At 55.9% G+C, this 56,533-nt stretch carries 55 protein-coding genes and 1 tRNA gene; 26 read left to right on the top strand and 30 right to left on the bottom strand.

Translation table 11 applies throughout. The features are described from left to right. Positions 1 to 376: 376 nt before the first annotated feature. The 3 genes from BFP70_RS20510 to BFP70_RS20845 form a co-directional block, all read right to left on the bottom strand. Positions 377 to 1,134, bottom strand: a protein-coding gene (locus tag BFP70_RS20510) for an IS5 family transposase (protein WP_141693265.1) whose coding sequence is annotated in 2 segments (ribosomal slippage) — positions 377 to 798 and positions 798 to 1,134 — 759 coding nt in all. Because the reading frame shifts where the segments join, the coding sequence is not laid out codon by codon here. A 28-nt stretch (positions 1,135 to 1,162) separates the two neighbouring features. Beyond that, the gene (locus BFP70_RS18045; RefSeq protein ID WP_066013143.1) at positions 1,163 to 1,822 is read right to left on the bottom strand and encodes a DEAD/DEAH box helicase family protein; all 660 of its coding nucleotides are present in this window, start codon (positions 1,820 to 1,822) and stop codon (positions 1,163 to 1,165) included. Between the two features lie 287 nt (positions 1,823 to 2,109). Continuing rightward, the gene (locus tag BFP70_RS20845) at positions 2,110 to 2,304 is read right to left on the bottom strand and encodes a hypothetical protein (RefSeq protein ID WP_141693264.1); all 195 of its coding nucleotides are present in this window, start codon (positions 2,302 to 2,304) and stop codon (positions 2,110 to 2,112) included. 286 nt (positions 2,305 to 2,590) lie between these two features. On the opposite strand from BFP70_RS20845, the gene BFP70_RS18035 reads away from it, so the two are divergent. After that, positions 2,591 to 3,976: an IS1182 family transposase gene (locus BFP70_RS18035; RefSeq protein WP_066013139.1), complete on the top strand. Its 1,386-nt coding sequence runs from the start codon at positions 2,591 to 2,593 to the stop codon at positions 3,974 to 3,976. Positions 3,977 to 4,208: 232 nt separating this feature from the next. Here the strand turns inward: BFP70_RS18035 and BFP70_RS18030 are convergent, their stop codons facing one another. Genes BFP70_RS18030 through BFP70_RS20505 form a run of 6 tightly spaced genes read right to left on the bottom strand, consistent with a single transcriptional unit; the run spans position 4,209 to position 10,539 of the window. After that, positions 4,209 to 4,481, bottom strand: coding sequence for a hypothetical protein (locus tag BFP70_RS18030; RefSeq protein ID WP_066013138.1), 273 nt, complete (start codon positions 4,479 to 4,481; stop codon positions 4,209 to 4,211). Next, the gene (locus BFP70_RS18025) at positions 4,474 to 6,276 is read right to left on the bottom strand and encodes a TniQ family protein (RefSeq protein WP_066013137.1); all 1,803 of its coding nucleotides are present in this window, start codon (positions 6,274 to 6,276) and stop codon (positions 4,474 to 4,476) included. The genes BFP70_RS18030 and BFP70_RS18025 overlap by 8 nt, the downstream gene beginning before the upstream one ends. Continuing rightward, positions 6,273 to 7,235, bottom strand: a complete 963-nt coding sequence (locus BFP70_RS18020; RefSeq protein WP_066013135.1) for a TniB family NTP-binding protein — start codon at positions 7,233 to 7,235, stop codon at positions 6,273 to 6,275. The genes BFP70_RS18025 and BFP70_RS18020 overlap by 4 nt, the downstream gene beginning before the upstream one ends. Continuing rightward, entirely contained in the window at positions 7,228 to 9,414 is a 2,187-nt protein-coding gene (locus BFP70_RS18015; RefSeq protein WP_066013133.1) for a DDE-type integrase/transposase/recombinase, read from the bottom strand. Before BFP70_RS18015 ends, BFP70_RS18020 begins: the two co-directional genes overlap by 8 nt. After that, positions 9,411 to 10,397 carry a hypothetical protein gene (locus BFP70_RS18010; RefSeq protein ID WP_066013131.1) on the bottom strand — a complete coding sequence of 329 codons (987 nt, stop codon included), beginning with the start codon at positions 10,395 to 10,397 and terminating at the stop codon, positions 9,411 to 9,413. The genes BFP70_RS18015 and BFP70_RS18010 overlap by 4 nt, the downstream gene beginning before the upstream one ends. Then, positions 10,312 to 10,539, bottom strand: coding sequence for a helix-turn-helix domain-containing protein (locus BFP70_RS20505; protein WP_083217606.1), 228 nt, complete (start codon positions 10,537 to 10,539; stop codon positions 10,312 to 10,314). The genes BFP70_RS18010 and BFP70_RS20505 overlap by 86 nt, the downstream gene beginning before the upstream one ends. Positions 10,540 to 10,733: 194 nt before the next feature. Between BFP70_RS20505 and BFP70_RS18005 the strand changes: the two genes are divergently transcribed. The 7 genes from BFP70_RS18005 to BFP70_RS17975 all read left to right on the top strand — a co-directional run bounded on the left by BFP70_RS18005 (position 10,734) and on the right by BFP70_RS17975 (position 19,110). Continuing rightward, on the top strand, positions 10,734 to 11,468 hold the full coding sequence (locus BFP70_RS18005; protein ID WP_066013129.1) for a hypothetical protein: 735 nt from the start codon (positions 10,734 to 10,736) through the stop codon (positions 11,466 to 11,468). Positions 11,469 to 11,755: 287 nt separating this feature from the next. Beyond that, positions 11,756 to 13,456, top strand: coding sequence for an RNA-directed DNA polymerase (locus tag BFP70_RS18000; RefSeq protein ID WP_066013127.1), 1,701 nt, complete (start codon positions 11,756 to 11,758; stop codon positions 13,454 to 13,456). Between the two features lie 25 nt (positions 13,457 to 13,481). Continuing rightward, on the top strand, positions 13,482 to 14,999 hold the full coding sequence (locus BFP70_RS17995) for a DNA polymerase (protein WP_255356774.1): 1,518 nt from the start codon (positions 13,482 to 13,484) through the stop codon (positions 14,997 to 14,999). Positions 15,000 to 15,522: 523 nt separating this feature from the next. Further along, positions 15,523 to 16,032: a DUF1697 domain-containing protein gene (locus BFP70_RS17990; protein ID WP_066013119.1), complete on the top strand. Its 510-nt coding sequence runs from the start codon at positions 15,523 to 15,525 to the stop codon at positions 16,030 to 16,032. 443 nt (positions 16,033 to 16,475) lie between these two features. Then, complete coding sequence (locus tag BFP70_RS17985) at positions 16,476 to 16,979, top strand: ATP-binding protein (protein ID WP_066013115.1); 504 nt, start codon at positions 16,476 to 16,478, stop codon at positions 16,977 to 16,979. A 137-nt stretch (positions 16,980 to 17,116) separates the two neighbouring features. Beyond that, positions 17,117 to 18,136, top strand: a complete 1,020-nt coding sequence (locus BFP70_RS17980) for an IS110 family transposase (RefSeq protein WP_066013112.1) — start codon at positions 17,117 to 17,119, stop codon at positions 18,134 to 18,136. A 455-nt stretch (positions 18,137 to 18,591) separates the two neighbouring features. After that, positions 18,592 to 19,110 (top strand): hypothetical protein, encoded by a 519-nt coding sequence (locus BFP70_RS17975; protein ID WP_066013109.1) that lies wholly within the window; start codon positions 18,592 to 18,594, stop codon positions 19,108 to 19,110. A 464-nt stretch (positions 19,111 to 19,574) separates the two neighbouring features. On the opposite strand, the gene BFP70_RS17970 is transcribed toward BFP70_RS17975, so the two are convergent. The 4 genes from BFP70_RS17970 to BFP70_RS17955 all read right to left on the bottom strand — a co-directional run bounded on the left by BFP70_RS17970 (position 19,575) and on the right by BFP70_RS17955 (position 22,919). Continuing rightward, positions 19,575 to 20,009, bottom strand: a complete 435-nt coding sequence (locus tag BFP70_RS17970; RefSeq protein WP_066013107.1) for a hypothetical protein — start codon at positions 20,007 to 20,009, stop codon at positions 19,575 to 19,577. Continuing rightward, entirely contained in the window at positions 20,006 to 20,827 is an 822-nt protein-coding gene (locus tag BFP70_RS17965) for a GyrI-like domain-containing protein (RefSeq protein WP_218059694.1), read from the bottom strand. The genes BFP70_RS17970 and BFP70_RS17965 overlap by 4 nt, the downstream gene beginning before the upstream one ends. Positions 20,828 to 21,351: 524 nt before the next feature. Continuing rightward, positions 21,352 to 21,428: transfer RNA gene (locus BFP70_RS17960), tRNA-Arg, on the bottom strand. 63 nt (positions 21,429 to 21,491) lie between these two features. Continuing rightward, positions 21,492 to 22,919: a HAMP domain-containing sensor histidine kinase gene (locus BFP70_RS17955; protein WP_141693260.1), complete on the bottom strand. Its 1,428-nt coding sequence runs from the start codon at positions 22,917 to 22,919 to the stop codon at positions 21,492 to 21,494. 309 nt (positions 22,920 to 23,228) lie between these two features. On the opposite strand from BFP70_RS17955, the gene rpmH reads away from it, so the two are divergent. The 8 genes from rpmH (at position 23,229) to yihA (ending at position 30,058) form a co-directional block, all read left to right on the top strand. After that, the gene (rpmH, locus tag BFP70_RS17950) at positions 23,229 to 23,363 is read left to right on the top strand and encodes a 50S ribosomal protein L34 (RefSeq protein ID WP_066013101.1); all 135 of its coding nucleotides are present in this window, start codon (positions 23,229 to 23,231) and stop codon (positions 23,361 to 23,363) included. Between the two features lie 27 nt (positions 23,364 to 23,390). Further along, positions 23,391 to 23,888, top strand: a complete 498-nt coding sequence (rnpA, locus tag BFP70_RS17945) for a ribonuclease P protein component (RefSeq protein WP_066013095.1) — start codon at positions 23,391 to 23,393, stop codon at positions 23,886 to 23,888. Continuing rightward, positions 23,885 to 24,163, top strand: coding sequence for a membrane protein insertion efficiency factor YidD (yidD, locus tag BFP70_RS17940; RefSeq protein ID WP_066013094.1), 279 nt, complete (start codon positions 23,885 to 23,887; stop codon positions 24,161 to 24,163). The genes rnpA and yidD overlap by 4 nt, the downstream gene beginning before the upstream one ends. Continuing rightward, positions 24,156 to 25,040, top strand: coding sequence for a tRNA 2-thiocytidine(32) synthetase TtcA (gene ttcA, locus BFP70_RS17935; protein WP_066013089.1), 885 nt, complete (start codon positions 24,156 to 24,158; stop codon positions 25,038 to 25,040). The genes yidD and ttcA overlap by 8 nt, the downstream gene beginning before the upstream one ends. 140 nt (positions 25,041 to 25,180) lie before the next feature. Then, positions 25,181 to 26,656 carry a GGDEF domain-containing protein gene (locus BFP70_RS17930; protein ID WP_176715602.1) on the top strand — a complete coding sequence of 492 codons (1,476 nt, stop codon included), beginning with the start codon at positions 25,181 to 25,183 and terminating at the stop codon, positions 26,654 to 26,656. Between the two features lie 155 nt (positions 26,657 to 26,811). Next, entirely contained in the window at positions 26,812 to 28,662 is a 1,851-nt protein-coding gene (gene yidC, locus BFP70_RS17925) for a membrane protein insertase YidC (protein ID WP_066013088.1), read from the top strand. Next, entirely contained in the window at positions 28,659 to 29,408 is a 750-nt protein-coding gene (locus BFP70_RS17920) for an MOSC domain-containing protein (RefSeq protein ID WP_066013086.1), read from the top strand. The genes yidC and BFP70_RS17920 overlap by 4 nt, the downstream gene beginning before the upstream one ends. Continuing rightward, positions 29,408 to 30,058, top strand: coding sequence for a ribosome biogenesis GTP-binding protein YihA/YsxC (yihA, locus tag BFP70_RS17915; RefSeq protein WP_066013083.1), 651 nt, complete (start codon positions 29,408 to 29,410; stop codon positions 30,056 to 30,058). The genes BFP70_RS17920 and yihA overlap by 1 nt, the downstream gene beginning before the upstream one ends. A gap of 43 nt (positions 30,059 to 30,101) precedes the next feature. Here yihA and BFP70_RS17910 read toward each other — a convergent pair whose 3' ends face one another. Beyond that, the gene (locus tag BFP70_RS17910; RefSeq protein ID WP_066013081.1) at positions 30,102 to 30,830 is read right to left on the bottom strand and encodes an SDR family NAD(P)-dependent oxidoreductase; all 729 of its coding nucleotides are present in this window, start codon (positions 30,828 to 30,830) and stop codon (positions 30,102 to 30,104) included. 126 nt (positions 30,831 to 30,956) lie between these two features. On the opposite strand from BFP70_RS17910, the gene argB reads away from it, so the two are divergent. Continuing rightward, on the top strand, positions 30,957 to 31,847 hold the full coding sequence (gene argB, locus BFP70_RS17905; protein ID WP_066013079.1) for an acetylglutamate kinase: 891 nt from the start codon (positions 30,957 to 30,959) through the stop codon (positions 31,845 to 31,847). A 153-nt stretch (positions 31,848 to 32,000) separates the two neighbouring features. After that, on the top strand, positions 32,001 to 32,522 hold the full coding sequence (locus BFP70_RS17900; protein ID WP_066013076.1) for a histidine phosphatase family protein: 522 nt from the start codon (positions 32,001 to 32,003) through the stop codon (positions 32,520 to 32,522). Positions 32,523 to 32,597: 75 nt separating this feature from the next. Here BFP70_RS17900 and clpB read toward each other — a convergent pair whose 3' ends face one another. Beyond that, on the bottom strand, positions 32,598 to 35,210 hold the full coding sequence (gene clpB, locus BFP70_RS17895) for an ATP-dependent chaperone ClpB (RefSeq protein ID WP_066013074.1): 2,613 nt from the start codon (positions 35,208 to 35,210) through the stop codon (positions 32,598 to 32,600). 254 nt (positions 35,211 to 35,464) lie between these two features. On the opposite strand from clpB, the gene BFP70_RS17890 reads away from it, so the two are divergent. Together BFP70_RS17890 and pyrF are read left to right on the top strand one after the other, a co-directional pair. Next, positions 35,465 to 35,674: a hypothetical protein gene (locus tag BFP70_RS17890; RefSeq protein ID WP_066013072.1), complete on the top strand. Its 210-nt coding sequence runs from the start codon at positions 35,465 to 35,467 to the stop codon at positions 35,672 to 35,674. Positions 35,675 to 35,763: 89 nt separating this feature from the next. After that, the gene (pyrF, locus tag BFP70_RS17885; RefSeq protein WP_066013071.1) at positions 35,764 to 36,468 is read left to right on the top strand and encodes an orotidine-5'-phosphate decarboxylase; all 705 of its coding nucleotides are present in this window, start codon (positions 35,764 to 35,766) and stop codon (positions 36,466 to 36,468) included. A gap of 71 nt (positions 36,469 to 36,539) precedes the next feature. On the opposite strand, the gene BFP70_RS17880 is transcribed toward pyrF, so the two are convergent. The 7 genes from BFP70_RS17880 to def (BFP70_RS17850) all read right to left on the bottom strand — a co-directional run bounded on the left by BFP70_RS17880 (position 36,540) and on the right by def (BFP70_RS17850) (position 40,414). Then, positions 36,540 to 36,785 (bottom strand): hypothetical protein, encoded by a 246-nt coding sequence (locus BFP70_RS17880; RefSeq protein ID WP_066013069.1) that lies wholly within the window; start codon positions 36,783 to 36,785, stop codon positions 36,540 to 36,542. 298 nt (positions 36,786 to 37,083) lie between these two features. After that, entirely contained in the window at positions 37,084 to 37,368 is a 285-nt protein-coding gene (locus BFP70_RS17870) for an NfeD family protein (protein ID WP_066013064.1), read from the bottom strand. A 4-nt stretch (positions 37,369 to 37,372) separates the two neighbouring features. Further along, complete coding sequence (locus BFP70_RS17865) at positions 37,373 to 38,251, bottom strand: SPFH domain-containing protein (protein WP_066013062.1); 879 nt, start codon at positions 38,249 to 38,251, stop codon at positions 37,373 to 37,375. Positions 38,252 to 38,279: 28 nt separating this feature from the next. After that, positions 38,280 to 38,456, bottom strand: a complete 177-nt coding sequence (locus tag BFP70_RS21135; RefSeq protein ID WP_176715601.1) for a hypothetical protein — start codon at positions 38,454 to 38,456, stop codon at positions 38,280 to 38,282. A 16-nt stretch (positions 38,457 to 38,472) separates the two neighbouring features. After that, entirely contained in the window at positions 38,473 to 39,369 is an 897-nt protein-coding gene (gene fmt / locus BFP70_RS17860; RefSeq protein WP_066013061.1) for a methionyl-tRNA formyltransferase, read from the bottom strand. Further along, positions 39,369 to 39,869 (bottom strand): peptide deformylase, encoded by a 501-nt coding sequence (gene def, locus BFP70_RS17855; protein ID WP_066013059.1) that lies wholly within the window; start codon positions 39,867 to 39,869, stop codon positions 39,369 to 39,371. The genes fmt and def (BFP70_RS17855) overlap by 1 nt, the downstream gene beginning before the upstream one ends. After that, positions 39,869 to 40,414, bottom strand: a complete 546-nt coding sequence (def, locus tag BFP70_RS17850) for a peptide deformylase (protein ID WP_066013057.1) — start codon at positions 40,412 to 40,414, stop codon at positions 39,869 to 39,871. Before def (BFP70_RS17850) ends, def (BFP70_RS17855) begins: the two co-directional genes overlap by 1 nt. A gap of 152 nt (positions 40,415 to 40,566) precedes the next feature. On the opposite strand from def (BFP70_RS17850), the gene BFP70_RS17845 reads away from it, so the two are divergent. Next, a complete protein-coding gene (locus tag BFP70_RS17845; RefSeq protein WP_066013056.1) occupies positions 40,567 to 41,745 on the top strand; it encodes a MalY/PatB family protein in 1,179 nt (392 codons plus the stop codon). Between the two features lie 60 nt (positions 41,746 to 41,805). On the opposite strand, the gene BFP70_RS17840 is transcribed toward BFP70_RS17845, so the two are convergent. Then, positions 41,806 to 42,153 (bottom strand): hypothetical protein, encoded by a 348-nt coding sequence (locus BFP70_RS17840; protein ID WP_066013052.1) that lies wholly within the window; start codon positions 42,151 to 42,153, stop codon positions 41,806 to 41,808. A gap of 188 nt (positions 42,154 to 42,341) precedes the next feature. Between BFP70_RS17840 and BFP70_RS17835 the strand changes: the two genes are divergently transcribed. Further along, positions 42,342 to 43,511, top strand: coding sequence for a lytic murein transglycosylase (locus BFP70_RS17835; protein ID WP_066013163.1), 1,170 nt, complete (start codon positions 42,342 to 42,344; stop codon positions 43,509 to 43,511). Here BFP70_RS17835 and BFP70_RS17830 read toward each other — a convergent pair whose 3' ends face one another. From BFP70_RS17830 to BFP70_RS17820, 3 genes are all read right to left on the bottom strand, one after another. Then, positions 43,512 to 44,819, bottom strand: coding sequence for an HlyD family type I secretion periplasmic adaptor subunit (locus BFP70_RS17830; RefSeq protein WP_083217603.1), 1,308 nt, complete (start codon positions 44,817 to 44,819; stop codon positions 43,512 to 43,514). Beyond that, positions 44,819 to 46,525, bottom strand: coding sequence for a type I secretion system permease/ATPase (locus BFP70_RS17825; RefSeq protein WP_255356770.1), 1,707 nt, complete (start codon positions 46,523 to 46,525; stop codon positions 44,819 to 44,821). Before BFP70_RS17825 ends, BFP70_RS17830 begins: the two co-directional genes overlap by 1 nt. 255 nt (positions 46,526 to 46,780) lie before the next feature. Continuing rightward, positions 46,781 to 48,994, bottom strand: coding sequence for a transglycosylase domain-containing protein (locus tag BFP70_RS17820; protein WP_066013048.1), 2,214 nt, complete (start codon positions 48,992 to 48,994; stop codon positions 46,781 to 46,783). A gap of 263 nt (positions 48,995 to 49,257) precedes the next feature. On the opposite strand from BFP70_RS17820, the gene BFP70_RS17810 reads away from it, so the two are divergent. Both BFP70_RS17810 and BFP70_RS17805 read left to right on the top strand, forming a co-directional pair. Further along, positions 49,258 to 49,596, top strand: coding sequence for a P-II family nitrogen regulator (locus BFP70_RS17810; RefSeq protein ID WP_066013043.1), 339 nt, complete (start codon positions 49,258 to 49,260; stop codon positions 49,594 to 49,596). 22 nt (positions 49,597 to 49,618) lie between these two features. Beyond that, positions 49,619 to 50,944 carry an ammonium transporter gene (locus tag BFP70_RS17805; protein WP_066013042.1) on the top strand — a complete coding sequence of 442 codons (1,326 nt, stop codon included), beginning with the start codon at positions 49,619 to 49,621 and terminating at the stop codon, positions 50,942 to 50,944. A gap of 288 nt (positions 50,945 to 51,232) precedes the next feature. Here BFP70_RS17805 and BFP70_RS17800 read toward each other — a convergent pair whose 3' ends face one another. The 4 genes from BFP70_RS17800 to smpB form a co-directional block, all read right to left on the bottom strand. Further along, positions 51,233 to 51,664, bottom strand: coding sequence for a MarR family winged helix-turn-helix transcriptional regulator (locus BFP70_RS17800; RefSeq protein WP_066013040.1), 432 nt, complete (start codon positions 51,662 to 51,664; stop codon positions 51,233 to 51,235). Between the two features lie 139 nt (positions 51,665 to 51,803). Continuing rightward, positions 51,804 to 52,985, bottom strand: coding sequence for an amino acid aminotransferase (locus BFP70_RS17795; protein ID WP_066013038.1), 1,182 nt, complete (start codon positions 52,983 to 52,985; stop codon positions 51,804 to 51,806). Then, the gene (gene sseA / locus BFP70_RS17790) at positions 52,985 to 53,836 is read right to left on the bottom strand and encodes a 3-mercaptopyruvate sulfurtransferase (RefSeq protein ID WP_066013159.1); all 852 of its coding nucleotides are present in this window, start codon (positions 53,834 to 53,836) and stop codon (positions 52,985 to 52,987) included. Before sseA ends, BFP70_RS17795 begins: the two co-directional genes overlap by 1 nt. 269 nt (positions 53,837 to 54,105) lie before the next feature. Further along, positions 54,106 to 54,585 carry an SsrA-binding protein SmpB gene (gene smpB, locus BFP70_RS17785; protein WP_066013036.1) on the bottom strand — a complete coding sequence of 160 codons (480 nt, stop codon included), beginning with the start codon at positions 54,583 to 54,585 and terminating at the stop codon, positions 54,106 to 54,108. Between the two features lie 170 nt (positions 54,586 to 54,755). On the opposite strand from smpB, the gene msrP reads away from it, so the two are divergent. Both msrP and msrQ read left to right on the top strand, forming a co-directional pair. Continuing rightward, a complete protein-coding gene (gene msrP / locus BFP70_RS17780; protein ID WP_066013035.1) occupies positions 54,756 to 55,709 on the top strand; it encodes a protein-methionine-sulfoxide reductase catalytic subunit MsrP in 954 nt (317 codons plus the stop codon). Further along, on the top strand, positions 55,709 to 56,335 hold the full coding sequence (gene msrQ, locus BFP70_RS17775; protein ID WP_066013033.1) for a protein-methionine-sulfoxide reductase heme-binding subunit MsrQ: 627 nt from the start codon (positions 55,709 to 55,711) through the stop codon (positions 56,333 to 56,335). The genes msrP and msrQ overlap by 1 nt, the downstream gene beginning before the upstream one ends. The last annotated feature ends 198 nt before the right edge of the window (positions 56,336 to 56,533 follow it).

Here is a 56,533-nt window from a genome sequence, read left to right as displayed (position 1 = left end):
ACACCTGATTTGTTAGACCCTGCAAGGTGAGGTAGCAACCGAAAAGCGAGCCTCTGCGGCACCTGAATATGAGATCAACTGCGAGGGCGGCGGTGTAACTGCGATCTGGGCTCTGATACGGACTGACCGTCGAAAAGTCTCTATGCCGGCTACGCAAAGACTCCGACGCCCGAATGGCTGCGCACCCGTCGAATGACCGGTGTTGGGAGCGCAGTATCCGTCAGAGTCGAGCAACCGCTAGGGGCGCGATTACCAGCACTCCCTTTCTGCACCTGCGATATGCTGCGCGGCAGCATCGGTCGAAAAGGGCGAATGTTGTTGAAAAAGTCAGGCGGCGCCAAAATCGCATACTAAATGCGCTACCTAGGATCAGGATTCATAACCAATAGATGACGGTCGCGGCTAGAGCGATGGCTGAAAGGAAGACCTTTGGACAGCGATCATAGCGTGTCGCCACACGCCGCCAGTCCTTGAGCCTACCGAACATGATCTCGATGCGGTTGCGTCGCTTGTATCGGCGCTTGTCGTATTTGACCGGGGTCTTGCGTTGCTTTCTGCCGGGGATGCAGGCGCGTATCCCTTTGTCTTTCAACGCATCCCTGAACCAATCGGCGTCGTAGCCACGATCCCCGAGCAGCCAGTCGACCTTTGGCAGGCTACTGAGCAGCGCCCGCGCGCCGATGTAGTCGCTGACCTGTCCTGCGGAGACAAAGAAGTTGATCGGGCGGCCTTTACTATCGCAGATGGCGTGCAGCTTGGTGTTCATGCCACCCTTCGTGCGACCGATCAGGCGGCCACGCCCCCTTTTTTGACGACCATGCTGGTCGCCGTTCTGTGGGCTTTGAGATATGTCGCGTCAATCATCACGGTCTTCTCTTCGCCATGCTCGGCTGCCAAGCCGACCATCATCTGCGCGAAGATGCCTTTCTCGCTCCAACGCTTCCATCGGCTGTACAACGTCTTGTGTGGACCATATTCCCGCGGCGCGTCGCGCCATCGCAACCCATTGCGATTGATGAAGATAATCCCACTCAGCACCCTTCTGTCATCGACCCGTGGCTTACCGTGTGGCTTCGGGAAGAAAGGGGAGAGTTTGGCCATCTGTTCGTCGGTCAGCCAGTAAAGGTCGCTCATGTCACCGCTCCGTTTTCCGAGCCGTGAATCACGCAGCGCGTTGAAAAACAATGCATCCTGACCCTAAATTAAGGTCTTCGTTGCTGCCCAAAGTTTTCTGCATCACAAACACAGACGGATTGAGCGCGTGATCAGCGATCACACCCAATTTTCGGAGTATGCCCCAGTTTGCAAACTTTTCACTGATCTGATCTTTGAGCTCAATGCTGGGGACCACTACGAGTGTTCTCTTCGCTTGGTCCGCGATGGATGCGGCGAGCATTGTTTCGGTCTTGCCAGTTCCAGTGGGCAATACAACCGTCGCGACCTCTTGCGAAAGCGACCAGTGCGACAGGAGCGCATATAGCGCACCAACTTGCGCTGGCCTCAGGCGCTCTCCGTCCTTGTTTTCACCATTGATTTTAAAGCTGTCATATACGGCAGTTGGCGAAATGTCCGTTCGCCGCACGTCACCAATTATCTGAAACTTCCCTTTGTTCTTGCCCTTGAGCTTACGAGCTGATGCCGAGAACTTTACGCCGGAAGGGCTCTCCAGATCATACGTATTGTCACCCTTGTCAACCGCAGCAAAGACTAAATCCGACGGCCCAAGGGCGAGCTGCGTAAGTAGCCCAGATTTTGTTTTCTCGTATCGATAAAAAAGTGGATCGACCAATTCGAACCGAACCGGCTTCGTCTGAGCTTCCATCCCAGGAAGGCTGCTCTGTCTCGCATCCTTTTTCATGAAAAAACAATACCCCACACCCACCCAAACACAATACTATTAGAAGCTCGAATAATTAACCTATAACAGTTTGATGCCCCCTCAGAACAACCCAAGTATTGCCCAAGAGATCGGTTGAGTAGGTGGGGTGAAACCAACCGGGACAGCCGACTTAGGTCGAAATGAATCGAGCAACCGATCTTCCGCTTGGCTCCAAGCAGGCTGTAGTTAGCCCAACAATCATCCGGGCGTGAACGACGGCATTTCATCAGTTAGCTATGATCGCAATGGTCGTCCTCTCCCCACTGATCATCCATGAAGGCCTTTAGGTCAGCCCCAGACAACGTTTCAGTGAGGCCGAGTGCCTTCACCCTGTTTTGCAGCATCGCAACACGTTCCGAAAGTGTGCCACGCTCACTTTCGCCCTGATCGTCGAGTCCTTTGCTCTGCTCATCTGGGGTCGTCACGACTGTGCCTCCTGCGCCAACACCTGCCCATGTTATCAAGAAATGCCGAACGTGCCAAAACTCACGAAGGCTGGCGTGTTGGAAGTGCGCCCCATCGACCTCAGCCTGTTCACACGTGCGTTCCTTACAGGCGGGAACCTCTGCGATAGTTGAGCCCACCGCGCTTTCCGCTTTGCTTTTCTCAACCGAACCATCAAAATCCGCCGATGCTGTTGAAAAAGACTTTGTTGCGGCGCAGCAAGTCGTTTTGATTCACTCAATTATGAGGGAATTGGAGGATTTTGCCATGATGGGCACCCAGGACGCACCGGCGCAGTTGTTTTATGATTTCGATCTGGAGCGGCACGTGCCTGCGGGCCACATGCTCCGCGAGATCGACCGCTTCCTCGACATGGATGGAATGCGAGAGGCTCTGCGCCCGTTCTACAGCTCCCTTGGGCGTCCCTCGATCGACCCGGAGCTGATCATCCGAATGTTAGTCATTGGCTATGTCATGGGGATCCGTTCCGAGCGCCGACTTTGCGATGAGGTCCATCTGAACCTGGCCTACCGCTGGTTCTGTCGTCTCGGCCTCGAAGGCAAGGTCCCGGATCACTCGACCTTTTCCCGCCATCGCCACGGCAAATTCCGCGACAGCGATCTGCTTCGGAAGGTGTTCGAAGCGACCGTTGAGCGCTGCCTGAAAGAGGACCTGGTGTCGGGCGAGGGCTTTGCCGTCGATGCCAGCCTGATCCCGGCGGACGCGAATAAGACCCGGTCGATTGCCGCAAGCGATTGGAACGCAGATGTTGCGCGCAAGGCAGGCAACAGGGCAGCGCAAGAATACCTCGAAACCCTCGATAACGCGGCCTTCGGAGCGGCCTCCCCTGTCCAGCCGAAGTTCGTCGCCAAGTCCGATCCTGCGGCGCAATGGACCCGCGCGGATGAAAGTCGCCCCTATTTCGCCTATGCCACCAACTACCTGATCGACACCAAAAGCTCGGTGATCATGGATGTCGAAGCCACGCGCGCCATTCGGCAAGCCGAGGTGGGTGCATCGCGCACGATGCTTGATCGGACCGAGAAACGGTTCGGCATTCGGCCGGAGTGGTTGGCTGCTGACACAGCTTACGGCAATGCCGAGAACCTCGGCTGGCTGGTCGAAAGGCGCAGCATCATTCCGTTCATCCCTGTCATCGATAAGTCGGAGCGCACCGATGGCACCTTCTCCAGATCCGACTTCGAATGGGACGAAAAGAATGACCAGTACATCTGTCCCGAGGGCCAGGCGCTGAAACAATTCAGACGCAACTATTCCGATCCAAACCGAGGTAAGGCTACCGGTGGAAGAAAGAAATACCGCGCTCTGAAGGCCACCTGTCAGACCTGCCCATCCAAGGACATCTGCTGTCCGAAAGCCGAAGCGCGATACGTAACCCGTGAGCCGCACGAGGAAGCACGCGAGTTCGCCCGTGCATGCCGCAAGACCAAAGCCTACAAGATCTCACGGGACAAAAGGAAAAAGGTCGAGATGCTATTCGCTCACCTGAAGCGCATCCTGAACCTCACGCGGCTCAGGCTTCGAGGACCGAACGGCGCAAAGGACGAATTCCTTCTCGCCGCCATCGCCCAGAACCTCCGAAAACTCGCCAAGCTCCGCCCGCAGTGCGTCCAAAAGGAGGTCAGCGCATGACCTGAAAGGTCAAAATGGCCGGTCTTCGGCAAACCAACTGGCGAAAGCCGGGACCAAACGGCTGCTATGTCTCCAGCAGCGTGAAAATCCCACAAAACAAACCGACTTTTTCAACAGTATCCGCCTGCTATCGACAATGGCGCCGGTATACTCGCCCACGCGGTGCCGTCTCTCGCGGGATAAATTACTGGAAACCCTTTGTAATCCGACTCAATCAGGATCGGAAAAACGGTCATAGGTGTCTTTCAGGATGATCACAAAGGCCCGGCCGCCCCCCAGCTCGAAAGTGGACAGGACCCTGAGCGACGTTATCCAATATCGCATCCGCGTTTTCACGTAAGAATTCGACGGACACTTCCATTTTTCGGTCTTGGCTCGAGGTATCGGAATACGCTTCGATGAGCAGCGCGGCCTGCTCCTCCGGCGTGATGCCATTCTTGTTTGCTAGGTCGCACAGCGCGTTGAATTCAACATCTGGGAACTCAACTCTGAGTTTTTCAACCATGATTACATCCACCGTCCAGAACGTCGATTGCATAAACCCTTACCGGTCCAGCACTGCAATTTATGGGCGCAACGCCGTCACGGTCGAGCCTTTGGGCAAGGTGGATGGGCCTAATACCTTGACCATTCGCCATCCGCCCGAGGGTGACATATTGCTGCTCGAACGCTGCGATGCTTTGCTTGGTGATGTATCGCTTGCTGTGGTTGGTATCCGGGTTCCTGCGGGATATTTCTTCCAGATATCCGGCGTCTCTCAAGCGCCTGATCCCAGCGACGTTGACCTTGAGATATCTGGCCGTTTCTTCTGCGGTGAGGTCACCGATCAGGTCGATCAAGGTCCTCTGAGAGAGAAAATCCCAATCAACTTCAATGGATTGCAGACCTATACCTTCGCCTCGACAGAGCCGACCCTCAAGCTTACCCCGCACCCACAGGTCAATGATTTGTACAATAGAGACCTGCTTCAAATGGCAAAATTCCCGAAGTGGGACAACTGACCGGTCCGGTAGCGAAGGCGGTAAAGCATCCAACTTCTCAAGCAGCTCCGTCACTTGGCTACGTAATACATACCGAAGCGAAGATGTGATTTTGATCATGTCGATCGCACCAAGGGCCTGCAGCGACTTTATCTGAGGCCCGGAAAGACCCAACATCCAGGTCGCATCCTTGAGATTGATCAGCTTGTCCCAATAGGCCTTTGCCTTGGCCAGTTCATCCACATGGACATCGGTTCGCAGAAGGGATTCCGCCTCATCGACGCCATTCATGTGGCCCAGGAGCTTTTTCAGGAATGTGACGCCGAAACCTGATCTCTTCCGCGCCTCATTCATGGTCAGCAAAGTTTGTTCCGGAGCAACCCGGTCAAAAATCTCCCTGCCCGTGGGCGTCGGGTATGTTTCGAATATGTGAGAGCAGGTCAGGTCAACCAGGGGTGTCAGGGCCGGTTCATCATAAAACTCTCTGAGCCATTGGTAAAATGGCCCCATATCCGAGCTGAAGTAGGGCCGCTCTGTGGAGCTTTGTTGGTGCATGCGTTCGAGAGCCGCCTTGAAGCCGTCCGGACCGATCGCGACGTATTCGAAACCCAGTTGGCACAATGAACGCTCACGCTCGCTATGCAGCGACATCATGGCTTTCACTTTCAAACCTTCGATTGCGGCACCCAAGTTGAGGCACACGCGGTGTATCTGGGTAAGGTCGAAGTCCTTCAACCAATCGTCCTTCGGACCCTGCCAAATGCGCTCGCGTATGTAGTTCTCGAATGGCGCTGGCGAAACAGTCCTGGGTGATCTGCTCGCCTGTAGGACCTCATCCATGTGATCTGTTATCCGAGTAACAAAGTCATAAGCAGTATGAGCGTGCTGACTAGCCGGTAACGTCATCAGAAGACAACGATGATGTGGACAGGAATATAGAGAGGTCACGGCCCATTCCTGCATCTGACAGATGCCATGCAGCCCGGTCCTTGCAAGCGCATCGGCCACGCACCTTGGACAGAACCTCGCTGCTGTCCGGCGCAGCGCTCCAAACGTCGCCATCGTTTTTCCAAACCGGAAGCGCCCGATTTCAACTTTGCCGGAGGTGAATGCTCTCAGATTCTCAGGTCGCTTGCCGATTAGCCAGGCAAGGCGTTCAATTTGGTCATCATGACCGCTGCATAGATACGGCCAGCGCATCCCGAGATCAGAGCAGAAATCGCGCACCGTGGTCTCGTAGAGCTTCGCTGATCGGCTAACGTATCCAGTAAGCGTCTCCCCCTCCTTGAGGGGGAGAGAGGGCAGAAGAGGCGAAGTCATGTGTTCTCTCCATCAAACTCAAAGACCTGCCGCGGATCAATTCGGGCAAAGTCTTCGGCGACAAAAGGGTTCATGACATCGATTGCGGCACTGCGGTCAAAGAACACATCTGCGAAATGTTGGAGCTCGAGCCGGGCCTCAGTTCCGTCGCTAAACAGCGCCTTTGATAGAGCTTGAACCGTGATTTCCGCCATGAGGCCAAACTCGTAATCGGCCGCGTGCATGAGCCGCTGTGCGAAACCTTCGCTGCATACACATGGTTCGGTCTCAACATTCGCCCGCGCGGCATATTTCTGCACGATATCCAGCACCGGCGTCACATCCCGCAGGGCATTTAACCTGCCGATTTCAATCGGATACAGACGGCGTGCCAGTTGCGGATCCTGGTTCACGATTTTTTTGAGGTCTGGCATGCCAGACAGAATGAGACCAGTTGGCCAGAACGAGTTCTCCATGACGGACTTGAGTGTATTCACGACCGATTGTCGCTCTTTGTCCGTTTGATAGCGGGCCAAATCCTGGGCTTCATCGAGATGCAGGAAACTAGTCTGCCGCAACTTGAGCTGAACCTTGACCTGGTCCCAAATGGCGGGTCCCTGCTTATCGCCGGAATAGGGATATCCCAGCGCGCGGAGTGTCGCCGCGCCAACAAACTTCATGGTCGCCGGACTTGGAACCTGAAGGCTGATGAACTCGCAAATGTCCTTGGTCGGGTCGGTCTTTAATAGGGACTTATTCTGGCGGATCAGCTCACGGATGGCAGTGGTTTTCCCACTGCCAGACTGCCCTACCAGCACGATCCCGCGCGCATTGTTGACGATGCCGTCGGCCACGTCCGCCCTTCGCTGCTCAAGCAGCGTTCGGAAATGGGCTTCAAGTTTCGCATATGATGGCGTCGGCACAAATGCCGAGCGCAGATCCTGCACAATCCTGCGAATTTTTTTGTTGGAATCAGTCATCGCTTTCATCCTCCGCAGGAACTTCGTTGCGGTCATCGCTGAATGACCACAGCACCGTCGTGGGAGCACGCTCATCGCGCAGAACAGGACGAGCAGAGGCAGCCGGTGCAAGATCATTTTTGATTTCATTGGACAGCAGGCCCGGCGCATCACTGCCATGTTCTGCCTGCGGAACAGGCAACAACTCCGGATCACGACCCAAAGAAAGGCCCCAGAAGGTCTCTTTCTGAGCCCTTTTGATCTGCTCATGGGTATCACCAATCGAGCCAAGCTGCCGCAGAGCGCATTGGTTGGCATCGATCTCCTTGATGCGTTTGATGGCGCGATCAATCACATCCTGCGTCAACGCGGCGGCATTACGATTGTTCTGCCGAAGCTCGAACACCGTGCGTTCCCAAGCGGCAAAAGACACGCCTTCCAGCCCGTCGATTTGGGATTTCAACGTCGACCAACCGCTGTCTTTCCCTCTCTCCAGCCAAACGGAAATTTGCCCCATATCTTCAGGGTCAATTCGAATATCAACATGCTGCTTACCAAACTTCTGGAAGTGCTTTGCCAGCCGCTCGGAATGGTAGTTAACCCCATTCACGAGAACGCCATGACGCCCGGTGTCCCGTGTGATGGCGATGCCCAAAATGTGCCGCAGAGTGTGATTGTTCATGGGTGGCGACCACCCAAATTCCTTGATGAGCCGATCCCAAACGATGTTGGGTGTCGCGTACTCCAGCCCCCTATGCTTGCGGTTGTGGTACACATCGACAGTGAAACGCACCAAGAGTTCAACGATGCTTTCGGCGGTATGGACGGCGTACTTCTGGGACGGATAATCACCACGTTCTAGCGGGTTGGAAAATGTGCGCCCCGTGAGATGTGGTATCAATAGGGTAATGATTGAACGAAACACGCGCTCAATGCGGCCGCGCAGTTTCGGGACCCCAGCAGGAAGAACCGAATAGTCGATGCACAGGTCTGAAAGCGCGGCTTTGAATTCTGTATTCACGAAAGCGGGGCCGTTGTCGACAACGACATGGCCAATATGACCATATTGCTTCCAGTCCGTTTCACACCCCAGTTGTCGAGCCAGCTCAGCCTTGTCGCGCATTGCCATCCAAAGGACCGCTTTTGCGTCTTCGGAAGTCGGGCTGCGAGAAAGCTTTAGTCCAAGTATGCTTCGGCTGGCTGTATCGAACGCGACGCATACCCAGTATCGACCAGTTTCGAGATCCCGAACGTTGTCCTGGCTGATATCGTATCCACTCTTGTTGAGGAGAGCGATGAGATCGATTTCCCATTCGTCCATCTCGATGCGATGGAGTGGCACATCAAGCTTCAATCCGCCCCCGTGAGCGCCCAACTTGTTCTTGGCGACAGCTAGGCCCTTCCTAGCAGCCAGCACCTCGAACTTATCAATATCTTTGATCCGACGTTCAATGGTGCTCTTGGATACCTCTTCGAGAGGCAGGTCGCCGCTCGCAATCCGGACGGAATTGCGCCGTCGGATCTCGGCATTCACGTCATCATGGATGTGGCCTGGGAGAAGCTGATTTGGATGTAGATAGCTTTCAAGCGTCCCTTGAATGATGGCTTCACGTTCGGCATCAATACGCCTTGCGTTGCTGCCGTTAAAAATAGATTTTTTCACAAAAACCATGGGATCTTTGGATGGTTCCCACTCCTTCAACCAAGCCATCACGGATGTCCGACCTGGTGCTCTTCGCAGTTCGATGCTGTCGAAGCTGGCCCCGGCTGTTGCAGCCTTCAGCCCCTGTTTCAGCTTTTCGGTAACGCGGTGCTCAAGCTCTGGCAAAAATTCCGCCCAGCGATTGGCCGACCGATTAGATTTCCCTTCATCTTCCAGTTCAAGAAATGTGGTACACCAACACTCCTTCCAGAATGCATCCAGCTGGGCCTTCGTCGATATCCTCGACATCAGTGCACGGCCAGCCATCGCCCGCCGGGCGACCTGACGACTTTCGAAATATCCGTACTGAACAGAAAACTGACCGGAGTTGATGAGCTCTGAAAGCTCAGCATGGGTCAACGAGATTGGCCCTGCGTCCCCACGCAGGGGTTTCATTTCAATGAATAGGTCGGTCGCCTTGGTGATAACTTGGATGTCTCCATTGGCGACAATGGCGTCGCACGGGGTTACGCCAAGACGGATCGCTTCATGTTTCATGCCTTGCCCTTTCTCGGTGCGACGATGGAGTTGGTGGAAATCGTTTCTCGCGTGTTTGCATCGAGCCTGCCCGCGTAGATCGCACGGAATGCCGCTCGAAACGCTCGGGCACCCAAACCAGATTTGTGAACCAGATCACTGATCGAGACCTCGCCGAAAAGCCCGTCAATCAGTTCCGCAACGACGTTGTCAGCCTCCGGATCAGGGCAACGCCGGAAGAAGTTCAGAAGCTCAGCGTTGCGCACCTCGATCTTGTGCCGCTCACGCTCCGTGACCAACGCCACCCGATCAGCAAAACCCAACGGCAAGTCGCGCTTGATGGCTTGCAGCGTGGCTTTGAAATTCAAACGCTCGACGCGCTCCGCGGGCTTGACGGCAATGGCCACCCGGAGGCCATTTTTGAACTCTGCCAGATAGTCGAACCTGTGGGTTCTCTGCCTGCCATCCACATCAACGAAGCTCACCGGTTTGGGTTGGTCGATGAGGTTCCAGAGATCCGGCATCGCCAGCGACAAGAGGCAGGTCTCCCGTTCCCCTTGGCTTGCGCTGATGATCTGGCGCCAGCGCTGTTCCGCCGGCGTCATCGCGAGCGTGAAACCACGCACGGTCAGTTTTGACCGCGCCGGGAACATCAGCCCCGCTACGGTCGGCAAGGGTGGACGATATAGATCGTCGTTTTCAAGGTTTGTCATAGTCTTTGCCACGGCCACCGGTTCCACCAGCGCCAGATGGCACTCCTTTATGTCGGGGTGAACGAAACCCGCCCGCAGAAACGCTCTGCGCGGTTGACGGATTTCGAAATTTGGGTCATGAAGGAGATGCAAAGGGCTCAAACTTTTGCATCTCAGGCCTTGTTGGAAGTCGCTAGCTTCCTTCGAGGCCTTTGCTTTTATGGGCTCATTGTTTTTTCCTCCCGATGCTGCGGTCCGGAAATAGTTCTTTCGGCGTCGTCTCAAGCGCTTCGGCAAGAGCGTGTTCGACACGCCTCGAACGCCTGTGTCCCTGGCTGACGGCAGTAACGCTGCCAGCAGAAATCCCTAAATCCCGCGCGATCTGGACCAAGGATAGGCCTCGCTGTCTCAGACGGTACTTTATCTTTTCATGTCGATCGCGGTTGAGGGTCATCAGACTATCAAACTGTTTTGCTTGTTAGCCCAACTTCCGCTCAGCCAGAGCCAGGTCAAGGATTTCCACTTTATGGGGCTTTGAATCTCTTTTTTGCCATGGCGATCATTATACAAAATGAGATCTCGTCTTGGCCAAAGCAACGCAAACTGTGACCATGTCGCAAACAAGGAATCACACGCAGGGAACCAGATATGGGCTTGAACACTGATGCGCGGCCCAGTCGTCATGGGACGACAGACGAAGAAAGCCGAATGTTTCATCAAGCCGAAGAGAACTTGCGGCAAGCAAAAGAAGCTCTTCGATTAGCCCAAGAAGCCTACGACAGGCTTGCCTCCCGACGACCGATTAGGATCCCTGCGCGGAAGCGGAAACAGATTCATAATCGCAAATCGTTGACTGATGAAGAAAGACGTGCGCGGTGTCGAGAAGCTGAACGTCTCGCCACGGAGCGACGTCTCGAACTCCGAGAGCAGGCTCAAAAGCGTGCATTTATCTACAGCTTTGGGGCCGACAACAGCATTGTGCAGCCGACCGATGAACTTGTGTCGCTTTTTCAGGAAGCCGGGTCCCTTGATGAGTTCGCCAAAAGGTTGGCGATCACACGCCGCGATGCCCTTCACGCTCTGAAAGCGGCTGGGTTTGACGTTGTGGAGGACATTGCGAAGGCGTGGGAATGCGGGAAGTCTCTTCGTGCCCTGAGCCAAGAGCACGGGCCGACGCCCCAGACCATATCCAAGTGGATCAAGTCGACCGGACGCGTCATCAAGCCACGAAATTCAAACCAAAAATATGATCGCGCCCGCATGTATGAGCTGTTTAATGATGGATGGACAACAAACAAGATCGCGACGACCATGAAGTTCAGCTGGGCGACAGTACAAAGGTGCAAGGCGAATTGGTGGGAAGCAAAGAACACGCAGGTTTAGTTGATGATTATTCCATCGCCCCTTTCTGACTTCGGCCCCGGCATCCGGTGAGATCGGCGGGGAGCCGACCTTCGCTGCTGATTGCATGAACGGCAGCATTGCGCAGCTACCGGATCTGAAACCATCAGGTCTGCGAAACCAACGAGATTGTTAATGGCGATTGCTTGGTTGGCATCGAGGTAAGCGGTCCAAGCAAATCCGGCTGGCTCTTCTGCGTGGGCGCAGTAGAGTGAGAACATGTCTCCGAAAGGCGATGTGATTTTATTTCCGAAAGAAAGTCATCGTACGTGCCAGATTACAGTCAACAAGGTGGTGACGCCGAATATGCACTTGGTGCTGAATTCTGGGAGAAGGGGCAAGCGCTTGGCTTTCCGATCCAGTTTGATCTCGTGCTCAAGCATCTGCGACAGGACATGAGGGACGACTGGTACTTCGACTGCCTACAATATGACGATATATTTAGGAATCCGGACGAGGCCAAACGTATCGTCCTTTCTCTATTGCAAAAATGGAATGGTGTGTACCTCGGCACCCGTAGCGTTGTCCGCAACATTCCTAAGAAGGGTTATGGGGAACGCTACGGTTTGGAAACCGACTTCTTTGATCGGTTCGTCTACCAGGCGATCTGCACATTCCTTATTCCTTACTATGACAGTCTTCTCAGCCACCGAGTGCTAAGCTACCGTCATGACTCTGCGCCGCAGAACTCTAAATACTTGTTCAAGAACAAGATCGATCGATGGTTCACATTTGAGGGGGTAACTCTTACGTTCGCTCGTTCAAACCAGCATCTTCTGGTGACCGATCTCAGCAACTTTTTCGAGAACATCTCGCGAGAGCAGCTCATCGCTGCATTGGAGAAGTCTATACCTGACATAGTGGCGACGGGCCCTGAAAAGCTCCAAATTCGCAATGCTATCCGTACGTTGGACAGGTTGCTCGGAGAATGGACGTTCAGCGGTGACCATGGGCTGCCTCAGAATCGGGACGCATCTTCTTTTCTATCCAACATCCTACTCTCGTCCGTTGACCTCAAAATGGTCAAGAAGGGTTACGATTACTACAGATACGTGGACGACATCCGCGTTTTGGCGGACACGGAGACTCAAGCACGCCGCGCGCTCCAGGACATCATCAGGGAGCTTCGGAAAGTCGGCCTTAACATCAACGCGAGTAAGACCGAGATATTGCCGCCTGACGCTTCATCAGAGAAGTTGGTCGCCTACTTCCCTTCGCAAGACAGCGCAACCACCGCCATTAATCAGATGTGGCAATCTCGGAGCCGCAGAATTGTGACTCGTTCTGTCGAATACATCTTCGGTATCCTGACCAGCTGCATTGAAGCTGGTGACACTCAAACACGACAGTTCCGCTTCGCGGTGAACCGCGTGGCCCAGATTGTAGAATCTGGCCTCTTCGACGTCGGCGACGCACTATCAGCTACACTGCTCGATACGCTTTCCCGTTCGCTGTCGGAGCATGCTGTATCTACAGATCAATATTGCCGGCTTATTTCCACTCTGGACCGAGGTGGCCAATGCCTTCCGGCGCTGGAGAAGTTTCTGCTGGCGGAGGACCGAGCCATCCACGATTGGCAGAACTACAATATTTGGATGCTGCTCGGGTCGAAGAGACACCGATCGGATAGGTTGGTTGATCTCGCCGCTCGCAAGCTCCACGAGGACATCAGGTCCGGTGAGGCTGCTGCAATCTTAATCTGGCTGCGGTGTATCGGTGAGACGGCACTTATCCGCGGATGCATCGAAAAATTTGGCGAACTACCATATCAGAACGCCCGCTATCTCCTGATTGCCTCCTCGGTGCTTCACGAAGATGACCTCAAGCCGCTCTACGGCAATGTGCCTATCTGCCTCAAAGGCACAGGGCCAAGAGCCGAGCGTTATACGAGTGAGGAAGGTCTTCCCTTTGCAAAACGGGAAGCGCCCGATCTATTGAACCTTGTCGACGAGGTCAGTGAGTATGATTGACCAAGCTTGGAAATTACTCCTATTCATGAAGGACTTTACCGGGCGGGGCGCAGACTGCTTCTACTGGTTTGACGAGGGACGGCTGCTCGAAACAAACGCCCAAGACGTTGTCAGGTTTGCCGGCGCCGTAGTCTGCCATGATTTCTGGATGATACGTGATGCATTGTTCGATGCGACGAAGACGCTGCCCAATACGATCATTGATCTCGACGAATTCAGGATATCCACCAGTGGAAACCCTGAAGACCGTTTGGCTCGCGAGAAGCACGACGTAACCGCTGTTCTCGAACAGTACGGTGCCGAGCAGGAGGTATGCGCTGCTTACAAGCGGATGTTCAATAAGGGCCTACCGTTCGAGGCGGGTGTTGCGTCCAAAGCCGCAGCAGCGCTTACGAAAATGTATCTTGCCCTGCTTGACCGTGCGAAGCTTACAGGCGAAGCAGAACGTTTCCTTACAGTCGAAGTGCCGGCCTATCGGTTACTTCAAAGCGCAATGGCCGTTGGTATCATGGTCGACAAGAGGCGATTGTCGGAGATGCGCGCCGAGGCAGAGCATGATTACTTCACGTGCCTCAAGAATTACTCTGCGAAACACGATATGCCGTTGGAAACTCCGAGCAGATCGGCGCTGGAGGTAAAACTGCGTGCGGATGGGTTTGAGCCGGACGGTGTTTCGATCGAGTATCTTCTTGAGTACGTGCCGCACCAACGGGACTTCGGGAGCGACACCATAGCCCTGCAGGCGGCGGACACCGCACGGCGGGTGTTGGGTTCGCTAACCCTGTCGACCACAATCATGCGGCCAGTATTGGATGTATTTGGCTCCCGCACCTCGCGCATCCATTTGCGCAGCCCCAGTCTGCAGAATATTTCAAAAAAATATCGCGGCATCATTGGCGCTCGCGAGGGTGCTGAGTTGAGCTACGTGGATTTCGATCAGTTTGAGGTCGGGATAATGGCCGCGCTCTCAAAGGATTGCGAACTGATGAAGCTCTACGCCGCAGGTGATATGTATGACCTGTTCGCCACCACGCACCTTGGGCTTTTGGGGAACAGAAAGGCTGCTAAGCAGCTCTTTCTGTCCTACGCCTACGGGATGAGTAAGAAGGCCTTGATCGATGCAGCAGTTTCGCTTGGCGTAGATCGGCTTCGGGCCAAGAATGCGTTCGGACTATTCGTGCAGTATGAGAACTGGAAGAGGTCTGTATGGGGCGATTTCCAAACCAATGGCCGTGTGGAGACATTGCTTGGCAACCACTATTTACGCAAGCGCGACGGTTCACTGACCGCTAAAGAACAGCGATCTGCTGTGAGCCAAGTCGTTCAGGGGACGGCTTCCCTTATCTTCAAAAGGGCGCTGCTGGAGGTCGGCAAATTGGACGACGTTACCATAGTCCTTCCGATGCACGACGCGCTACTCTTCGAACATAGGTCGGCAGATACGCCCAACAAAGTTGTTACGGCATTTGAAAACACAATGACGACCACACTGGGAGGCGGAGTGAGGGGCAAGGCGTCTGTTGGCGCTTTCGCATTGGACTGAGCGAGCACTAGTCTCGCGTCAGCTTCGGATAGTTAACTCTTTGCGAGAGCCGTAGGCCAAGACCCGATCTTAGATGTCGTAAACTGAGACCGGTCATCCGCTGCGCATGGCTCGAACGTCCGTTCAGGGCCGATTGTGTTGAAAAAACCCCCTCGCCGCGCAACCACAAGGCTCCGACGAGAATTTCGTTCTGATGGAGGTCAGATCTTCCTCGCTGGCGCGGCATCTTAGCCCCACGTTAGAACAGGCGTTCTGGAATTCCGTGCCGTGTTGAAGCCGCCCGAGTTTTTCAACACAATGGGCCGAACACGTCGATAGGGTAGCGCGTGCAAAATTCCAACCCTTTGGGCACGCAAGTCTCATGCGATTACGCGCCCGATCTCAATAAGATTGCCGCGCACGCCACAACTTTGTGCCGATCTGATTTTCTAGGAAGGTCCGCATTGCGGGACGGAGCTGCCGTTGACCTGAGCAGATCGAACGGCAGCTTTCCTAACCGGCAACGGGAAGGTATGATGCTCAGATGGCTACGCACATAGCACTACTTCGCGCCGTAAACGTCGGCGGCACCGGCAAGCTGGCAATGGCCGACCTTCGTTCAATGGCGGAACAGGTCGGGTTGTCAAACGTGCGAACCTATATTCAATCTGGCAACCTTGTCTTTTCGTCTGATGATGCAGTCGGAGCGAAGGCGGCGCTCGAAAAGAGCCTTGAAGATTATGCAGGTAAGGCCGTGGGCGTTGTGCTTCGAACAGCCGGGGAAATGCGGGACGTGTTAGATGCGAACCCCTTCCCAAAATCGGAGCCGAGCAAGGTTGGTATCCTATTCCTAGACGACACTCCTCCGCCTGACTCTATTCGGGCTGCCAAAGGTCAAGCTGACGAAGAAATCGTGCTGGGAACACGTGAAGTCTATATTCATTTTCCGTCAGGGATGGGTCGAACAAAGCTACGTTTGCCGGTGATGTCAGAAGGCACCGTGCGGAACGTCAATACTATCGGGAAACTCGTGAAAATGGCGACCGAGGGATAGAGCCCGCAGCCACTAGGCCGCCATTCGCTACATCGCAACAGTACGGTAAGTTTGGGATCATACCCGACCTTTAGGTTTTCGTGAAGCGGCGCACCCGCGCGGCGGGTGCAGATAAGGTGTTTGCCCTCTAGCGGCGGGCAAACCGAGCCAGGGCGCAGCGGCAACCAAAGTGCCCTTTTTCGTCACTGGTTTTGTCCGGGGCAGGCACAGCCCGAAGGGGCAGCTACGCGGACAAACGGTGCATTCGCTGCGGTTGCGCCAAGGTCTGCTTCACCAATAGACATTAAGAACCCCACGTGTCACTAATGATGTATGAAAACCTTCGTTCATAACTTTGGTCGTCAGGGCCAAAATCGCATTACCTTCCCGGTCTGAAAAAACGGGCCGGGTAAACTCTTATTTGAACGTCAACCGCGCGCGCCGCGCTGAACAAAGTTATTCATATGCCCTCGACAACACCAACTCTGCATTTGTTGTGCGGAAAAATTGCTTCTGGAAAATCCACTCTGACTGCCCAACTTAGTCGCACGGCAGGGACTATTGTGATTGCTGAAGATGAGTGGCTAAATGGTCTCTATTCTGAAGAAATGTCGTCGATTTCGGACTACATGCGGTGCATGTCAAAGTTTCGCAAGGTCGTGGGACCACACGTCGTCTCATTGTTAAATGAGGGAAATTCGGTCGTTTTGGACTTCCAAGCAAACACGGTTGCGTCGCGTGATTGGATGCGGGGCATCTTAGAACAGACAAAGGCTGCCCACAAACTTCACGTTTTAGATGTCCCTGACGAAGTCTGTATCGCACGTCTTCGTGCCCGCAATGCGCAAGGTGATCATCCATTTGCGGCAACAGAAGAGCAATTTCGGCAGATTTCAAAACACTTCGTCGCTCCTTCACCTGAGGAAGGATTCAATATGGTGATGCATCATTTTGACACGAAACTCTGAGTTAACCGGACCTTCATTGATAGCGCCGCACTCGGCAAAGTTGGGCTCAAACCTGATGGAGTGGATGGCTCCTGCTCCCGGCGTCGCAATGCGCCATACTGTAGATGTCATCGTCTGCTGCAAAAGGAGCCATCCGCATGAAGGTTACAACAGTCGGCCTGGATTTAGCCAAGAATGTCTTTCAGGTTCATGGGATCACCGATGAAGGCCATGTCGTCTTCAACAAGCCGCTGCGCCGGGCTCAGCTGCTTGCCTTTTTCGAGCGCCTGGCCCCTTGCCTGATCGGCATGGAAGCCTGTTCGGCGAGTCACTACTGGGCTCGGGAACTGTCTAGGCTCGGTCACGAGGTGCGGCTGATCCCACCGATCTACGTCAAACCCTACGTGAAACGGGGCAAGTCGGATGCTGTCGATGCAGAAGCGATCTGCGAAGCCGTTACCCGCCCGACCATGCGATTCGTTCAGGTCAAATCCGTAGAGCAGCAGGCCATGCTGAGCCTGCACCGAACGCGTGAGCTTGTCGTGCGGCAGAGGACGCAGCTGGTGAACATGCTCCGCGGACTTCTGGCGGAATTCGGGGTCGTCCTGCCGCAAGGTCTCGACAAGGCGACCGGCTTTGCGAGGGGCGTCTTGGAAGGAGCTGTCCCGGATATTCCCGAGATCGGGCAAGACGTTATTCGCGTTCTTTGTCGGCAGCTCCTGTCGACCGACTGTCTCGTGCGTTGGCATGATCTTCGGTTGCAGGTCGTGGCGCGGGCCGACCCTCGGATGAAGCTGCTGCGGACCATTCCCGGCGTCGGACCGGTTACAGCCTCGGCGATCGTCGCGACCATCGGCAGCGGTCGTCAGTTCCGCAATGGACGTGAATTTGCCGCATGGCTGGGACTGACACCAAGGAACAATTCCAGCGGAGGCAAGGAAAGGCTGGGCAGTATCACGAAGATGGGGGATCAGTATCTTCGAAAACTCCTCGTGGCCGGCATGACTTCCCGCGCCATCCAGGTGAAGGTCCGACCTGACAAGGGGGACCCGTGGTTGAGACAACTGCTGGAGAGAAAGCCGTTCCGACTGGCAACTATAGCCATGGCCAACAAGACCGCCAGGATCATCTGGGCCGTCCTTACACGGGGGGAGACCTGGACGCCAAGACATGCCTGATGCGGCAAGCCCCGCATATAGAATAGCAAGACCGAAGAGATGATGGAGACACCCACAGCCGTAAAACCGGGAGACCCCGCCGCAAGTCCGGGGCATCATCGCCCGCAAACCCGAGAGGGACCCGGTACGCGGAAGTCATCAGGGCCAGCGGTCGAAACGCCGCGCAAACAGGCCGGACACACGACCGCTTCTGAATGGGTGAATTAAAGTCATTTCCCGCTTGCTATGCAGGAGCCATCCACACAGGACTTGCGGCGGCGCGACAGCCCGATACGCGGGCCGCGCTGCATATTCTCAGCTCGTTGCCACATGAATCCCGTTAAGAGTGCCGCTAAATCCCGCTAGGATTATGCGGCAATGCCACATGGCCGGTTTGAGCCCAAAATCACTGATGCTGCGCGACGCGCCAAGGGCAGCTATGTTATACCAACCCGGACCAGTCAAAGAGCACAGAAATGACCGATAACGCAAAACGAGATGCGGCTAGGGGCGAGTTGCTTCGGCTTTTGAAGGGGTTAGAGTTCTATCGCGCTTGGCGGATTGCTGACATCAAATCCGCAAACGGAGAAGTGCGCCAAGAAGACCTAAACGAGATTGTTGAGCCAAGCACGGCCTTCCTTAAGTATTTCGACGATGCAGGCGGCCGATACGGCCAAATTCTTCAGTTCGTACGCGAGTGGTATTCGCACGCCTATTCTGATTTTTGCATTATGGCGAATACTGGCGGCGAGGCGGTGTCAACTGAAATCCGAAAATTCCTGAGTGATTTTCAAAACGAAGTAGGTTTTGAGTTCCATTCTGAGGCAGGCTTAGTTGCGAAGACGGTCAAAAAAGTTCTCAAGAACGGCAAAATCACTCGAGAAAATGATTACTACATTCTCAGAGAGCTGGAGGATGGTATAGGTCAGACCTTTGTAACGGGTAATGAACTTGCTGCCGTTTCCGACTTACTTCGCCAGTTTGAGAGTCGTTGACAAAATGGTTGACCCTGCGTGCCGGGTGTACACGCCCTGTTGTCACCTTTTCTGCGGTCAGTTGACCATCATCCCTTCGAGGTTCGGTCATCGCCCTGCAAAGCCGACATTGGCGCAACCGCAGCGGACGGCGGCTCCGTCCGCACTGCCGACCTCGGACCGTTCAAAATGCTGCAGGCTGCATGAATGGCCGCTTTGGTGAAACGGCGGATCGGCTCGGCGACGACCGGTTAGGGCCGTTCGTGTCGAGCGGCCCCGCTGTGGTGATCTCGCAGCCCGCCGCAACGCCGCGCGTCGGGAATGAGCCCATATTGACGGATGCGCCTGCGCGACAAATTGCATGTGCAGCGTCGTGGCATCCCCAGGCGCGGCCCCGTTGCCGCCGCTTGGATCCAGGTTCGTGCGGTGGCATGGCTTTCCCAGTCGGGTCACAAATACCCCCGCAGCTTTTTTACGTGTGTCTATTATCCGTTGGTCCGTTGCTCACGACGCTTGCTTCTGTGGTAGTTCAACGCCCTGCGAAGACAGAAACTCACTGCGTTTTCAGGCAGGAGCCGCTCATGGGGAATAATGACAGCACGGTCTTTTTCAAACCGAAATATATTTGCAAACTGCATGCGAAACTCTTCTACGAGTGATGTCTGGCAGTTGAAGAAGATGGCGGCATCCTTCGGTGCTGATCTTGATTGACCCAGTCGAATTGTCGTGCCGCTCTTGGTGACTTGCGTCAGATAGGCGGGCTCTCCCCATTTGAGGGTCTCGGCAATCGGCCCAATTGTTTCCATTCCTTCCGATTTCTCGAAAATCATGCATCGTATGCGAAGGAGGCGTGCCCTTGCGGGCTCAGGAACCTTCGCAAACGCTTGCGCCACAGTGTGCGGCATGTCGGGCATGTTCATTTCAGGACATGCAACGGAAGATGGATATCAGTGCGCAATTCATTCTGGGGAACCTGGCTCGGGTCATTGAGATATGCTTCGAAAATCGGCGCATCGCCGGGTTCATACCCAGAAGCGGGGAGCCATGTGCCAAGAAGCCACCGGTAGGCATGACGCATGGCGGCATAGGGGCCGGTGTAGTTTAGCTGAGCATAGTGCCCACCTTTCAGTGTTGTCTCTCCCAGAGGCTCGCCAATTGCGATATCGTTGCCGATAGGCATACAGGCCCTTGACCGAAGCTCAGATTCCTCGCCCGCGTCCGGGTCGTCGAAGAAAACGCCGATCATTGACGGGGTCTCGGGCAAGCCGCCTTGTTTCGCAAGCTCGGCAAACAATCTTCCGATCGCATGATCTATCTGCATATAAGAGCCGACATGGTCGATGCTTGCGCAGCGTTGTTCGGGCAATGTAACGACTGACACCGGGAAGCTTTGCGCATCACATGTGCTGACAGCTTTCTTGAAGGCGGCATGCTTCCCGGCTGCTCTGAACTGCGCGGGGGTGTCTCCGAGCACATCACGAAAGGCGCGCCCAAACGTATCCGTCGAGCCGTATCCCGCCAACATCGAAATTTTGTCCATTGCAATATCGGTGTTAGCCAGACGATCCGCTGCTCGCTGTAGCCTTAACCGACGGATTCTCGCGGCAACAGTTTCCCCACGCATCGCGGCGTAAATTCGGCTCCAATGATATGGCGACAGGCATGCCACCTCGGCCAAACTCTCCAACGAAAGATCACCTTCGAGATGAGCGTGGATATGATCATCAACGCGGTTCAAGCGATCAAGATAGCTTTGGTGGGTGGCAGGTTTGGGCATGAGTTCACTTTCGGTCATTGCGTTGCCCTATCAAGCTTGCACAAACCGAACCGACAAATCCTGCGGATTTGCTTGGAAGGCCTTGGAACCCCCACCTGTCCATCAAGAGCTGTCGCAGGTTTCGCATAGATTACACACCTGCAGCGAACGGCAGTTCTGTCCGCTCAGCGGACGATGGACGGTATTGGATAGCTGCAGGCGCGGCGAATGGCGGTTCCTCTTGTCGCTTGTGCAGCGTGGGACCGCCGCCCAACAGGCCAAAACCAAGACTTTGCAAATGGTGATTTGCTGCGCACTGCTGCCGTTCGTGAAAAGCGCGGCGAATGTCGGCTCACCGTGCATCGTTGTCTGAAAGGCATAGCGAAGCATCACTTAAGGGGGGCGAACCGGATACTCGCGGCTCACCCACAATCATCCGGTTCGCGGTGATTGGGTCAGTTTGTGACGTAAAAGCCAATTTCGTCTGACGTCTTACATTTGGCAAGTGGCGGACCCGGAGCGATTCGAACGCCCGACCCCTTGATTCGTAGTCAAGTGCTCTATCCAGCTGAGCTACGGGTCCGTTGAGGGGGCTTCTAATGGGGGGCGCTCATGGGCGCAACCCTAAAATTCATTTTTTTAGAAATTAGTTCGAAGTCATTAATTCGGCGGGCAAATTCGTCGGACGGATTGAAAGATCCTGCGGCAGATGAATCATGAATTGCGTACCGTTCTCATCGCTGCGGACAAGTTCAAGGCGGCCGCCATGTCCGCGGACCAACTCTGCCGAAATTGCCAGTCCTAAGCCGGTGCCGCCCTTGCGGGTGCCGCCGGTGAAGGGTTGGAAAAGGTGATCTTTGGTTTTTGTTGGCAGGCCCGGTCCGGTGTCTTGCACGCGCACCCACCATCCTTCAGCCTCTTCTCCGGCGCCGATTTCGATGGTGCCGGGGGCCCCGGTTGCTTCCAACGCCTGACGTGCATTACGTACCAGATTGGAAATCACCCGATATAGCTGTTCGTGATCGCCGCGGATTGTCAGATTGGGTGCGATATCGATGACAAAATCGATATTCGCGGCCTCGGCCGGTGGCTGCTCGCTATCGGTGACTTCAGCCACCAGCTTGCCCAGCATGAAACGCGACATCGTGGGGGGGGGTTCTTCGGCCTTTCCGAAGGCGAGTGTGGTCTCGCATAGGTTCACGGCGCGGCCAATGGAGTTCATCAGTTTTGGCGCGGCGCGTTTGACCATCGGATCGTCCGAGCTTTCCATGCGGTCCGCAAACAATTGTGCCGTGGTCAGAATATTGCGCAGGTCATGGCTGATCTTGGCGACCGCCTGGCCCAGCTGCGCCAGGCGCTCTTTTTGGCGCAGGGCGGAGGTCAGCTCGGTTTGCATCTCTGCCAGCGCCTCTTCTGCCACGCGCAGTTCTTGGATGCGGGCGCGGGGTTCGATGATGCGGCGGGCATCTTCGGGCGCCTGCGCATAAGAGGCCATATGTGCGACGACCCGTTGGATCGGTGTAACCATCAGGCGTTTCACCAAAGCGAAGAGCAGCAGCGCCGTCACGGCCGAAATGGCGGCGGATAATGTTAGCATTTGCAACCCGGCTTCCATCATTTCATGTCGCATGGGAGCGGTATCCATCGTGACCTCAATTACCTGACCGCCTTTTTGCACCGGATCACCGACGACACGAATCACATGGTTGCCCGGATCCACCAACAGTGCCAGCGCATCACGGATGCGCGTCGCCAAGGTCGCGTCGCGGATGTCATATGTTGCTGCAATCGGCTCTGGGATCGGGGATGAGAGTACAAGCTGGCGCACGGCATCGCGGCGCAGGACAACGTTATAGACGCCGGCATTTTGTAAGAGTTCTGTTTCAAGGTCTGGCTCGATCGTCTGGTCCGAGGCCAAAAGCGCCAAGGATGCGATCTGCGCGCGCTCCAAACGGGTTAAGAGGTAGTTTTCACGAAAGCCTGCGATGCCGGGAAGGACGATCAATACTTCTGCCAAGACGACAAAGAGTGTCGTCAATACAAGAAAACGGCCTGAAAGTGTGTTGATCGTCATGTCTCTTCTCATGCCCGTTGGGGATTGCCAGTCACGGGGATGTCATCCAGATAGCATTTGCGCCGCAGGATTAAATAGCCAGCTGGTATTTTTGGCGAAACATCGCCCATTGGGGGGATATGACTGTGCCGCCTGTATTGCAACCAAGCGGGTTTGCGTATCAATCTTGCGATATAACGATAAAAGCGGCGGGAAACGAATTGACACAAGGGCGCACCGCCACTAAAGACCGGGCTTCAAATATGTGCGGCAGCCGAATCCTTACTGGCTCCGTGTTGCCCAACCGTATCAGATTTTTGGAGTGAAGCGATGAAACGCACCTTCCAGCCGTCGAACCTCGTTCGTGCCCGTCGTCATGGTTTCCGTGCCCGCATGGCAACCAAAGGTGGCCGCCGCGTGCTGAACGCGCGCCGTGCAAAAGGCCGCAAGTCCCTTTCGGCATAAGCCGTAGTTTAGGGCTTGGTTCAAGCTATGACACCGCCGGAGGCGTCCGTGAGTGATCCACTGGATCAGGATACGGGTAGCATCCCGGCGGTTTCTGCATGTGATGCCAGCGAAACTGCTGCGCAGGTGGCAATCCTGCGCAATCGTTCGGATTTTCTGTTGGCCGCACAGGCGCGCCGTCAGGGAACGCCTGGTTTTTTGCTGCAAGCGCGTAAGCGTGTCACGGATACAGTGCCAGCCCATTTGGTACGGATTGGCTTTACCTGCTCTAAAAAAGTAGGAAATGCAGTGCAGCGCAATCGTGCGAAGCGCCGGTTGCGTGCTTTGGCGCGGGCTGTTTTCCCGATGAACGCGCGGGCAGGGTGGGATTTTGTCCTGGTGGGGCGGGCGGATGCCACGGCGAATCGCAATTTCGCGCAAATGACGGATGATCTGCGGATCGCGCTGATGTCCATTCAGTCGGACAATTATCGTGCGCCCAAACCTCGGGCGCCGAAACGCAAATCCACGGGGCCGCGGAAGTGACGCCTTTGGCGCATGTATTGGCTCTGCCAGTGCGTGCCTATCGGCTGTTGCTCAGCCCTTGGGTTGGCCACGGCTGCCGGTTTCAGCCCACCTGTTCCGCATATGCGCTGGAGGCTTTGGCCCGGCACGGTGCGTTAAAGGGCGGTTGGCTTGCGCTAAAACGCGTGGCACATTGCCACCCTTGGGGTGGGCACGGATATCACCCGGTTCCCGGCGTGGACCCTGAATATGACGCTGCACATACTGCACGCACCACGGAGAAGCACGATGCTTGACGATGAACAAAATCCGATCCATCCGCTTTTTGATGGCGCCCCTTCTTCGACAGAATTTAAGAAGCTGCGAAAACGGGTGGTCCGCCAGGCGCGTGAAGCGATTGAACAATTTGGAATGGTCGAGCGTGGCGCGCGATGGCTGGTTTGCTTGTCGGGCGGCAAGGACAGCTACACGCTGCTTGCGGTTCTGCATGAGCTAAAATGGCGCGGCCTTTTACCGGTTGAGATTTTGGCCTGCAATCTGGATCAGGGACAGCCCAATTTTCCAGCCACGGTATTGCCGGAATTTTTGGAAAAGATGGGCGTGCCGCACCGGATCGAATATCAGGATACGTATTCGGTGGTCATGGATAAGGTCCCTGCAGGGCGCACCTATTGCGCCCTGTGTTCGCGTCTGCGCCGTGGCAATCTGTATCGAATCGCGCGTGAAGAAGGTTGCTCAGCGGTGGTTTTGGGCCATCATCGCGATGACATCTTGGAAACATTCTTTATGAACCTGTTCCACGGCGGGCGTCTGGCGACGATGCCGCCCAAGCTGGTGAATGAAGAAGGGGATCTGTTCGTTTATCGCCCGCTTGCCTTCGTAGCCGAAACAGATTGCGAAAAATTCGCCAATGCCATGCAATACCCGATCATCCCTTGTGATCTGTGTGGGTCGCAAGATGGACTGCAGCGGCAGCAGGTTAAGCAGATCCTGGACGGTTGGGAAAAGAACGCACCGGGCCGTCGGCAGGTGATGTTCCGGTCGTTGATGAATGCGCGGCCATCGCATTTGCTGGACAGCGGGTTGTTTGATTTTGCTGGGCTTATGCGCTCAGCCCCGCAGGATAGTTCGAATTTTAACGAAACGCCCCCGGTTTTGCGTAGCACAGATTAACGGATTGCTGAGAAACACCACCTAATGTCGACCTGAAATGATGCCCTTTGGGCGCCGTCGGGTTTTGAGGTTGGTGAATGTTTAAATCTGGAATGCAAAAACGTCTGCCTACGAGCGGGCCTATCCTGTGTCGGCGGGAAATGATCGCCTTTGTTCCAGCGATAACATTGGCTTGGCTGTGGGTCGGGGTCGAGGCCATGATCCTACTGGGCATAACGGCCTTGATCGTTGCCTATATGACCCGCCCTATCCTGCCCGCCCTTGATCAGCCTGGCCGTGAAACCGATCATGCCACAGGTTTGCCACTGCGCGAGGAAGGCGCGGGATTGATGCAGGACATGATCGAGGAGGCTGCGCGCAGCGTGCGCTCCACCGCCTGTCTGGTTGTCGGGATCGATGATGCGACACGGTTAGAGCGTCAGCTTCCCGGGGCAGAGTTCGATGAGATAATGCGCCGAACGTCCGAGCGGCTGGCGGGCGCCCTGCGTGACAGTGATATGGTCGCCCGATTAGAGGGGGCGCGCTTTGCCGTTATGCTTAAACCCACGCCACATCCTGATTTAGAAAGCATGATCCAGCTGTCGGTTCGGCTGCAATCCGCCACCGAAGAGCCTTTGTCGATTGCCGGGCGCGAGTTGAGCATTACCACATATGCTGGCTTTTGCCTGTTGAAGCGTTGCCCCAATGCAACGGGCGATAAGATGATTTCGGCGGCGGAAACCGCAGCCGAAGAAGCCGCGCGCAACGGTCCCTCGGCCATTCGCGCTTTCTCTCCTGAGATCCGCCGCACAGCGGAAATCCGGTCCTCGTTATCTACGGATGCGGGGGAGGGGTTGGAAAATGGCGATATCGTCGCGTATTTTCAGCCACAGTTGTCAACGGATACGGGGCAGGTTACAGGTATGCAGGCCGTACCGCGCTGGCTCCACCGCGATCGTGGGATCCTGACGGAAGAAGATATTTTGCCCGCCGTAGCGGCTGCCGGAATGCGCAAACGCTTCTACGAAGTGATGATGTATCAAATTTTCAGTGCGCTACGGACATGGCAACGCAAAGGCGAGATCTGTGGGCCTGTGTCCATCCCTGTGAATGATGAGCTGATGGCAAACCCCAAGATGGCCGAACGTTTGCAATGGGAGCTGGACCGGTTCGATCTTGATCCAAGCCTTATCCGGCTGATTTTGCAGCAAAACGTGATAGGTCAGCTGAAAGAAGACATCGTCGCGCATAACTTGGCATCGTGCCGCAAGTTGGGCTGTCATGTGGAATTGGCGGGTTTTGGGAATGGCCCCGCCTCGGTCAGTTCAATCAAAACCGCGAATGCACAGCGGTTGCGAATCCACCGCAGCTTTGTCACTCAAGTTGATCGGAACCCCGAAAAACAACAATTGGTCGCAGCGATCATCTCATTGGCAGAGGGTATGGGTGTAGCCACCCTTGCGGAGGGGGTCACAACCATCGGCGAACATTCTATGTTGGCGCAGCTGGGCTGTAATCATGTGCAAGGTCGGGCAATTTCGGCGCCCATGCCGCTGGATGAAACCCATGAATGGTTAAAGCGCCATCAGGCACGCTTGGCGAAAACACCCCAGATCGACACCAAACGCGGGGCGTGATCATGGGCCAAATGCAGGTGTGGCGCGACATTCGGTCCATTAACTTGCCCGAACTGAGCCTTGTGCCAATCAAATATGGCAAATTCGCTTGACCTTTGCCCCCCCCTTCTGTTGAACCAGCCACAATCCCGGATCTGCAGACGGAACTTTTCCCAATGGAAGACAAGAACCAGAACAAGAACCTCATCCTTGCGATCGTGCTTTCCGCCATCGTGATGATTGTATGGACGGTGTTCTTTCCCCCCGAGCAGGTGACAAACCCGCCGGAAGGTGAGACCGTTGCAGATGTGGTGGCCTCGCCTACGGCACCCTCTATCGCTCCGACGCCACAGGCGCTTGCCACGGCAACGGGTGATGCGCTTTCAACAGAGGCTGCAACGCAAAACCAGATCGCGGACACACCCCGTATCGCGGTTGAGACACCGGACGTGGTTGGGTCCATCTCCTTGATGGGCGGTCGCCTAGATGATTTGTCGTTGAAACAATATAAGGAAACGCTGGCCGAAGATTCTCCCTTGGTGCGGCTGCTGGCCCCGATTGGTGGCACGGACTTGAATTCGGCAGCACCCTATTACGTGGTCTATGGTTGGCTTCCCGCAGGCGGATATTCCGCCGATCAGGTGCCCGGACCGAACACAATCTGGAGCGCGCCTTCGGATGCGGCTTTGACGCCCGATACGCCCGTTACCTTGACATGGGATAATGGGGCAGGCCTGATCTTTCACCGCGAAATTTCGGTAGATGATCAATATCTGTTCACCATCCGCCAATCGGTTGAGAACACCACCGATGCGGCCGTGCGCCTGGCGCCTTATGGTATTATTGCGCGCCATGGCATCCCCGAGACGCGCCGCGTCTATGTGTTGCACGAAGGTGCGGTGCGGATGTCCGACGGCAAGTTGCAGGAAATCAAATACAAAAACATCCCTGATATGGACACGACGCCAAGCGAAGGTCAGGCCGATATCGTGTCGGTTCAAGACAGCGGTTGGACAGGGTTCACCGATAAATATTGGATGACCACACTTGCGCCGCTGGCGGGTCCGTTTACCTCTGTTGTGAAATATTCCGGTGAGACGTCGAATATCTATCAGACCGAAACGCGTATGCCCGTCATGGATATCGCCCCCGGGTCCAGCGCATCGGTCGACACGCGTTTGTTTGCCGGGGCGAAAGAATGGGAAGCCATTCGCCATTATCAAGACGATCTGGGGATCGCTAAATTCGTCGACAGTATCGACTGGGGCTGGTTCTATTTCCTGACCAAACCAATGTTCCGCCTGCTGCACTGGCTGCATGCTGTGATCGGCAACATGGGTTGGGCGATCATCGCGTTGACGGTGATTATCAAGACAGTCGTTTTCCCGCTGGCCCGAAAATCCTACATCTCGATGGCGAAGATGAAGGAATTGCAGCCTGAGATGGAGGCGATGAAAGAGCGTGCTGGCGATGACCGCCAGAAGCTTCAGCAAGGTATGATGGAGCTGTATAAGAAGAATAAGGTCAATCCGGCGGCAGGGTGTCTTCCTATCTTGCTGCAGATCCCAATCTTCTTCTCGTTGTATAAGGTGATTTACGTTACGATCGAACTGTATCACGCGCCCTGGGTGGGGTGGATTCACGATCTGTCAGCGCCGGATCCGACCTCAATCTTGAACCTGTTTGGCCTGTTGCCAAATGCTGTGCCTGAACCTGGTTCAATGCTCTTCATGCTGTCGCTTGGTGTGCTGCCGATTTTGTTGGGTGTGTCGATGTGGTTCCAGCAAAAGCTGAACCCGGCACCGACCGATCCGACACAGGCGCAGATCTTTGCCTTCATGCCGTGGATCTTCATGTTTATGTTGGGCAGCTTCGCATCGGGTCTGGTGCTGTACTGGATTGCGAACAACACGATCACATTCCTGCAGCAATATACGATCATGTCGATGCACGGAAAACGCCCGGATCTGTTCGGCAATATCAAAGCCAGCTTTAAACGTAAGAAGCCGGCCGAGAAAAAGAAATGATCGCCCGGCTTGACCGGATCCTGCGCCACCCGATCAAGTCGATCGGTGTGGAGCAGATCGAAAGCGCGTCCCTCAGTGAGGGGCGCGCTTTGCCCTTTGACCGGGTTTGGGCTGTGACCCATGCCAAGACCAAAACTGTCGCCGGGCAATGGGGCGCAAAGATCAACTATGTCATCGGGCGGTCTGGACCTGCGCTGATGCAGGTGAAAGCCGCGCAGCAAAAAGACGGGACTTGGCGGCTAACGCACCCAGATCACAACGATCTTATTGTCGACCCTGATCACGGCGCGGATCAGCTGCGATTGCTGGATTGGCTTCGCGCGCTTTGGCCCGAAACATTGCCGCAGCCAACCGGGGTGGTGCGCGCCGCAGCGCAGCCGCTTGCGGATCAAGAGACAGAGTATCTGTCCCTAATTGGGGAGGGGTCTTTACAGGATGTGTCGGATAGGGCCGGCATGGCGTTGGACCGTGATCGTTTCCGGGCGAATCTTTGGGTGTCGGGCTGGGAGGCCTTTGCCGAATTTGATCTGATCGGCCGCGATATTCGTATCGGGCAGGCGATTTTGCGGCCGGAAAAACGTATTGGGCGCTGCCGCGCGACCGACGCGGATCCGCAGACAGGGCGTCGCGACATCGATATGCTGAAAACATTGAACGGCCTATATGGTCACACCGACCTTGGCGTATTTTGCACCGTAATCCGGGCTGGCCAGATCACCCGCAACGACCAAGTGGAGATCATGTAATGGAACTGCAATTCACCCTTGCCCCAGAGCCCGACCAGCGTAGCGCAGAACGCGGACGGCTGTTATTTGCGGCCCCTGTGGAGTTTTTGAAAGGCGTGGTGGCCATGTCGGGCCTGCCCGAGCCAGACCGGCTGGAAGTATGCTTTGCTGGGCGGTCGAATGTTGGGAAATCATCGCTGATCAATGCGTTGACCAATCGCAAGAACCTTGCGCGGGCGTCCAATACACCGGGCCGGACGCAAGAGATCAACTATTTCACCACACAGGATGGGCCGTTCTTGGTCGATCTTCCCGGTTATGGTTTCGCGCAAGCCCCGGTGCCGGTTGTGAAAAAATGGCAAGAGCTGTTGAAAAGCTACCTTGCCGGGCGGGCCACGTTACGCAGGGTCTTTGTTTTGGTCGATGCGCGCCATGGGGTGAAAGCGGTCGATGAAGAGATTTTGACGCTGCTGGACCGTTCTGCGGTGACATTTCAGGTGGTGCTGACGAAGATCGACAAGATCAGTAAGGCCGAACAGGAGAAGGTCGTCGCACAGGTGCAAACCGCGCTGAAGACTCATCCGGCGGCCTATCCTGAGATCGTGATGACATCGTCTGAAAAAGGGATCGGGATTCCGACGCTGCGCGCGATTATCAGCGGACTGGAATAACATCAGATGGTTTGGGCGGGCCAACCGATCCGCCCAAACTCGATTAGACGTGCTGGCCGCCGTTTACCTCGATTTCGGTACCGGTGATATAGGTCGATCCGGCGTTGCACAGATACCAGATCAGGTCGGCCACCTCTGAGGGTTGTCCCAATCGGCGCATCGGTAGTTTCTCGACAATTTTTTCGGTGCCCGGTGACAGGATCGATGTTTCAATCTCGCCGGGTGCAATCGCATTGACTCGCACGCCCATCGGGCCGAAATCATGTGCCATTTCCCGGGTCAGCGCCTTCAATGCGGCCTTGGATGTGGCATAGGCTGCGCCGGCGAAGGGATGCACGCGTGATCCCACGATCGAGGTCACATTCACCACCGATCCTTTTGTCTCCTTCAGTTCGGCTTGCAGCCCGCGCGCCAAGACGATCGAGGCAAAAAAGTTCACATGGAACACTTGTCCCCAGGTGCGTAGATCCGTGTCCAATGTCGACAGGCGGCCACCATCTTCGGCTTTGGGCGAGATCCCGGCATTATTGACCAATGCATGCAGCTTGCCGTCCAGGCGGTCACGAATATCTTGGATCGCTTCCATCGTTTGGCTTGGATCTGCCAGATCCAGTTGGATGTGGTCCTCTTCTCCGCCCCAGGGGCAGCGCGGGTCAAAGGCCTGGCGCGAACAGGTCAATACCCGCCATCCTTCGGCATCGAACCGCTTTACCGTTGCATGCCCAATCCCACGGCTTGCCCCGGTCAAAAGAATTACCTTGCGGTCGTCCATAGCGGATGCCTTTCATATCTTGTTCGGCCAAACCTTAGCGGGCTGCTCAGGATCTGCAATGGGCTGCCCCTTCACTCTTGGCACAAGAACGCTTAATACTGGCATTTGATTTCCCGAGGATCGAAGATGAGACCGCAGAAGATGAACCAGGACTGGCCTGCCGCCGCCCGGACACTGTCCGAGGCGCTTCCCTACCTCCAGCGCTATTCCGGCGCGGTTGTCGTTGTCAAATTTGGCGGAAACGCTATGGGCGATGATGATCAAATGGCGGATTTCGCCCGTGACATCGTGTTGATGCGCCAAGTGGGGCTGAACCCCGTTGTGGTTCACGGCGGTGGCCCGATGATCAACGAAACGCTCAAGAAGCTGGGCATTGTGTCCGAATGGGTGCGTGGCAAACGCGTGACGGATAAGGCCACAGTTGAAGTGGTTGAGATGGTCCTGTCAGGTCTGGTCAATAAGCGGATTGTTCAGGCGATCAACGATCAAGGCGGGCGTGCCGTAGGGATCTCGGGCAAGGATGATGATCTGATGGTCTGCGAGGCCGACGATCCAGAGCTTGGCTTTGTTGGCCGCCCCGTTGAGATGAACGTGCAGGTGATCCGCGATCTGTATAATGCGGGGATCGTGCCGGTGGTTGCACCTGTGGCCACAGGAATGGCCGATAATGAGACCTTCAACGTGAACGGCGATACCGCCGCAGGCGCAATTGCCGGGGCGTTGCAGGCCGATCGCCTGCTGCTGTTGACTGATGTTGCAGGCGTAAAGAATAAAGAGGGCAACGTTGTCACCCAGATGACGCCCGAAGATGTGCATGCGATGATCGAAGATGGCACTATTGCTGGCGGGATGATTCCAAAGGTGGAAACCGCGTTGAAGGCGGTTGGTGAAGGCGTGCGCGCTGTGGTGATCTTGGATGGACGGGTGCCCAATGCCTGTTTGCTGGAGCTGTTCACCGAACATGGGGCTGGCTCTATGATCCGGTCCACCGCGCCACGCGTGCGGCCACATTCGTAAGTTCGCTCAGCGCGGATAGATGTGTCGGGGGGGGCGATCGGCTGTCTTTGCGTCGCCCTTTCACGAATCGGTTACTGATTAACGCCAAGGGGGCTTGCCCTGCGCAGCCCCTCTTGGCACAGTCATTCCATTCCCACCAAACAGGACTGCATGATGACCACGCCTTCCGGCCACCGCCGCCTGATTTTGACCCGCCACGCGAAATCCAGTTGGGATGATCCGACGGTTGAAGACGCGGCGCGTCCATTGAACCACCGGGGTCGTCATGCGGCGCGCGAATTGGGTGATTTTCTGGCATCACGCGGGTTAGAACCCGAAGAGGTGCTGTGCTCTACCGCTGCGCGCACACAAGAAACCTGGGAGCAAATCAAGGGGGCGGTCATCGCCACCCGGCCTGAAGTCAGATATCTGGATGATCTGTATCACGCATCCCCTGACGTTATGTTAAACGCGTTGAAAACCGCATCGGCACAGTCGGTGATGATGATCGGGCATAATCCGGGGATTGCGGAATTTGCTGCAATGTTGCCAGCCATTCCGCCGGTCTCTGCCGATTTTCGCCGCTATGTTACCTGCGCGACATTGATCGTGGATTTCCAGATTGAAGATTGGTCGCAGCTGCGTCCCGGCGATGGGTCGGTAATGGATTTCTTTACCCCCACACGGCGCGGCTAATCTGCCACGGTTTTTGGTATCATGTCGGAAGCTAAAATGGCGAAGGGGCGGGAAAATCCCGCCCCCTTTGGTATGTTAGTGCAATGCGATGGGTTGAACCGGGTCATTATGCACGGCAGTGACATGATCGCCCACAATCAATCCATCCGGCCCTGCCGTGACGGGAATGGATGCGCCGTCTAGAACGTCACCTGCTAAAATCGCCTCCGCCAGCGGATCTTGCAAATGGCGCTGAATGACGCGTTTCAAAGGCCGGGCACCATAGACCGGGTCATAGCCCTTATCCGCCAGCCAGACCCGCGCAGAAGCATCCAGATCCAAATGGATCTTGCGACCGGCCAAGCGTTTCTCCAGCCGTGCAAGCTGCACGGATACAATACCATCCATATTGTCGCGTGTAAGGCGATCAAAGATCACCATCTCGTCCAGACGGTTCAGGAATTCGGGGCGGAAATGTGATCGCACCGCATCCATCACCTGTGCTTTGGCTTGCGAAGGGTCGGTTCCATCAGGAATGACCGACAGCGCTTGCGACCCAAGGTTAGAGGTCAGAATGATCAGCGTTTGCTTAAAGTCCACGGTGCGGCCTTGACCATCGGTCAAAACACCATCGTCAAGCACCTGAAGGAGCACGTTGAACACATCAGGGTGGGCCTTCTCGACCTCGTCAAACAGCACAACCTGATAGGGGCGTCGCCGCACCGCCTCGGTCAGGACACCACCCTCATCATAGCCGACATAGCCCGGAGGTGCGCCGATCAGCCGGGCCACAGAATGTTTCTCCATGAATTCCGACATATCAACCCGCACCATCGCCTGATCATCATCGAACAGGTAATCGGCCACAGCCTTGGTTAGCTCGGTCTTGCCGACGCCGGTCGGCCCCAGGAACAGGAACGAACCCAGCGGCCGGTTTTCATCATTCAGACCGGCCCGCGCGCGGCGCACTGCATTGGACACCGCCTTGATCGCGGAGTGCTGTCCGATGACGCGTTTGTGCAGCTCATCTTCCATTTTGAGCAGCTTTTCACGCTCACCTTCCAGCATCTTGGACATCGGAATGCCCGTCCAGCGTTCTACGACCTCGGCAATCTGTTCGGGACGGACGGCTTCTTCTACCATCACATCCTCGGCGTTTTCTGCCTCATGAAGCTGCTTTTCCAGATCCGGGATGCGGCCGTATTGCAGCTCCCCTGCCTTGGCGAAGTTCCCGATCCGCTTGGCGTGATCCAGCTCCAGCCGGGCTTGATCCAGCTGTTCCTTGATCACACGGCCAGATTCCAGCTTGTCGCGCTCTGCCTGCCATTTGGCCGTCATCTCGGCGGAATGTTCTTGCAGATCGGCAAGCTCTTTTTCCAACCGTTCAAGACGATCTTTCGACGCGACATCATCCTCTTTCTTCAACGCCTCTGCTTCAATTTGCAGCTGCAGGATCTGCCGGTCCAACGCGTCCAATTCTTCTGGCTTGCTGTCGACCTCCATCCGCAGGCGCGAAGCGGCCTCATCCACAAGATCGATCGCCTTATCGGGTAAAAAACGGTCGGTGATATAGCGATGGGACAATGTTGCTGCCGCAACCAAGGCCGAATCCGAGATCCGCACACCGTGGTGCATCTCATATTTTTCTTTGATGCCGCGCAGGATCGATACGGTGTCTTCAACCGTTGGCTCTTCCACCAGAACGGGTTGGAAGCGCCGGGCCAAAGCCGCATCTTTTTCAACATACTTGCGATATTCGTCCAATGTGGTGGCGCCGATGCAATGCAGCTCGCCTCGTGCCAAAGCCGGTTTGATCAGATTGGCTGCATCCATCGCACCGTCGGATTTTCCGGCGCCCACAAGGGTGTGCATCTCATCGATGAACAAAACGATTTCACCGGCGGCGGCTTCGATTTCCTTCAAGATGGATTTCAGCCGCTCTTCAAATTCGCCGCGATATTTCGCGCCTGCAATCAATGCGCCCATATCCAGCGCAAGCAGCTTTTTGTCGCGCAGGGACTCGGGAACGTCACCGCTGATAATCCGCAGCGCCAGCCCTTCGGCAATTGCCGTTTTCCCGACGCCGGGCTCACCAATCAAAACAGGGTTGTTTTTGGTCCGGCGTGACAAAACCTGCATCGTACGGCGAATTTCGTCGTCACGGCCGATGATGGGGTCAATTTTGCCCGCATCGGCGGCCTCTGTCAGGTCGCGTGCGTATTTTTTAAGCGCTTCATAGCCATCTTCGGCTGACGCACTGTCTGCCGTGCGCCCTTTGCGCAGGTCATTGATCGCGGTGTTCAGCTTTTGCGCCGTCACGGCGCCGGCACCCAATGCATCTTTGGCGCGGGTGTTGACCATCGCCAATGCCATTAAAATACGTTCAACAGGCACGAAACTATCGCCGGCTTTTTTGGCCAGCTTCTCGGCCTCATCCAACACACGGACAAGCGATTGATCTACATAGACCTGATCCGATCCCCCCGAGACTTTGGCCTGTTTCTTTACAACCAAATCAACGGCTTCGACGACGCGGGTTGCATCTCCGCCGGCGCGGTTGATCAAGTTGGCTGCAAGGCCTTGGTCGTCATCCATGAGTGCTTTTAGCAAATGCTCGGGCACCACACGCTGGTGGCTTTCCCGCATCGCAATGGTTTGGGCCGCCTGCAAGAAGCCGCGCGACCGCTCCGTGAACTTTTCCATGTCCATCGGCATCTCTCCTTTTGATAAAGCCCCCGGTCGATTTACGCCCATAATGGCACGTGTGGTTCCGGGTCTTGGAAAGAAAATGGTGTTAGGACGAGCCGGCTTCAAGGGGTGAAATGGCGTGGTGCTTGTTTTTTGTGCGTGGAATCGTGGCGTGGGCCGGGCAGGGCGATAACCCGTAGCATTCAGCAAAATGTGAAAGGGTTTCGCAAGCATTTGGCCGCACAATACGGAAATCGATCAGTGAGGACCTCGTGATGAACCATGCTACGGCCATCCATATCGCACGTCTGTTTTACAATGCTGCCAAGCACCGATTTGAGGCAATTGTAGAATTCTTCGCGCCGGGAATGCCCGTGCCGTTGCGGGTCCCGGTGCGTGTTCATGCCGATCAGGGGATCGCCCATCGACAGCTTACCCGGGCCTTGACACAAGAGGCGCAGCGACGTGGAATTGGCCGGCTCTAGGGCGGAAACACGGCGGCAGTCGCGAACTGGACCTTGACGCAGAAGGGGCACGCGCGCGATAGAAGGCCAACCGATAGGAGCCTTCATAAATGACCAATAGCCTTGCAGATGACCGCCTGATCGTGGCGATGGATGTCCCAAATGCAGTCGCCGGTTTAGCCTTGGCAGAGCGGTTGGGCGACAGCGTGTCGTTTTATAAGATCGGCCTTGGAATGTTGACAGGTGGTGGCCTTGCGCTGGCCAATGAACTTAAGCAAGAGCAAGGTAAGCGCATCTTTCTGGACATGAAATTTTTCGATATCGGTAAGACGGTAGAAAATGCTGTGCGCGGGATCGCGCAATTTGATTTGGATTTCCTGACGGTGCATGGTGATCCCCATGTCGTGCGCGCGGCCAAAGAAGGTGCTTCCGGGTCGAACCTGAAAATTCTCGCAGTGACGATTTTGACATCGCTCGACCGCGCGGATCTGGATGCATCGTTGATCAAAGACGGTGACATTGGTGATCTTGTGTCAGAGCGGGCGGGCCGTGCATTGGAAGCCGGAGCGGATGGCGTGATCGCCTCACCGCGCGAAGCGGCGTTGATCCGGGCATTGCCGCAATCGGCGGGCAAATTGATCGTGACGCCGGGCGTGCGCCCGGTAGGTGCGGCTTTGGGCGATCAAAAGCGCGTCGAAACACCGGCTTCTGCGATTGCCGCTGGGGCAGATCACATCGTTGTCGGCCGCCCGATTTGGACCGCCGATAATCCACGTGCCGCGACCGAGGCAATTTTGGCCGAATTGCCGAAGTAAACCCATTCAATATAATAAGACGCCCGGGAATACCCACGGGCGTCTTATTAAGCTGCAACAGAACAGCGACCTTAGTTTTCGTTCGTTTTTGCACCATCTGCCGAAGGCGCGACAGTGACCTCTGCTGGCTCCTCTGGTGCGGCGTCATTGCTGGGCGCATCCACCTGATTGGTGATCGACACCGAACTTGTATCCGGGCTGGCAGTCCCTGTCGGTTCCCCCATCACCATCCAGATTAATACGCCCAATGCGACGACAATCGCACCAAGGATAAAATATAGGCCGCCATCGTGGCGTTCGCGCGGACCATCAGACATAACGTTCTCCTCTCATTATGAGATTTGAGAACATAACGTTACTTATGGTTTTCCGTTCCATCGGGCGTAAACGCTGAGCGATTTTCCGCGTTTAAAGTGACGCGTCTTTGATGTTTCGCTTACAGTCGGGGGGGCCGTCATACTGGGTGCTGAAGGCGGTGACATTGCAATATTTGCAGGTGAACTCCTTTAATTCTCCATGTCCGCCGGTGCGTTCCCATTTGCAGGGCTTTCGGCGTTTATGCAGCACAATCCCAATGAAAAGAACGATAAATAGGATAAGCAGAATTGGCATGGCTCAGTCCTCGTTTATGTCGCGGTCCCAGATTTTGACCTGCCCGGCGCGTCTAGGAAAGGCTTTGCGCAAGCCCACCCATGCCAGCAATGACGTGACCGCGAAGATCAACACTAACAATGGAAGCGATGCCCCCAATAGGCCGACCCATGTCAACGCCGCAACGATCAGTGCGCCAATGGCGAACCCCAACAGGAAGAAACCCGGCAGCAAAAGTTCCGCTATGGCAAGACCTATGCCAAGAAGCGCCCAGATCCACCCCTCTTGCCATATCGATGTTAACACCATCGCGTTACTTCCCCTTTAGCAATGTAAAGGCATCGGTAAACGCATCCAATACCGACGCGGGAAGGATAACCGTTTGATTGCCTTCTGATTTGCCGACTGTGGCGATGGCTTCCACCTGCTTTAGGGCCACTTGATACTGCGCGGCCTCCAGCCCGTGTTTAGAAATCGCTACCGCGACGACTTCGGTTGCATAGGCCTCTGCATCGGCTTGCACGCGGCGGGCTTCGGCCTGCTTTTGTGCCTGATACAGCTCTGCGTCTGCGTTCAGCTCGACGGCGCGTTTGCTGCCTTCGGCCTCGGTCACGGCAGCACGGCGCGCACGTTCGGCGTTTAGCTGCTGCAACATCGCGGCACGGGTGGCGTCATCCAGGTTCACATCCAAAATCTCGGCGCGGGTGACTTCGATCCCCCAGTCATCCACCACCTGTGCCAAACTGTCCTGGATTGTTGCAATCAACCCGCCGCGGTTGGATTGTACCGTGTCCAGCTCCATTTTCCCGATCTCAGACCGGACGATCCCGGCCACAGTCGTCGCAATTGCACCGTCGATATCACGGATCCTGTAAACCGTCTTTTCAGGTTCTGTGATGCGATAAAAGACCGAGGTATCCACCTGCACCAAGACGTTATCGGCAGTGATTGCATCTTGGCTGGTTGTTGGCAGCTGCCGTTCCAAAATTGAGATTTTGTGCGGAACCCGGTCCAAAAACGGGATGATTAAATTGATCCCCGGCCCCAGAACCGAATGCAGCCTGCCGAACCGTTCGACAACATATTTTTCAGATTGCGGCACGATGCGCACACCCAAAAATACGCATAGGATCACAAATGCGGCCAGCGCCAATAGAACAGAGTTTCCACCCAGAAGATCGTTTAACGGCAAGGGAAAATCCTTTGAAATTAGATTAATATTATAATGCGATGGGCGCGGGCGGTGGGGAAGGCAGCATTTTGACCAATACCAGCACCAGAACCACCAGAACGGCCCAGCCGCCCGGACGTGTCAGCAGCCAGATTGCCAGCGCCACGCTAAGCCCCGCGACACGCGTTGATACGAAACTAAGCGATGATAGCAAAATTCCGATCATGGTGGCTCCGGTAGGGTTAAATCAGCCGCTTTGGCAGGGTTAGGCTGCGTAAAATGTCAGCAGCGGGCAGCGGTTTTTTTCCCGCGCGTTGGGCGTGCAAAACCGAAATTGCATCGGTGCCGCAGGCAATGGTGAAACCTGCAAGTGTCTGGCCCGGCGCCCCGGTTGCGTGCTGCGGTTCTGCTTGCAGCAGTTTGACGCGTTCGCCATTGATGTCACACCATGCACCGGGAAATGGCGATAACCCGTTGATATTTTGCGATACTTGCTGTGCAGGCAGGGACCAATCCACGCGTGCTTCGGCTTTGTCGATTTTATGGGCATAGGTGACGCCGATGTCGGGTTGTACCTGCGGTGTCAGCTCTGATAGGCGCGCCAATGTCGTGACGATCAGCGCGGCGCCCATCTGTGACAGGCGGTCATGCAGGCGTCCAGTGGTTTCAAGTGCCGCAATTGGTGTTGATTGGCGTGCCAATACGGGGCCGGTGTCCAGCCCGGCTTCCATCTGCATAATACATACGCCGGTTTCCGCGTCGCCCGCCATAATCGCGCGGTGAATTGGCGCAGCCCCCCGCCAGCGTGGTAATAACGACGCGTGGATATTTAGGCAGCCGCTGCGCGGCGCATCCAAAATCGCCTGCGGCAAGATCAGACCATAGGCTACCACAACCGCGACATCTGCATCCAAGGCGGCGAAGGCGTGGCGGTCGGTTTCGTCCTTGAAGTTCAGCGGTGTGTGGACCGGAATGCCCAGTTCATCGGCTTTTGCATGCACGGCAGAGGGGCGCAATTTCTTGCCACGACCCGCAGGGCGGGGCGGTTGAGAATAGACCGCGATCACGTCATGGGCCGCGGCCAAAGCCTCTAACACCGGGACAGAAAAATCTGGCGTGCCCATGAAAACGATACGCATCAGGCCCTCTGCATTTTCTTGGATTTTTGGATCAGCATCTTGCGGCGCAACGGGGTCAGGTAATCGACATAGGTCTTGCCATTCAAATGGTCGATCTGATGCTGAACCGAGGTTGCCCAAAGCCCCACAAAATCCTGTTCCTCAATCTGATTGTCGGCGTTCAAAAATCGCACGGTTACGGCGCGTGGGCGTTCAATTCCCGCAAAAACCCCAGGAAGGTTTGGCGAGGCCTCGTCATGTTTGCGCAGCTTCACGCTGGCGTGCAAAATTTCGGGATTAGCCATGCGGATCGCTTCGCCGCGCTTGTCCGAGGCGTCAACAACCGCAAGGCGCATCATGATGCCGATCTGCGGCGCGGCCAGCCCGACCCCGGGCATCGCATCCATCGTTTCGATCATGTCATCCCAGATCATGCGGACGGTTTCGGTTACGCCGCTTACAGGATCTGCGGCGGTGCGTAGACGTTTGTCGCTAAAGGGGATGAAGGGACGGATGGTCATTACAGGATCGGATCCTTTGTCGCGGCAGTGCGTGCGCGCTCTCGTTTCAGCTTTTGCATCTTGCTGGTGATCAGCTTGCGTTTCATCGGCCCCAAATAGTCAATGAACAGCTTGCCGTTCAGGTGGTCGAATTCATGCTGTGCGCAGGTAGCCCATAGCCCGTCGAATTGCTCTTCGCGGGTTTGGCCGTCCAAATCCAACCACCGCAGGCGGACTTCGCTTGGGCGCGTGACTTCTGCGTATTGCTCTGGGATCGACAAGCAGCCTTCTTCATACACGCTGGTGTCTTCCGACGACCATGTGATCTGCGGGTTGATAAACACCATCGGGTCGGCGGCGGCGTTTTCATCCTTCACGCAATCCATCACGAAGACACGCGACATCACGCCGATTTGCGGCGCGGCCAGCCCGATGCCGGGCGCGTCATACATCGTCGCCAGCATGTCATCAGCAAGTTTGCGAATGTCTGAAGTGACCTCAGCGACAGGGTCGCAGGTCTTTTTCAAACGCGGGTCGGGATGTATCAGGATCTGTCGCAGGGTCATGCGCCCGATTTAGGCGATGGTGCATCGTTTCGCAATGGGCAAGGCGTTTGTGGTGGTCCTATGCGGTGGGTTTTGTGTTGGTGACAATTGGCCGATTGCGTCACCGGGCGCTTGGTGTTTCGATGTGCGGGTCACAGAAAAGGACCCTGACGATGACCCAATCCCCCGATTTTGATGAGCTGATCGACCGCACAGGCACGCATTCTGCCAAATGGGATGCGATGGAATCGATCTATGGCGTGTCGGCGGAAGATGGGATTGCGATGTGGGTCGCAGATATGGATTTTCGTCCACCTGCCTGTGTCCAGCAGGCGTTAGAGGGCATGGCCCAGCATGGGGTCTACGGCTATTGGGGGGATAACACCGCCTATCATGATGCGATTGTGTGGTGGATGAAACACCGTCACAATTGGGTCATTGATCCAGAGTGGATCTTTACCACGCATGGTTTGGTGAACGGCACCGCCATGTGTGTCGACACCTGGACCGACCCGGGTGATGGCGTGATGCTGATGACCCCGGTGTATCATGCGTTTGCCCGTGTCGTGCGCAGCAATGGTCGGCGTGTTGTGGAATGCCCGCTGAAGTTGGTTGATGGTCAATATCAAATGGATTTTGACCTCTGGGACGGGCTGATTGACGACCGTACCAAGATGCTGATCCTGTGTAGCCCGCACAATCCCGGCGGCCGTGTCTGGACCACGCAGGAATTGCGCGATGTCGCAGCATTCGCCAAGAAACATGATTTGGTTTTGGTCAGCGATGAAATCCACCATGATTTGGTGCTGCCCGGCGCCCAGCACACGGCCTTTCCGGTTGCTTGTCCCGATCATCCGGTCGTGATGCTTACGGCGACGACAAAAACCTTCAACATTGCGGGATGCCATTCGGGAAATGTCATCATCCGTGATCTTAAACTGCGCAAGTCCTTTGGCGCAAAAATGGCGGCGTTGGGGATTTCACCCAATTCCTTTGGCCTTGCAATGGCGACAGCGGCTTACTCACCCGAAGGGGCGACTTGGGTTGATGCGCTTGTCGCCTATCTGGATGAAAATCGGCGGATTTTTGACGCAGCGGTCAATGCTTTGCCGGGCCTGAAAAGCATGCCAATGCAGGCGACCTATCTGGCATGGGTTGATTTTTCCGGCACGGGTATGGCGCCAGAGGAGTTTACGCGCAGGGTTGAACAAGGTGCCAAAATCGCGGCCAATCATGGCGACACATTCGGCCTGGGCGGTGAGACCTTCATGAGGTTTAACATTGCAACGCCGCGAGCGCGTATCCATGATGCCGTTGCGCGACTGCAAGCTGCCTTTGCGGATCTGCAATAAGCGATTGTGCCAGACCGATCGCAGGATCTGCGTCTGGCACTTACGTCTGGGGCGCGTCAACTATGCGCTGGGCAGATATCCTGCAGGGGCATTGTCATCGCGGACAAAATCAAGCGGGGCCTGGGTGCTGACAGCCGTTTCTCGTTTAAGCTGACAGATTAACTCCTGTCCCTCAATCTCCGAGGCGACAATCAACGCGGTCGCTACATGTGTTCCCGCACGATAAATATCGACATGTCCGCGCAGCTGTTTGATTTGGTCCGCATTCAGCGCCAAACCCCCATGCCATTTGCGCAATATCGGCCAGACTTGTCCGCCTGCGTGCAAAGTCAGTTTGACTTGCCGACGCATGGCCTTGGTTTGCGCATCGCGAAGCGCAGCGGCGACCTCATTTGGCAAAAATTCCATGTCCGTTTCCTCCATCCGCCTTTCAGCCCATGATGAAATCTTATGCGTTAATAGCAAGTGAAAATTTGGCTTTCTTGGCGGTAACGCAACGATGTTGTGCCCATGATATGGCCCAAGCAAGGGCTTGTTCGACCTAGGTCGCGGATGTAGCGTCCGGTGAAATTGTATGTAGGATTTTCAGGATGCGTATGCGGTCAGTATTGCTGTCATTTGGGTTAAGTTATCTGGTGGGTATTGGCAGTGCGCAGGCGCATTGCGGCGGCCGGTTTGCCGATTTTATTGCTGGGCTTGACCAGGAATTGCAACAGCAGGGGCTAAGCGCGTCACAGTCGCGCGCATTCTTGGCCGGCGCGCGATCTGATCCCAAGGTGTTGAAAGCGGATCGCAGCCAAGGCGTCTTTCGGATGGAGTTCGATAGTTTCGCCCAACGTGTAATCAGCCAGAACAGGCTGCAAAACGGGGCGAAATATGCGGCGCGGTTCAAACCTGTCTTCGACCGGGTCGAAGCGCAATATGGTGTGCCGCGGGGCATACTTTTGGCGTTTTGGGCGCTGGAAACCGATTTTGGTCAGGTGCAGGGCGGCTTCAATACGCGCGATGCATTGATAACATTGGCGCATGATTGCCGCAGGCCTGATCTGTTCCGGCCACAGGTTTTGGCCGCGGCAGAGCTGTATCGGCGCGGCGATTTTGATCCGCAACGCACCACGGGCGCTTGGGCGGGTGAAATCGGTCAGGTTCAGATGCTGCCCGAGGATATTTTGCGTAACGGTGTGGATGGCGATGGCGATGGCCATGTGGATCTGAAAGGCTCTTCTGCGGATGCGTTGATGTCGGCGGGGAAAATGTTGGCGGGCTTGGGCTGGCGCCCGAATGAGCCGTGGCTGCAAGAAGTCGTCGTGCCTGACACGCTCGATTGGACAAAGACGGGCTTGGATATTCGTTTATCTGGGGCGCAGTGGGCACAGATGGGCGTGCGTGCCCGGTCAGGGACGCTGGCATCGTTGCCTGGTTCAATTTTATTACCGATGGGGCGCAAGGGCCCGGCCTTTATTGCCTATCCAAATTTTACCACTTTGTTTGAATGGAACCAAAGCTTCGTCTATGTGACGTCAGCCGGGTATTTTGCCACCCGGTTGGAAGGGGCGCCGCGATATCGTCTGGGCACACCAGATGCCGGGTTGAACACGTCGCAAATGAAGTCATTGCAACAGAAACTGGCGGCCAAGGGCTATGACGTTGGTGATGTGGATGGCATTCTGGGTGCACGAACCCGTGCCGCCGTGCAAGCAGAACAAGCCCGGCTGGGTCTGCCAGCCGACGCCTGGCCGACGACCGCATTCCTCGGCCGGCTGTGATTAGCTTTCCCGAAACGCCAACCGAAAATAGCCGATCAGCGGTGCCGCCAGATAGCTAAGCGGCGTTCGGTCTTGTGTGCGCAAATAGACCTCCACCGGCATGCCGGGTATCAGGCTATGCTCTGCCAATTGCCCCAAGGATTCTTCCGACGGGATTATTTCTGCCCGATAATAAGGTTGGCCGGTGCGAATATCGCGCAGTGCGTCGGGCGATATCCGCGCGACTTGGCCGACCAGCTCTGGCGCATTGCGGCCCGAAAATGCTGATACGCGCAAACGTGCGGTTTGCCCGGCGCTGACCTCATCCACATCATTCGGTGAGATGCGGGCATTCACCAAGAAGGGACGATCCTGAGGAATAAGATAGAGGATCGGATCCGCCGGACGGATAACCGCCTGTGGTGTATTAAATGCCATTTCATGAATAACGCCAGACACAGGTGCCCGGATCGACAGGCGTTCTATCCGGGCCCGCAAAATGCGCTGCCGTTCGGTCAGCTCAAGCGTTCTTGTGTCCAGCGACCGCAGCAGTGTTTCTACCGTATCGCGCTCCTGCACCTCTTGACGGATATGTTCGATTTCGATCTGCGTCATTTGTTCGGCCAGCTGCGCTTGCTGCGCCTGAAGCGCGGCGATCTGCCCATCTATCATAACGCTTGTTCTGTTGATGGTTTCTGACGGCGCCTGGCCTACATTTTGCAACATTTCTTGTTGCTGCCGCAGCGAATTCAATTGCGCCATCAAAGCGGTGCTTTGCTGTGTCAGCTGATCTTGGCGGCGCGCATTCTGCACGCTCCACTGCGCGCGCGACAGTCTGCGCGACCGCAGCAATGCCATCTGTCCTGCCATGATTTGTGATATCTCTGGCTGCGACCTTGCGGCCAATTGCAGTGCCTCAGGAAAGGAAATCGCTGCGCCGGGTGTCATTTCGGCAATCAGTCGCGCGCGTAGCGCTTGCATCGTCAGTGCCTGCATTTCCACATTGGCAAGCGTCGGGGCCAGCTCGCTATCGCTAAGTTGGATCAAGATCTCTCCGGCCCGCACCTGATCGCCGTCAGAGACCAAAATTTTTGCAATCACTCCACCATCGGGATGTTGGACGGCTTGTCGGTTGTGCTCTACCTCCACTGTGCCCTGTGCGACAATCGCGCCCTCAATCTGCGTCAGGGCGGCCCAGACCCCAAAGCCAAGCGTCAGGCTAATCACGGCTAGATACCCGACCAGCAAAAACCGTCCGACGCGCGCGATCGAAGGCCTGTGTGGCGGTGCGGCTGCGGGATGATCCTTATGCGATAGGTCCTGCCCCATTATCCGGTCGCGCTCCGTATACGGTGTGGGCCGATATTGGCCAGTGCGGGATCCTGGCGTGAGGCCCGAACGGTTTTCGCCAGAACCTCATCGCGTGGGCCGGATGCCCGGCATAATCCGCGGTCCAACATGATCAGCTGTTCGCATTCCATTATGCCTGACGGACGATGCGCCATGACAATAACCGCGTGTTCTTGTGCCTTCATATGTCGGATGGCGCTGTTCAGCGCTTCGGTCCCTTCTGCATCCAGATTGGAGTTGGGCTCGTCCAGAACCAGCAGTATGGGATTGTTATATAGCGCCCGCGCCAATCCTATTCGTTGAACCTGACCGCCCGACAATTGCCCGCCCAGCAAAGAGACGCGCGTTTCATAGCCGTCGGGCATATCCAAAATCATCTGATGCGCCGCGGCCCGTTTTGCGGCATCGATAATGCCTTCCATGGTCGCTGCGGGGTCCAGCCGGGCGATATTCTCGGCAATCGTGCCGTCAAACAGTGTTACATTTTGCGGCAAATATCCAATATATGTCCCCAGCTGATCGGCGCCATAACGGTCCAATTTGGCACCATCCAGCCGGATTTGCCCTGTGGTTGGCGGCCAAAGCCCACATAGCGCGCGTGCCAACGATGTTTTGCCTGCACCAGAGGGGCCGATCACGCCCAGTGCCTGGCCCGGCGCCAGATCAAAACTGACAAGCCGCAGCACCGGGGCCTGTCCTTTGGGCGGCACCAAAGACAGTTCTTTTACGCTTAGGTCGGCCCGTGGCTGGGGCAGGGGCAGCATGGGTTTTGCGGTGCATGTTCTTAGCAGCGGAGCGATGCGTTGCCATGCCTGATAGCCGCGCGTGATTTGGTTCCAATTGCCGATAATCATCTCGATCGGACTTAACGCGCGTCCCATCAGGATTGATCCGGCGATCATCGCGCCGGCCGTCATTTCACCGCGCAAAACCACCAATGCGCCCAATGCCAAGATGGCGGCTTGCAGCAAATGCCGCAAGGATCGCCCCGTAACCGATAGGACGGCGGAGCGGTCTTGCGTGCTTAACTCCGCTTGCAATGCCTCTGTTCGGGCCGAATGCCAGCGGTGAAACCCATTGCCCTGCATCCCCAACGCACGGATCAGCTCTGCTTCGGTTTGCAGGCTGGAGGAGACATGTTGCGCGCGGGTTTGGGCTTTATTCGCTATCGCCTGGCTTTTCTTGGTCAGCGGGCGCGCCAGAAGCGCCAGCCCGATCAGCACGCCAGTGCCGGCCAGCGCAAGCACGCCCAGATACGGGTGAAACAGAAACATCGCAGCAAAAAACAGTGGCGACCAGGGCAGGTCAAAAATCGCCAAAGCCGCGCGGGAAGATAGCAATCCCTGAACCTGATCCAGATCGTTCAATGCCACGCTGCCCCCTTCATGGGCGAGTGCGGCGCGAAAAACGGTCTCTTCATTGCGCATCCGAAACCGTGCGGCCAATCGTGCCATCAAACGGCTGCGAGAATATTCCAACAGTCCCAGTATCGCAAACATGAATACGACGATCAAAAACAAGGACGTCAGGCTGGGCACTGAATGGGCGGGCAGGACGCGATCGTAAACCTGCAGCATGAACATCGGCCCCGTCATCATCAGCAAATTGACGAAAGCGGAAAATAAACCAATGGAGATAAGTGTAACCCGCTCGTTATCGGGCAAACTGACACGGGGAAATGACACTTGGGTTGGCATTATGTTTCGCATGGGCTCCTTATCCCCTGCAATAATGGCCGTCGCAGGGGCTTATCCACTTTGCGCGACGCCCCTTTCCAATGCCTTACCTGCCATGACGATTGCGGGCAGAATCTATCTCAAATTCAATCGAACCAACTTCTGTCATCCGCGGTGTGGCGGGCGTGCCGCCCGCCCCGAAAGCCGAGGCCTCAATGGCCGAGGCTTTCGGGACGCCCCTGCAGTCGGGGTTGGCAGTCGGGCTTAATTGCCCAGCAGGCCGCCAAGCACGTCGCGCAATACCCGCTCAATCGGATCGCCGGCTGGTTCAGGTGCAGGACCAATTTTCACGTCGCCGGGCTGCACCGTGCCATGGGGCAAATCGCCTGAACTATAGGTCTCTCCACCATAAGCCGGAGCTTGTCCGCGCCATTCTGACGGATCCGCCATCGGCAATGGAACCGGTTCACGACCCTTCTCTACCCGGGCCATGACCTCATGCCAGATATCTGCGGGCAATCCGCCACCCGTCACGCCGGTCAGGGGGCGGTTGTCATCATAGCCCATCCAGACGCCGGTGACATAATCACCCGTAAAACCGATAAACCAAGCATCGCGCGCAGATTGGGTTGTTCCGGTTTTACCTGCAACTTCATGCCCGTCCAGCCGGGCACGCCGGCCCGAGCCATTTTCCACCACGGAATGCATCATATAGATCAGCTCGCGCGCGGCCTCTTCCGAAATCACGCGCTCTCCGATCCCGCCGCCTGCGCCGAACAGGGGCTGCGTGTCGCCTTTTAACCGCAGCTCGGTCAGACCATAGGGCTTGACCGATGACCCGCCGTTTAAAATGCCCGCATAGGCACCGGTCATATCAATCAATGTGGATTCGGACACACCAAGTGCCAATGCCGGGCCCTGCGCCAAATCGTGACCAAATCCAAAATCTTCGGCCACTTTGCGCACGGCATCCCGACCGACCTCTTCTTGCACGCGCACGGCTGCGGTGTTCACCGAATGCGTCAGGGCTTCGGTCAAGGTGATCGGGCCCCGATACTCGCGGGTGTAGTTGCGCGGTGACCATGGACCAGAGCCGGGCACGTTGATCGTCAGCGGCGTGTCCTCCACGATTGTGTCGGGGGTCATGCCCATATCCATCGCAGCGGCATAGATAAACGGTTTAAAGCTGGAGCCGGGTTGGCGCACTGCCATTGTCGCGCGGTTGAACGCGCCGGAAACTTTGGTCGCACGCCCGCCGACCATCGCCCGCACCGCGCCGTCAGAGCTCATGACGACAATCGCAGCTTCGGCCTCGGAGCCGGCTTTGACTTTATTGGTAAAGATTTCCTGCATGGCGGCTTCGGCATCGGCCTGAATGCGTTGATCCAATGTTGTGTGGATCACCACGTCTTCCGTTGTGTCATTCGACAGGAAGTCGGGCATGTCATCCATGACCCAATCGGCAAAATACCCGCCGGCACGTTTTTGCGCCGCCTCCGACAGGGTTGCGGGATTGTCGCGCGCCTGCTGCCATTGCTCTTGTGTGATGAAATCCTGTTCACGCATCAGCGCCAAAACCATGCTACCGCGCTGCTGCGAGCGTTCCAGATTGTTGGTCGGTGCATAGCGTGTAGGGGCCTTAAGCAACCCGGCCAACATTGCCGCCTGCTGCGGGTTCACATTTGCGGCGGAGATGCCGAAATACCGTTGCGCTGCGGCTTCAAACCCACGCGCACCGGCGCCCAGATAGGCACGGTTTAGATAGATGGTCAGGATGTCATTTTTGGAATATTTGGCTTCCATCGCCAGGGCGTAGGGAATCTCTTTGATTTTCCGCGTCAGCCCACCCGAGCGGCAGTCATTTTCATATTTAGCTTCGGTGGACCAGATTTTCGGATCATATTCCACGCCCAGGCACAGCAATTTCGCAACCTGTTGGGTGATTGTGGACCCGCCGTTGCCAGAGAAGGGGCCGCGCCCCTCACGCAGGTTGATCGCCACAGCAGAGGCGATGCCGCGCGGGCTGACACCGAAATGCCGATAAAATCGGCGGTCTTCCGTTGCGATGATCGCATCGCGCAAATAGGGCGACACGTTTTGTGCCGTGATCTGGCCGCCAAATGTCTCACCGCGCCAGGCAAAAACCTTGCTGTCACGGTCAAGCATCGTCACGGAGCCGCGCGTGCGCCCATCCAGCAGCGCGGTTACATCGGGCAACTGTGCGTAAAAGTAATAGGTCGAAACACCAAGGATCAACGCGACCACAGCTGCTGCACGCCAGGCGGCGCCAAAGATCAGCCCCACACACCAACGAAACAGTCGCATCACTATGCCGCCCTTCCGCGCAGGCTTAGTGGCTCTACGCCGTGCCGCTTGCGCTTTGGGTTTTGCCGCAGGTTGCGCCTTTGGCTGTGTCTGTTTTTTACCATAGCGCCGTTCGGCTATGAGGGGCTTTTGGGGTCCGCCCTGTCCTGCCATGTGCCTGTCCCGTCATATGTCGTTGCACCCAACCTACACGGAGCCGGAACTGATGTGGAGCGACATCGGCTCACGATTCGGTTTGTTGTGCGGTTATTTTTTGGGCGATCTGCCTATTTTGTGTAATTTTAAGGCAGTCTGCGAGGGAAGGCAGCACTTGTCAGATGGCCTATTCCTTGTGCAATGCCACCAAAATGGGCCTTCTGTGCTGCGTGCGGCACCCCAATGGGGACGCCGGCTGCTGATTTAGGAAGGGATGGACAGTGAAACTTATCATTGCAGCAATCAAGCCGTTTAAGCTGGAGGAGGTGCGCGAGGCGCTCACCGCCATCGGCGTACGTGGCATGATGGTTACAGAAATCAAAGGCTTTGGTGCGCAATCGGGTCATACCGAGATTTATCGCGGTGCCGAATATGCCGTGAATTTCGTGCCCAAAGTCAAACTAGAAATCGTTGTGTCGGCGGGGCTTGCTGATGAAGTCGTCGATACGATCTTGAAGGCAGCGAAGACCGACAAAATTGGTGACGGTAAAATCTTCGTGCTGGATGTGAACCAAGCCGTTCGTGTCCGCACGGGCGAATCCAACGAAGACGCGCTGTAAGACGCGGCAGGGGATAGTGAACATGACAAAATTTGCAAAAATTTCCGGTCTGGCGGCGGCATTTGCCGTGGCTGCCTTGCCGGTGCTGGCACAAGATGCCGCACCCGCCGAGGCGGCGCCAGACATTAACCCGTATATCTTTACCACGTTGCTGTTCCTGATTGGTGGCTTCTTGGTATTCTGGATGGCGGCTGGTTTCGCCATGTTGGAAGCGGGCTTGGTGCGTTCCAAGAACGTGACCATGCAGCTGCTTAAGAACGTTGCACTGTTCTCCATTGCTGCCGTGATGTACTGGCTGGTCGGTTATGGCATCATGTATCCGGGCGAGTGGTTGATCGAAGGTTGGCTGGGCCCGTTCTTCGCAGTAACCTCGCTTGAGCCGGTCGGCCTGGACGCAGGTGCAGCCGCGCTTGATTATGCGTCGGGTGCGTCGGACTTCTTCTTCCAGCTGATGTTCTGTGCAACCACCGCATCGATCGTTTCGGGCACCTTGGCCGAGCGTATCAAGCTGTGGCCTTTCCTGATCTTCACCGTGATTCTGACAGGTTTGATCTACCCGATCGAAGCATCCTGGCAGTGGGGCGGCGGCTGGCTGTCGGAAGCAGGCTTCTCTGACTTTGCAGGTTCGACCCTGGTTCACGCAGCAGGCGGCTTCGCAGCCCTCGCAGGGGCGTTGATCCTTGGACCGCGTATCGGCAAATACAAAGACGGCCGTGTGACCCCATTCCCGGGTTCCAACCTGCCGCTTGCCACGCTGGGTACCTTTATCCTTTGGTTGGGTTGGTTCGGCTTTAACGGTGGTTCGCAGCTTGCAATGGGCACGATCAGCGATGTGACCGATGTATCGCGTATCTTCGCAAACACCAATATGGCAGCGGCTGCTGGCTCGCTTGCGGCATTGATCCTGACAGCGGTTATCTACAAGAAACCCGACCTGACCATGGTGCTGAACGGCGCATTGGCTGGTCTGGTGTCGATCACCGCAGGTCCGCTTGACCCAACATTGTTCGGCGCGCTTTGGATTGGTGCAATCGGTGGTGCACTTGTTGTCTTCACCGTTCCGGTTCTTGATAAACTGAAAATCGATGACGTTGTTGGCGCGATCCCGGTTCACTTGGTCTGCGGCATCTGGGGCACCTTGGTTGTTCCATTCTATACCGATGGGACATCCTACGGCACGCAGCTTCTGGGTATTGTCGCGATCGGCCTGTTCGTCTTTATCGTTTCCTCCATCGTTTGGTTCATCTTGAAAGCTGTCATGGGTATCCGTGTCTCGGCCGATGATGAGATGCTGGGTCTTGATAAAGCTGAGCTGGGCATGGAAGCCTATCCAGAGTTCAAATCCTAATCTGCGGATCTGACCTGAAACATAGAACGGCCCGGTGGAACATTCCGCCGGGCCGTTTTCCTATACGCATTCTTATGGGTGAGGGTTTCGGCGTCCGTTGGTGGAACACCGGCAGACGCTCAAGGCGATTTTCCCAACGTGTTTGAATTGGGCGGCAACGGTTACGGAAATGTCTGATCGCGATGGCGCTGCCCGTGGGACAGATGTCGCACCCGGGCGGAGATCCATCCGTAAAAAAGGTCATTGGGCCAATCTGCGCCTGCCAATAGCGCACAGGCGCAGGCGGTCTTAGTTTTCGGACAGGTTTTCAATAAGCTTTTGCAACGTAGCCGTCAGTTCTGCGCGGGTGCCTTCTGGCAGGTTGGCCATCGATTCCTGATAGACCCGCTCAGCGCAGGCGCGCGCAATTTCAAAGGCGGCTTCGCATTTCGCTGTTGGGGAAACCACGCGAACCCGCCGATCATGCGGCGCGGGGGAGCGCGTGACCCAATCAGCCTGCTCCATCCGATCGACCAAACGGGAGACGGAGATCGGCTCAATTTCCAAAATTTCGGCCAGCCGGGCCTGTGGCATTGGGCCATGACGCATCAGATGCGCAGCCAAACGCCATTGCGATGAGGTGAGCCCGACATCAGCAGCATAGATTTCAAAGCGACGACGGACGGCGCGCGCCGCGTCATGAAGCAGAAAGCCAAGGCTTGGGTTTTGTGGATCGGGCATATTAATTAACTCTCACATCAATGAACTATATGGATTGATATTGTAAGCGTGCTTAACATTTCAAGCATGGATAGATAGAAAACGGCGCCCGGAAGGGCGCCGAAATGAACAGCTTATCTGCAAATGGGACGGGAACGTTTTACACGCCGGCGTCGATGATGGCCTTGGCCAGCAGCGGAACTGTCGTGCTGTTCAGCCCGGCGATGTTCAGCCGGGAATCGCCCACCATATAGATCGCATTATCGGCCCGCATTTTCAGCACTTGTTCTTCTGTCGCACCAAGGCGCGAGAACATACCACGGTGCTGTGCCAAGAAGTCGAACCGGTCAGAGTTGGACAATTGACGTAGTTCACTTGCCAGCTGTTCACGCAGACCCAGCATGCCATTGCGCACGGCTTCCAGCTCGTCTTGCCATTCCTTGCGCAGCGATGAGTCGGTCAGAACTTTCGCGACCAAAGCCTGCCCGTGGAAGGGCGGGAAGGAATAAGCAAGGCGGTTGAGCTTGCCCAGATTTCCCTGTGTCGCTTCTTGCGCGGTTGCATCGGTTAGAACCATCAGCAGGCCTGTGCGTTCGCGATAGATGCCAAAATTCTTGGAGCAAGAGGCCGCAATCAGCAATTCAGGCATTTGCTCAGCCATCAGGCGGGTGCCTGCGGCATCATCGGCCAAGCCATCGCCAAAGCCCTGATAGGCCAGGTCGATCATCGCAGTTGCACCATTGGCCAGCAATGTTTTTGCGACGATGGCCCATTGTTCCAACGTCAGGTTCGCGCCGGTCGGGTTGTGGCAGCACCCGTGCAGCAAGACGATATCGCCGGGCTTTGCTTGTTTGATATCCGCAATCATAGCGTCGAAATCGACGCTGCGCGATGCATTGTCAAAATAGCGATAGGATTTGCGCGGCATTTGCATGAAATCCAGGATCGCAAGATGGTTTGGCCATGTCGGATCAGATACCCAAACCGTGCAATCGGGATTGGCCAGGCGTGCCAGCTCAAACGCCTGACGGCACGCGCCAGTGCCACCAACGGTGGACAGGAAGGACAGACGTTCGGCAGGGTAATCCGCACCCAGCACCATCTGTGCCATTGCCGCGTGAAAGTCGGGCTGTCCGATCAGGCTTGCATAGCTTTTGGTGGTTTCTGTTTCATGCACCAGCTTTTCCGCCTTGGCGATGGCGGTCATGATAGGGGTCTGGCCTTTGGCATCTTTGTAGACGCCTACGCCCAAATCGATTTTGGTGTCGCGCGTGTCTGCGCGATACAGGCCAGACAGCGCCAGAATTTTATCAGGCGCAGGTGCCGTGAGCTTGCCGAACATCAGTTCTCTCCTGTTGCGACTCGAAGGTCGGTATACATGCCCCACTCTGCCCAGGATCCGTCATATAGCGACCAGTCATCATGGCCCATATGTGACAGTGCCAGTGCCAGAACCGCAGCGGTGACGCCAGAGCCGCAGGTGGTGATCGCGGGTTTGCCGAGGTCAATTCCGGCGGCTTCAAACAGCGCGCGCAGTTCCTGTGGGGATTTCATCGTTTGATCGTCGTTCAAGACCTGCCCGAATGGCAGGTTCTTAGAGCCGGGGATATGACCTGCGCGCATGCCGGGGCGTGGTTCTGGCTCGATCCCGGCGAAACGCGGGGCAGGGCGGGCGTCGATAATTTCGTGGTCGCGCAGCTTCGCGGCATGGGCCACCTGCGTGACATCTTTTACCCGATGCGCCTGCCGCTGCACCGTGATGTGGCGGTCGCGCAGGATGGGCGGCATATCTTCGGTCTCGCGCCCTTCGGCGATCCATTTTGGCAGGCCGCCATCAAGAACGGCAACGTCGGTCTTGCCGAATAAGCGGAAGGTCCACCACGCCCGCGGCGCCGAAAACATCCCCATCTGGTCATAGATCACAACCTGATGGCCGTCACCCACACCCAAAGCACGCATCCGGCTGATGAATTTCTCGGCCGGCGGGGCCATATGCGGTAAATCAGAGCGGTTGTCGGAAATGTCGTCGATACTGAAGAACCGCGCCGCAGGGATATGTGCCTTGGCATAATCTGCTTTGGCGTCGCGATTCATTGCTGGCAAGAACCAGCTGGCATCCAAGATCCGCAGATCGGGGTCTTTCAGATGCGCCTCAAGCCAATCGGTCGAGACAAGCGTTTTAGGGTCTTCCATGGCCATTGCAAACCTCTCAAGCCCGTGCCGTTGATCCCAACTGTGCTTAGCGCCAAGGGAAAGGCAGGTGCAAGGGTGGATCTGGCAAATTGGCCTTGTTCATTAGCCTTAGACGGCAATAGCGGCGCGAAAGGGGCTGATCTGATGCTGGCTGCATCAAATCGGCGCGTTTGACGCGTTTGGGTCGGAACGGTGCAGCCTATGGGAAGTGTGGCATGAACCAAACCGTCAATTTGGGCCCGCAGCTTCAGCTTATGGCACGTGACATTTCAGTGGTGGCTTTGCTTCAGTAGCCGCTGCTTTTGGCGATCCCAGTCGCGTTTGGCTTCGGTGGCACGCTTGTCTGCCTGTTTCTTACCCTTGGCCACGCCAATCAGCAGCTTGGCCATTCCGCGTTCGTTGAAATACATCTTGAGCGGCACAATGGTCATACCCTCGCGCGCGGTGGCATTCCACAGGCGCGACAGCTCACGCTTGGACACCAGCAGCTTGCGCTTGCGGCGTTCTTCATGGCCAAAGGTCTTGGCTTGTTTATAGGGCGCAATATAGCCGTTGATCAGCCATAATTCGCCGTTTTCGACCGATGCATAGCTTTCGGCGATATTCGTTCCGCCGATGCGGAGCGACTTCACCTCTGACCCATGCAGCATTATCCCCGCCTCGAGTGTGTCCTCGACGGCATAGTGATAACGGGCCTGCCGGTTTTCGGCGATCAGCTTGGAATTGGGATCTGAGTGTTTTTGTGCCATGGTCGAATGCAGATAGGGCAGGCCGGGCGATCTGTCCAGTAGGGGGCGTGCAAAACCTAATCTGATCCTCACCTGCCTGTGATTGCGATGTGATCGGTTTTTTTCAGCTAAGATGAAACATCTTATGGCGTTTCACCGTATGTAATGGAAACACATTGGAGGATACCCCTATGCCGCCTAAGACGCGCCAGCCAAATGCCCCGTTGATCCGTTCGCGCAAACCCGATGCGTTGGGATGGGCCGATGTGACCCCGAAAGCGCAGTTTTTGAACCGGCGTCAATTGATGGCAGCGGGGGCTGCGGGTTTGGGTGCGATTGCAGCGCCGGGCCTGTTAAAGGCAGCGTCGCCCTATTCGACGGATGCCGAGGCAAATACGCTGAAAGAAATCACCAGCTATAACAACTTTTACGAATTTGGCTGGGACAAGGGCGATCCGGCCGCGATTGCCGATCAATTGACGACCGACCCGTGGTCGATCGAAATCGCGGGTATGGTGGATAAGCCAGGCACCTACGATATAGCTGACATCACCAAAACCGCCCCGATCGAGGAGCGCATCTACCGCTTCCGCTGTGTCGAGGCATGGTCAATGGTCATACCGTGGAATGGCTTTCAGCTTTCGGCGCTGCTGGATCGTGTGGGCGTGCAATCGGGGGCGAAATACGTCGCCTTCCAAACCCTGCTTCGCCCAGATGAAATGCCCGGACAGCGCGCCGGTGGTATCGATTGGCCCTATGTCGAAGGGCTGCGCCTTGATGAGGCGATGAACCCGCTGACTTTGCTGGCCACCGGGATCTATGGCGAGCCGATGCCAAACCAGAACGGCGCGCCGATCCGGTTGGTGGTTCCGTGGAAATACGGGTTCAAATCAATCAAGAGCATCGTAAAGATCACTCTGACCGATACACAGCCGCCGACCACATGGAATATCTTGCAGCCGCGTGAATATGGCTTTTATGCCAATGTGAACCCAACAGTGGATCACCCACGCTGGTCACAGGCGACTGAGCGGCGCATCGGCGGCGGGCTATTTGGTGCGCGCCAAGAGACATTCATGTTCAATGGTTATGGCGATGAGGTGGCAGATATGTATGCCGGTATGGATCTGGCGAAAAACTACTGATGGGCATTGCAACGGCTGTTAATACGCATTTGCGCGCGCTACCAACCTGGCCGGTCTATCTGGCAGGGCTGATCCCTTTGGCGTGGGTGATCTGGTTGGTGATGTCAGGCGGGATCGGTGTTGACCCAATAAAGGGCATCGAACATCGTCTGGGCAAGATCGCTTTGTGGTTCTTACTAGGTGGGCTGGTGATCACGCCGCTACGCCGTCTCATTGGGGTGAACCTGATCCGCTATCGCCGGGCGGTGGGGTTGTTGGCCTTCTTTTATGTCACGTTGCATTTGGTGACATGGTTGGTCTTAGATATGGAGCTGTTATGGCGGCAGGCCTTCAATGATCTGTATAAACGCCCGTATCTGCTGTTTGGGATCATCGGCTTCGTATTGCTGTTGATTCTGGCTCTGACGTCGAACACTGCATCCATTCGCAAATTGGGGCGCAATTGGCGGCGGGTTCATTGGCTGGTCTATCCGGCGGTGAGTCTGGGGGTTGTTCATTACCTGTGGCAGATGAAGGTCATCTCACAAGAAGGATGGATCTGGGCTGGCGCGCTGGTTGTCTTGCTTGGCCTGCGTTTGATGCCTTGGCTGCGCAGCCGCCTTTTTAGCAGGCAGCGCCCCATCTGATTTCTCATCCTTCCTTAGGCCCGTTGTTACGACGGGCCTTACTTTTTCATAATGTTGCGTGCTGGCTTATGTGTTGGTGTTGGTTTTTGTATTATTTTTGTTTGAGGATTCGGGTTTCTGCGCGTTTTTCTTGTATTTTTTCATGATTTTTGCGATTTCTGCGCGTTTTTGTTTAGTTTGAGTGTTTATTTTGGTTTG

The organism is Thioclava sp. SK-1 (genome assembly GCF_001705665.1).
Lineage (GTDB): Bacteria > Pseudomonadota > Alphaproteobacteria > Rhodobacterales > Rhodobacteraceae > Thioclava.
Note: the sequence above shows the minus strand (reverse complement) of the source record. Positions and strands in the feature narration are given on the sequence as shown.

What these genes read in the sequence shown, in the direction of transcription:
- smpB (WP_066013036.1), bottom strand. Translation starts at nt 54,585, where the DNA reads ATGGCACAAAAACACTCAGATCCCAATTCCAAGCTGATCGCCGAAAAC.
- BFP70_RS18025 (WP_066013137.1), bottom strand. Translation starts at nt 6,276, where the DNA reads ATGACTTCGCCTCTTCTGCCCTCTCTCCCCCTCAAGGAGGGGGAGACG.
- BFP70_RS17995 (WP_255356774.1), top strand. Translation starts at nt 13,482, where the DNA reads ATGAAGGACTTTACCGGGCGGGGCGCAGACTGCTTCTACTGGTTTGAC.
- BFP70_RS17845 (WP_066013056.1), top strand. Translation starts at nt 40,567, where the DNA reads ATGACCCAATCCCCCGATTTTGATGAGCTGATCGACCGCACAGGCACG.
- BFP70_RS17970 (WP_066013107.1), bottom strand. Translation starts at nt 20,009, where the DNA reads ATGAACATGCCCGACATGCCGCACACTGTGGCGCAAGCGTTTGCGAAG.
- msrQ (WP_066013033.1), top strand. Translation starts at nt 55,709, where the DNA reads ATGGGCATTGCAACGGCTGTTAATACGCATTTGCGCGCGCTACCAACC.
- sseA (WP_066013159.1), bottom strand. Translation starts at nt 53,836, where the DNA reads ATGGAAGACCCTAAAACGCTTGTCTCGACCGATTGGCTTGAGGCGCAT.
- BFP70_RS17835 (WP_066013163.1), top strand. Translation starts at nt 42,342, where the DNA reads ATGCGGTCAGTATTGCTGTCATTTGGGTTAAGTTATCTGGTGGGTATT.
- pyrF (WP_066013071.1), top strand. Translation starts at nt 35,764, where the DNA reads ATGACCAATAGCCTTGCAGATGACCGCCTGATCGTGGCGATGGATGTC.
- clpB (WP_066013074.1), bottom strand. Translation starts at nt 35,210, where the DNA reads ATGGACATGGAAAAGTTCACGGAGCGGTCGCGCGGCTTCTTGCAGGCG.
- rpmH (WP_066013101.1), top strand. Translation starts at nt 23,229, where the DNA reads ATGAAACGCACCTTCCAGCCGTCGAACCTCGTTCGTGCCCGTCGTCAT.
- BFP70_RS17870 (WP_066013064.1), bottom strand. Translation starts at nt 37,368, where the DNA reads ATGGTGTTAACATCGATATGGCAAGAGGGGTGGATCTGGGCGCTTCTT.
- BFP70_RS17980 (WP_066013112.1), top strand. Translation starts at nt 17,117, where the DNA reads ATGAAGGTTACAACAGTCGGCCTGGATTTAGCCAAGAATGTCTTTCAG.
- BFP70_RS17890 (WP_066013072.1), top strand. Translation starts at nt 35,465, where the DNA reads ATGAACCATGCTACGGCCATCCATATCGCACGTCTGTTTTACAATGCT.
- BFP70_RS20505 (WP_083217606.1), bottom strand. Translation starts at nt 10,539, where the DNA reads ATGACCCTCAACCGCGATCGACATGAAAAGATAAAGTACCGTCTGAGA.
- yihA (WP_066013083.1), top strand. Translation starts at nt 29,408, where the DNA reads ATGGAACTGCAATTCACCCTTGCCCCAGAGCCCGACCAGCGTAGCGCA.
- BFP70_RS17920 (WP_066013086.1), top strand. Translation starts at nt 28,659, where the DNA reads ATGATCGCCCGGCTTGACCGGATCCTGCGCCACCCGATCAAGTCGATC.
- rnpA (WP_066013095.1), top strand. Translation starts at nt 23,391, where the DNA reads ATGACACCGCCGGAGGCGTCCGTGAGTGATCCACTGGATCAGGATACG.
- BFP70_RS18045 (WP_066013143.1), bottom strand. Translation starts at nt 1,822, where the DNA reads ATGGAAGCTCAGACGAAGCCGGTTCGGTTCGAATTGGTCGATCCACTT.
- BFP70_RS17830 (WP_083217603.1), bottom strand. Translation starts at nt 44,819, where the DNA reads ATGGGGCAGGACCTATCGCATAAGGATCATCCCGCAGCCGCACCGCCA.
- msrP (WP_066013035.1), top strand. Translation starts at nt 54,756, where the DNA reads ATGCCGCCTAAGACGCGCCAGCCAAATGCCCCGTTGATCCGTTCGCGC.
- BFP70_RS17880 (WP_066013069.1), bottom strand. Translation starts at nt 36,785, where the DNA reads ATGTCTGATGGTCCGCGCGAACGCCACGATGGCGGCCTATATTTTATC.
- def (WP_066013057.1), bottom strand. Translation starts at nt 40,414, where the DNA reads ATGACCCTGCGACAGATCCTGATACATCCCGACCCGCGTTTGAAAAAG.
- BFP70_RS18035 (WP_066013139.1), top strand. Translation starts at nt 2,591, where the DNA reads ATGATGGGCACCCAGGACGCACCGGCGCAGTTGTTTTATGATTTCGAT.
- BFP70_RS17800 (WP_066013040.1), bottom strand. Translation starts at nt 51,664, where the DNA reads ATGCCCGATCCACAAAACCCAAGCCTTGGCTTTCTGCTTCATGACGCG.
- BFP70_RS17930 (WP_176715602.1), top strand. Translation starts at nt 25,181, where the DNA reads ATGATCGCCTTTGTTCCAGCGATAACATTGGCTTGGCTGTGGGTCGGG.
- BFP70_RS18015 (WP_066013133.1), bottom strand. Translation starts at nt 9,414, where the DNA reads ATGAAACATGAAGCGATCCGTCTTGGCGTAACCCCGTGCGACGCCATT.
- BFP70_RS18005 (WP_066013129.1), top strand. Translation starts at nt 10,734, where the DNA reads ATGGGCTTGAACACTGATGCGCGGCCCAGTCGTCATGGGACGACAGAC.
- BFP70_RS18020 (WP_066013135.1), bottom strand. Translation starts at nt 7,235, where the DNA reads ATGACTGATTCCAACAAAAAAATTCGCAGGATTGTGCAGGATCTGCGC.
- BFP70_RS17910 (WP_066013081.1), bottom strand. Translation starts at nt 30,830, where the DNA reads ATGGACGACCGCAAGGTAATTCTTTTGACCGGGGCAAGCCGTGGGATT.
- BFP70_RS17990 (WP_066013119.1), top strand. Translation starts at nt 15,523, where the DNA reads ATGGCTACGCACATAGCACTACTTCGCGCCGTAAACGTCGGCGGCACC.
- BFP70_RS17820 (WP_066013048.1), bottom strand. Translation starts at nt 48,994, where the DNA reads ATGGCAGGACAGGGCGGACCCCAAAAGCCCCTCATAGCCGAACGGCGC.
- fmt (WP_066013061.1), bottom strand. Translation starts at nt 39,369, where the DNA reads ATGCGTATCGTTTTCATGGGCACGCCAGATTTTTCTGTCCCGGTGTTA.
- BFP70_RS17795 (WP_066013038.1), bottom strand. Translation starts at nt 52,985, where the DNA reads ATGTTCGGCAAGCTCACGGCACCTGCGCCTGATAAAATTCTGGCGCTG.
- BFP70_RS21135 (WP_176715601.1), bottom strand. Translation starts at nt 38,456, where the DNA reads ATGATCGGAATTTTGCTATCATCGCTTAGTTTCGTATCAACGCGTGTC.
- BFP70_RS17840 (WP_066013052.1), bottom strand. Translation starts at nt 42,153, where the DNA reads ATGGAATTTTTGCCAAATGAGGTCGCCGCTGCGCTTCGCGATGCGCAA.
- ttcA (WP_066013089.1), top strand. Translation starts at nt 24,156, where the DNA reads ATGCTTGACGATGAACAAAATCCGATCCATCCGCTTTTTGATGGCGCC.
- BFP70_RS17805 (WP_066013042.1), top strand. Translation starts at nt 49,619, where the DNA reads ATGACAAAATTTGCAAAAATTTCCGGTCTGGCGGCGGCATTTGCCGTG.
- argB (WP_066013079.1), top strand. Translation starts at nt 30,957, where the DNA reads ATGAGACCGCAGAAGATGAACCAGGACTGGCCTGCCGCCGCCCGGACA.
- yidC (WP_066013088.1), top strand. Translation starts at nt 26,812, where the DNA reads ATGGAAGACAAGAACCAGAACAAGAACCTCATCCTTGCGATCGTGCTT.
- BFP70_RS17900 (WP_066013076.1), top strand. Translation starts at nt 32,001, where the DNA reads ATGACCACGCCTTCCGGCCACCGCCGCCTGATTTTGACCCGCCACGCG.
- BFP70_RS17985 (WP_066013115.1), top strand. Translation starts at nt 16,476, where the DNA reads ATGCCCTCGACAACACCAACTCTGCATTTGTTGTGCGGAAAAATTGCT.
- def (WP_066013059.1), bottom strand. Translation starts at nt 39,869, where the DNA reads ATGACCATCCGTCCCTTCATCCCCTTTAGCGACAAACGTCTACGCACC.
- BFP70_RS18030 (WP_066013138.1), bottom strand. Translation starts at nt 4,481, where the DNA reads ATGGTTGAAAAACTCAGAGTTGAGTTCCCAGATGTTGAATTCAACGCG.
- BFP70_RS17975 (WP_066013109.1), top strand. Translation starts at nt 18,592, where the DNA reads ATGACCGATAACGCAAAACGAGATGCGGCTAGGGGCGAGTTGCTTCGG.
- BFP70_RS17955 (WP_141693260.1), bottom strand. Translation starts at nt 22,919, where the DNA reads ATGACGATCAACACACTTTCAGGCCGTTTTCTTGTATTGACGACACTC.